Annotated in this window: 35 protein-coding genes and 2 pseudogenes; 8 read left to right on the top strand and 29 right to left on the bottom strand. The window is 34.7% G+C overall.

Going from position 1 to position 40,797, the window contains the following annotated elements; translation table 11 throughout:
- Nucleotides 1-650 precede the first annotated feature (650 nt).
- Both CAP47_RS00550 and CAP47_RS00545 read left to right on the top strand, forming a co-directional pair.
- Nucleotides 651-890, top strand: coding sequence for a type II toxin-antitoxin system ParD family antitoxin (locus CAP47_RS00550; protein ID WP_100774934.1), 240 nt, complete (start codon nt 651-653; stop codon nt 888-890).
- A complete protein-coding gene (locus tag CAP47_RS00545) occupies nt 883-1,170 on the top strand; it encodes a type II toxin-antitoxin system RelE/ParE family toxin (RefSeq protein ID WP_100774933.1) in 288 nt (95 codons plus the stop codon). The genes CAP47_RS00550 and CAP47_RS00545 overlap by 8 nt, the downstream gene beginning before the upstream one ends.
- Before the next feature lie 1,851 nt (nt 1,171-3,021).
- On the opposite strand, the gene nagB is transcribed toward CAP47_RS00545, so the two are convergent.
- The 22 genes and pseudogenes from nagB to CAP47_RS00440 all read right to left on the bottom strand — a co-directional run bounded on the left by nagB (nt 3,022) and on the right by CAP47_RS00440 (nt 22,669).
- Entirely contained in the window at nt 3,022-3,804 is a 783-nt protein-coding gene (gene nagB, locus CAP47_RS00540) for a glucosamine-6-phosphate deaminase (protein ID WP_100774932.1), read from the bottom strand.
- 57 nt (nt 3,805-3,861) lie between these two features.
- Nucleotides 3,862-3,984 (bottom strand): annotated as a pseudogene (locus tag CAP47_RS12435) (acetyltransferase); the annotation flags it as partial.
- Nucleotides 3,985-4,024: 40 nt separating this feature from the next.
- On the bottom strand, nt 4,025-4,351 hold the full coding sequence (locus tag CAP47_RS00530) for an AAA family ATPase (protein WP_202820539.1): 327 nt from the start codon (nt 4,349-4,351) through the stop codon (nt 4,025-4,027).
- Between the two features lie 746 nt (nt 4,352-5,097).
- A complete protein-coding gene (locus CAP47_RS00525; protein WP_192869869.1) occupies nt 5,098-5,727 on the bottom strand; it encodes an acetyltransferase in 630 nt (209 codons plus the stop codon).
- Entirely contained in the window at nt 5,727-6,728 is a 1,002-nt protein-coding gene (locus tag CAP47_RS00520; protein ID WP_100774929.1) for a sugar-transfer associated ATP-grasp domain-containing protein, read from the bottom strand. Before CAP47_RS00520 ends, CAP47_RS00525 begins: the two co-directional genes overlap by 1 nt.
- Nucleotides 6,729-6,736: 8 nt before the next feature.
- Nucleotides 6,737-7,342: a sugar transferase gene (locus CAP47_RS00515; protein ID WP_100774928.1), complete on the bottom strand. Its 606-nt coding sequence runs from the start codon at nt 7,340-7,342 to the stop codon at nt 6,737-6,739.
- On the bottom strand, nt 7,335-8,534 hold the full coding sequence (locus CAP47_RS00510; RefSeq protein WP_100774927.1) for a glycosyltransferase family 4 protein: 1,200 nt from the start codon (nt 8,532-8,534) through the stop codon (nt 7,335-7,337). The genes CAP47_RS00515 and CAP47_RS00510 overlap by 8 nt, the downstream gene beginning before the upstream one ends.
- Before the next feature lie 9 nt (nt 8,535-8,543).
- Nucleotides 8,544-9,683, bottom strand: a complete 1,140-nt coding sequence (gene wecB, locus CAP47_RS00505; RefSeq protein WP_100774926.1) for a non-hydrolyzing UDP-N-acetylglucosamine 2-epimerase — start codon at nt 9,681-9,683, stop codon at nt 8,544-8,546.
- A gap of 6 nt (nt 9,684-9,689) precedes the next feature.
- Nucleotides 9,690-10,106 (bottom strand): sugar epimerase, encoded by a 417-nt coding sequence (locus CAP47_RS00500; RefSeq protein ID WP_100774925.1) that lies wholly within the window; start codon nt 10,104-10,106, stop codon nt 9,690-9,692.
- Nucleotides 10,107-10,115: 9 nt separating this feature from the next.
- Entirely contained in the window at nt 10,116-11,261 is a 1,146-nt protein-coding gene (locus CAP47_RS00495) for a capsular polysaccharide biosynthesis protein CapF (RefSeq protein WP_100774924.1), read from the bottom strand.
- 38 nt (nt 11,262-11,299) lie between these two features.
- Complete coding sequence (locus CAP47_RS00490) at nt 11,300-12,307, bottom strand: polysaccharide biosynthesis protein (RefSeq protein ID WP_100774923.1); 1,008 nt, start codon at nt 12,305-12,307, stop codon at nt 11,300-11,302.
- A complete protein-coding gene (locus CAP47_RS00485) occupies nt 12,304-13,200 on the bottom strand; it encodes a glycosyltransferase family 2 protein (RefSeq protein WP_100774922.1) in 897 nt (298 codons plus the stop codon). Before CAP47_RS00485 ends, CAP47_RS00490 begins: the two co-directional genes overlap by 4 nt.
- 75 nt (nt 13,201-13,275) lie before the next feature.
- Nucleotides 13,276-13,395: pseudogene (locus tag CAP47_RS00480) on the bottom strand (2,3,4,5-tetrahydropyridine-2,6-dicarboxylate N-acetyltransferase); the annotation flags it as partial.
- Between the two features lie 10 nt (nt 13,396-13,405).
- On the bottom strand, nt 13,406-14,503 hold the full coding sequence (locus tag CAP47_RS00475; RefSeq protein WP_100774921.1) for a glycosyltransferase family 4 protein: 1,098 nt from the start codon (nt 14,501-14,503) through the stop codon (nt 13,406-13,408).
- 3 nt (nt 14,504-14,506) lie between these two features.
- Nucleotides 14,507-15,880 carry a hypothetical protein gene (locus tag CAP47_RS00470; RefSeq protein ID WP_100774920.1) on the bottom strand — a complete coding sequence of 458 codons (1,374 nt, stop codon included), beginning with the start codon at nt 15,878-15,880 and terminating at the stop codon, nt 14,507-14,509.
- Nucleotides 15,877-17,325: a lipopolysaccharide biosynthesis protein gene (locus CAP47_RS00465; protein WP_100774919.1), complete on the bottom strand. Its 1,449-nt coding sequence runs from the start codon at nt 17,323-17,325 to the stop codon at nt 15,877-15,879. Before CAP47_RS00465 ends, CAP47_RS00470 begins: the two co-directional genes overlap by 4 nt.
- Complete coding sequence (locus tag CAP47_RS00460; protein WP_100774918.1) at nt 17,325-17,918, bottom strand: acyltransferase; 594 nt, start codon at nt 17,916-17,918, stop codon at nt 17,325-17,327. The genes CAP47_RS00465 and CAP47_RS00460 overlap by 1 nt, the downstream gene beginning before the upstream one ends.
- A complete protein-coding gene (locus CAP47_RS00455) occupies nt 17,915-18,439 on the bottom strand; it encodes an acyltransferase (RefSeq protein ID WP_202820538.1) in 525 nt (174 codons plus the stop codon). The genes CAP47_RS00460 and CAP47_RS00455 overlap by 4 nt, the downstream gene beginning before the upstream one ends.
- The gene (locus tag CAP47_RS00450) at nt 18,436-19,419 is read right to left on the bottom strand and encodes a polysaccharide deacetylase family protein (protein WP_100774917.1); all 984 of its coding nucleotides are present in this window, start codon (nt 19,417-19,419) and stop codon (nt 18,436-18,438) included. The genes CAP47_RS00455 and CAP47_RS00450 overlap by 4 nt, the downstream gene beginning before the upstream one ends.
- 30 nt (nt 19,420-19,449) lie before the next feature.
- Nucleotides 19,450-20,445, bottom strand: a complete 996-nt coding sequence (locus tag CAP47_RS00445) for an SDR family oxidoreductase (protein WP_100774935.1) — start codon at nt 20,443-20,445, stop codon at nt 19,450-19,452.
- A 4-nt stretch (nt 20,446-20,449) separates the two neighbouring features.
- On the bottom strand, nt 20,450-20,728 hold the full coding sequence (locus CAP47_RS12310; RefSeq protein ID WP_202820537.1) for a GIY-YIG nuclease family protein: 279 nt from the start codon (nt 20,726-20,728) through the stop codon (nt 20,450-20,452).
- Nucleotides 20,729-21,382: 654 nt separating this feature from the next.
- Nucleotides 21,383-22,669, bottom strand: a complete 1,287-nt coding sequence (locus tag CAP47_RS00440) for a nucleotide sugar dehydrogenase (protein WP_100774916.1) — start codon at nt 22,667-22,669, stop codon at nt 21,383-21,385.
- Between the two features lie 1,978 nt (nt 22,670-24,647).
- On the opposite strand from CAP47_RS00440, the gene CAP47_RS00435 reads away from it, so the two are divergent.
- Complete coding sequence (locus tag CAP47_RS00435; RefSeq protein WP_100774915.1) at nt 24,648-25,277, top strand: DUF6266 family protein; 630 nt, start codon at nt 24,648-24,650, stop codon at nt 25,275-25,277.
- 1,045 nt (nt 25,278-26,322) lie between these two features.
- Here the strand turns inward: CAP47_RS00435 and CAP47_RS00430 are convergent.
- The 3 genes from CAP47_RS00430 to CAP47_RS00420 form a co-directional block, all read right to left on the bottom strand.
- Nucleotides 26,323-26,868 carry a hypothetical protein gene (locus CAP47_RS00430; protein WP_100774914.1) on the bottom strand — a complete coding sequence of 182 codons (546 nt, stop codon included), beginning with the start codon at nt 26,866-26,868 and terminating at the stop codon, nt 26,323-26,325.
- A 3-nt stretch (nt 26,869-26,871) separates the two neighbouring features.
- The gene (locus tag CAP47_RS00425) at nt 26,872-27,372 is read right to left on the bottom strand and encodes a Panacea domain-containing protein (protein ID WP_100774913.1); all 501 of its coding nucleotides are present in this window, start codon (nt 27,370-27,372) and stop codon (nt 26,872-26,874) included.
- A 755-nt stretch (nt 27,373-28,127) separates the two neighbouring features.
- On the bottom strand, nt 28,128-28,364 hold the full coding sequence (locus CAP47_RS00420) for a helix-turn-helix domain-containing protein (RefSeq protein ID WP_100774912.1): 237 nt from the start codon (nt 28,362-28,364) through the stop codon (nt 28,128-28,130).
- Nucleotides 28,365-28,874: 510 nt separating this feature from the next.
- On the opposite strand from CAP47_RS00420, the gene CAP47_RS00415 reads away from it, so the two are divergent.
- The 3 genes from CAP47_RS00415 to CAP47_RS00405 are packed head-to-tail and all read left to right on the top strand — an operon-like array spanning nt 28,875 to nt 36,117.
- Nucleotides 28,875-31,859 (top strand): SusC/RagA family TonB-linked outer membrane protein, encoded by a 2,985-nt coding sequence (locus tag CAP47_RS00415; protein WP_100774911.1) that lies wholly within the window; start codon nt 28,875-28,877, stop codon nt 31,857-31,859.
- Nucleotides 31,860-31,871: 12 nt separating this feature from the next.
- On the top strand, nt 31,872-33,269 hold the full coding sequence (locus CAP47_RS00410; RefSeq protein WP_100774910.1) for a RagB/SusD family nutrient uptake outer membrane protein: 1,398 nt from the start codon (nt 31,872-31,874) through the stop codon (nt 33,267-33,269).
- The gene (locus CAP47_RS00405; protein ID WP_192869868.1) at nt 33,256-36,117 is read left to right on the top strand and encodes a M16 family metallopeptidase; all 2,862 of its coding nucleotides are present in this window, start codon (nt 33,256-33,258) and stop codon (nt 36,115-36,117) included. The genes CAP47_RS00410 and CAP47_RS00405 overlap by 14 nt, the downstream gene beginning before the upstream one ends.
- Before the next feature lie 45 nt (nt 36,118-36,162).
- On the opposite strand, the gene CAP47_RS00400 is transcribed toward CAP47_RS00405, so the two are convergent.
- From CAP47_RS00400 to CAP47_RS00390, 3 genes are all read right to left on the bottom strand, one after another.
- On the bottom strand, nt 36,163-36,441 hold the full coding sequence (locus CAP47_RS00400) for a DUF6520 family protein (protein WP_100774908.1): 279 nt from the start codon (nt 36,439-36,441) through the stop codon (nt 36,163-36,165).
- 89 nt (nt 36,442-36,530) lie between these two features.
- Nucleotides 36,531-36,965 carry a MauE/DoxX family redox-associated membrane protein gene (locus tag CAP47_RS12605; protein ID WP_100774907.1) on the bottom strand — a complete coding sequence of 145 codons (435 nt, stop codon included), beginning with the start codon at nt 36,963-36,965 and terminating at the stop codon, nt 36,531-36,533.
- A gap of 773 nt (nt 36,966-37,738) precedes the next feature.
- Entirely contained in the window at nt 37,739-38,653 is a 915-nt protein-coding gene (locus CAP47_RS00390) for a TIGR01777 family oxidoreductase (protein WP_100774906.1), read from the bottom strand.
- A gap of 233 nt (nt 38,654-38,886) precedes the next feature.
- On the opposite strand from CAP47_RS00390, the gene CAP47_RS12600 reads away from it, so the two are divergent.
- Nucleotides 38,887-39,090, top strand: a complete 204-nt coding sequence (locus CAP47_RS12600) for a T9SS type A sorting domain-containing protein (RefSeq protein WP_093245354.1) — start codon at nt 38,887-38,889, stop codon at nt 39,088-39,090.
- Between the two features lie 79 nt (nt 39,091-39,169).
- Here the strand turns inward: CAP47_RS12600 and CAP47_RS00380 are convergent, their stop codons facing one another.
- Nucleotides 39,170-39,766, bottom strand: coding sequence for a DUF4920 domain-containing protein (locus CAP47_RS00380; RefSeq protein ID WP_100774905.1), 597 nt, complete (start codon nt 39,764-39,766; stop codon nt 39,170-39,172).
- Between the two features lie 196 nt (nt 39,767-39,962).
- On the opposite strand from CAP47_RS00380, the gene CAP47_RS00375 reads away from it, so the two are divergent.
- A partial coding sequence (locus CAP47_RS00375; RefSeq protein WP_100774904.1) for an IS4 family transposase occupies nt 39,963-40,797 on the top strand: 835 nt, incomplete at its 3' end.

The raw sequence follows: 40,797 nt of genomic DNA, 5'->3' as shown, positions 1-40,797 counted from the left end.
CTTCGACACATTCGCCTTCGGCGGAACACTCAGGAACCTTTTTGGTCGTTGGTCTGTTGTTCTCGACACTTCGACTTCGCTCAGTGCTGGCAAGCTCGAACCTAAACAAATGTTATTTAACTTTGTTTCCATTCATTTAAGCTTATTCTTGTTCATTTTGTCTTGACACAAAACGAACCAAACCCCGAAGGGTCGGGACTACGAAAGTCAAGACTAATTTAAGGAAATTTTTGCGCCGCTGGGCTCTGCAAAACCATTGCTGGTATTTTTGCTCCATGCTTATCACTACGTGATGCACTTCCGCAAATACCACAATTATTTCTGGAAATTAGTCGGTTTACACTATGTAGATCAATTTTTTTCAGCCCTTCGCTGCTTCCTTGTTTTTCAAGATTCTTCTCGATAGGCCGGTTTTGGATTGTTCGTGTATTCGATATTTAGTGTTCGGTAGGCGCCATTTCCCCAGCCCTTATTCCTGCGCGGCAAGCTGGCTCCTTCACTAAAAATGTCCTCAGGACATTTTCTTAACGTTCGGCCCGGGTGTGGCGCAGACAATTATACGTCAAGTTCGGGTGTTCGGTTATTCGGTGTTGGGCAACAATTTTGAAGCGATTCGTTTTTGATGTATATTTGCACCAAACAATAAAATTATGTCTAGACAAAGTATATCTTTTACCGAACTGAACGACGAATGGCTAAAAGCACAGGTGGATAAAAAAGAATATTCAAGTAAAAGCGAATTGGTAAACGATTTGATAAGACAAGCTAGAAAACAACAAATCCAAATTGATTGGGTTCGAGCTAAACTTGATAAAGCTGAAAAAAGCGGATTTACCGAAGATAATAAAAACGAAATTTTAGCTCAATCAAAGACTTTTTTGAATGGCTAAATACAGATTAAGTAACGAAGCTAAAAACGATTTAATACGAATTCATCAATATGGAGTTGAAAAATTCGGAATGACTCAAGCGGATAAGTATTTTGAATCGTTTTTTGAATATTTCGATATTATTGCCCAAAGACCTTTTTCATTTGAATCTGTTGACTATATAAAAAACGACTATAGACGCTGTGTTTGTGGAATTGATAGCATTTATTTTAAAGTAAATGAAGATATTGTAGAAATAATGGCAATTGTAGGAAGACAAGATTTGAATAAAAAACTGTAAGCTGAATTAATAAAATTTAATGTTAATCCGAAATTATTTGCGATTATTCGTTTATTCGAGTATTCAGTTGTTCTCGACACTTCGACTTCGCTCAGTGCTGGCTAGCTCGAACTTAAACAAATTGATTTATGACTCTCTGTTCTGGACATTTCGGCTTCGCTTGAAGTTGAAACAAATGCTATTTAACTTTGTTTCTTTTCTTTTTTGCATTGCCCAAAAAAGAAACAAACCCCGAAGGCTCGGGACTAGGCTTATTTTTCTGTTTTAGAAAAGCAACGAAAGCATCTCTGCCCCCGCAACGCGAACCGTTTCACTCGCGCATTGCTCCCTCTGCCTTTCTTCAACGCTTTCTAGTTTCCTAAAAAACATAAAAAATAGGCCGTTGTCTTCAATTATGAATTTTGAATTAAAAATTTTGAATTACTCTTATCCCTGCTAAGAAGTTTGTCATAGCTCAACTCAACGGAAAGAAACTAAGAAAGACAAATGACTCATTTAAAGAAATACCTGTGGCTTTCGCGGAAGTGCTTGACGAAGTCATAAGCATGAAGCGAAAAAGACAGCAGGGGTTTTGCGTCAAGGCAAAATGAAAAGAACTTCAATTCATGATTGTTCTTTACTTTTTTACATTGCCTAAAAAAGTAACAAACCCCGAAGGCTCGGGACTACGAGAGTCTAGGCTTACGAACTTAATGCTAAATTGTATGTTCATAAGCTAAATTTTAGGAAACTCACCTGATTCCATCAGGCTTAAACAGTCTAAAATTTAACGCTTATTTCACTGCCAATTTTACACATTATTTTCGATAGGCCGAATTATTTTGATCCTACTAAGAAGATGATAATACTTCAACTAGACGGAAAGAAACTAAGAAAGACGTATGAATAATATCAGAAATAGTCTGTCAAACAAGCGAAAGTGCGTTTTGCATTTTCGCAAAAAAGAGCATGAAGCACAGTTTGAGCAGCGGTTTTATGAAGCTCAGCGGAATAAAAATTTCCTCCTCTTTTTTCGGTAGTCCCGACTTATTCGGGATGCTTCGTTTTTTATCAAGAAAAAATGAAGGGAATACATTTAATAGGTTATCGGTTATCGGTTGTCTGTGATTCGTGAATGGTGATTCGTAAATTCGTATAATCGGTTTTATTTAACTCTAAAATCTCAATATAACTCAAGTGACTAATTTAAAGAAATACCTGTGGCTTTCGCGGAAGTGCTTGACGAAGTCATAAGCATGTAGCGAAAAAGACAACAGGGGTTTTGCGTCAAGGCAAAATGAAAGGAACTTCTATTGATGTTCTTTTACTTTTTTACATTGCCAAAAAAAGTAACAAACCCCGAAGGCTCGGGACTAGGCTTATTTTACTTTTCTTGAAAACGACGAAAAAACTTTATCATGCGGATGGCAACCGTTGCACTAGGCCATCCTCCTTCATCCAACGCGGCAGTTTTTTCTTGTTTTTCTACAAAAAATAAAAATAGGCCGTTTTCCTCGAAATCATGATTTAGAACTGAATTATCTTGTTTTAGCTTTCTTTTTTTAAGTGTAAGAAAAGTTGAGCGTTAAAAAATACCGAAGCCTTGGAGGTATTTTAGCTAAACTTTTCTGGTTTGACGAGAGACAAAACACCTATAAAAAAGACACCTTTTCTTTTGTTTCGTTTTCTTTGGGTGAGCAAAGAAAATGAAAAGAACTTCACCTTGTAAAGAGATGCTGAATCGCACTTCGCCTGGGGCTGCACTTGTTCAGCATGACAATTCAAAGGTTATTCTGTCATTCTGCCCCGCCCCGAATAACTCGGGGGTCGGGATCAGAATCTCATGCTTTGTTAGTCCCGAGTTATTCGGGATTAGGATGACAAACCCCTCGCAGCAGAAGCATCAAGCACAAACTCGGCTTGGGAGAGGCTTTGCAGGAATGAGGCGGGAACTTCAGTTGTGATTTCACCATTTATGGCTTGCTGCATAATCTCTGATTTCCTTTCGCCAAGGGCTAGGAGGAGGATCTTCTTGGCTTTTGAGATGGTTTGCACGCCAACACTAATGGCTTTTTCTGGCACTTTGTCTAGACTTCCAAAGGCTGCTTTAGCGTCTTCTCTTGTGAGGCTGTCTAAGTTGACTAAGCGTGTTTTTGATTCAAAATCTGAGCCTGGCTCATTAAAACCGATATGGCCATTTCTGCCGATGCCCAAAAGTTGAAAGTCCATGCCACCAAGACTTTGTATTTTATCTTCATAATCTTGGCAGTATTGCGCAATGCCTTCTTCTGAGAAATCGGTGTGGGGTATATGGGTTTGCTCTGGCTTAATATCGACATGCTTAAATAAATACTGTCGCATAAAATAAGTATAGCTCTGCTGATCATCAGGCAAGATGGGGTAATACTCATCAAGATTAAAGCTGATAACATTTTTAAAGCTGAGGCCTTCATTGCGGTGTAAGCGTATTAACTCTTGGTAAACGCCTTTTGGCGTGTTTCCGGTGGCTAAGCCTAAAACGGCAGGCTTGGCTTGCTTTTCTTTCTCGCGAATAAGCTCAGCAATTTGATGTGCCACAAATAAAGAAGCTGCTTCTGCATCTTGAAAGAGATTGAGTTTTTTATGAGTGGATGTTGTTTGTATGTTTTTTTTCATAATATTAAAAAGGATGTTAGGTTGGTATAGCTTGGTGAAGGCAAAAAACGGATGAAATTAGATTTTTGATGAATTGTTTTTAATAATCTGACCAGGGTTTCCTACTACAGTAGAATTGTCAGGGATGTCTTTAATAATAACAGCTCCTGCGCCTATTATACAATTTTTTCCAATACTTATATGTCTAGTCCTGAAATATGGCTACAGGTTAAAATTTATTTTAGGCTGATAATTTATACACCATATTAGGAGTTTTAAAATCTAAAAATAAGTACTTACCTCCATTTCTAACAAATTCATCGGCTAGACCAACCAAGGTTTTACCTTTAAAGCCAAATGAATCTAAACTTACATAAAGTGCATCTTCTAAACTTTCATGAAAATTTAATTTTATATACTGTAAGAGCAATGTTGTTTTACCTACACCTCTTGCTCCTTTAATTCCAATTAATCKACYGTTCCAGTTGATGTCATGAATCAAACTTCTGACAAAATCGGTTTTAACATGCTGTATTTTTGTGCGATATCTTCTAAATAATTCCTCCATAACGTTTATCATAATGTACAAATATAGGTTATTTTTGTATATTTTAATATGCAATTAGGTGTTTCACTTCGATACATTCGCCTTCGGCGGAACACTCAGGAACCTTTTTGGTCGTTGGTCTGTTGTTCTCGACACTTCGACTTCGCTCAGTGCTGGCAAGCTCGAACCTAAACAAATGTTATTTAACTTTGTTTCCATTCATTTAAGCTTATTCTTGTTCATTTTGTCTTGACACAAAACGAACCAAACCCCGAAGGGTCGGGACTACGAAAGTCAAGACTAATTTAAGGAAATTTTTGCGCCGCTGGGCTCTGCAAAACCATTGCTGGTATTTTTGCTCCATGCTTATCACTACGTGATGCACTTCCGCAAATACCACAATTATTTCTGGAAATTAGTCGGTTTACACTATGTAGATCAATTTTTTTCAGCCATACGCTGCTTCCTTGTCTTTCAAGATTCTTCTCGATAGGCCGGTTTTGCGACTATTCAGTATGCGCCATTTCCCCGGCCTTATTCCTGCGCGGCAAGCTGGCTCCTTCACTAAAAATGTCCTCAGGACATTTTCTTAACGTTCGGCCCGGGTGTGGCGCGAATGCTCCCGAAGCATCGAGACTTACGTCAGTAGAGGGGAGGAATTCATTTGTTCGATTATTCGATTAATGGTGTAATCGTATAATGGAATAATAGTATAGTGGTAGATGTGGGCTGGTGGCTTTCTGTTCTCTGTGAAACACTGTGAACAATTAGTGATACTTTATCACTTTAGCAGGAACGCCCGCTGCAATAACATTATCAGGAATATCATCAATCACCATAGCACCACCACCAACAATTGTGTTTTGACCAATCTTTACAGATTGTAATGTAGATGATCCTATTCCCAGAAAACTTTGTTCACCCAATTGAGTAAATCCACCACAATCAACACCAGGGGAAAGAGTTGAATAATCCATGAGGTTGCAATTATGTCCAATAGTAGAATTCATATTAATAGTAACGAAGTTACCTATAAATGCCTCATAATTTATTGTTACACCTGGATAGATTATTGCTCCATCTCCTACTTTTACATTTTTCCCTATCCATACAGACGGATGAATAAATGCTGGAAACCTTATTAATTTGTTTTGAGATAATTTATTTACGATAAACTTTTTAACTACAGAGTTTGCTATTGCAATAACCACTGCTACTTCTTTTGTTGTATTCAATAGATAACCAACATTTCCAATAACAGGCAAGTGATATATTTCAATTCCCAGTTTAGTTTCATCATCATCTAAAAAACCACATAGTTTATATTCACCCATCTCTTCAGCATGGTAGGCTATATAACCACCCACATTGCCAGCGCCTACAATATATAACTTCATCATAAATAATTCAATAATGTTTTCTTCATTCCTTTATTAATTGGAAGTTGATATAAAAGCTTACACCAATTATGATTCCCTTCTATTAATTCAACAGAATCCTGCTTCACAGCAACATCCCAGCCAATTGATTTGTTTTGAGGTTGAAAAAGAGCTGCTTTTTTAGCAATATCAATAACCATGTCCCAATTTGGAACTTTAAAACCTTTTAATTTAATTCCAGTGACAGGATGATTAGTAACATTTACTTTAGTGATATCACTAAAAACACCATCTGAGATTACAACACCATTTTTTTCATCAATAGCAACAGCAAAATTACCAGCCCCTAAATTATCAACAAAAGAATTAACAGACACACGCAATCTCGCTGCTAAAATCTCAACTTCGCCATTACTGTTAATCTGCGTTACTATTCTTATAGTATTTAAACCTGAATCAGATAATTTCATAAGTTCACTATGCTGTACTACCGCCTCTTCCAAAAGATCGTAATCGTTTTTTAACATAAATTCTTCCAGTGAATCACAATTATAGTCTCTGGAATCTAAGACATTCACTTCAGCACCAACTTGACCTTTAGAGCTCTTCACAACGATCTTGTTAGAGTCATTATTTAAAATTGATGAAATAATGTCTTTTTTCTGCTTAAATGCTTCAACACTACACCATTTTCTTTCTATAAAATCATGATATATATTGAGAAACTGAATCTTATCCTCTAATATATATCTTTCTTTTTTTGGGTTCATCAATTTCTGATACTCATACATAAAACCTGTCCCCCCCCACTTAATTCGCTCTTGATTATTCTTCATATAAAACTGGAAATAAAAATAATCTAAAATCGAAATATTATATTTGAAACTTGTTCTTATAATATCACTCAAGATGTAAGCTCTATTTTTATTGATTTCTTTTGAAACAAAGTTTAAATAATACTTAAATTCAGAAAAAGGAGTTCTTTTCAAAAAATACAAAAAATAAACAATTCTATTCATATAATTTTTTAATTATTCCCATCAAATGGTACTGTTGTTACTTCTCCCTCTTTTGATATCCCTTCACGCACAAATACTTTCTTTATTGTCAAAAAGAAAATCTTCAAGTCAAGCATAAAACTTAAATTTTCTACATACCAAACATCATATTTAAATTTATGTGTCCAACTAATTGCATTCCTTCCATTTACTTGTGCCCACCCTGTAATTCCCGGTTTTACATTATGTCGCTTCTTTTGTACATCATTGTATAAAGGCAAGTAATAGGTTCGTAGTGGTCTTGGACCTATTAAACTCATATCCCCTTTCAACACATTTATCAATTGAGGTATTTCGTCCAAAGATGTTTTGCGTACAAATTTGCCAACAGCCGTCAAACGCTTTACATCAGGCAACAAGTTGCCATGTTCATCTTTTTTATCGTTCATCGATTTAAACTTGATGATGCTAAAGATGCGTTCATTTTTACCGGGGCGTTTTTGGAAAAAGAAGGGTTTGCCGTTGTTGGCGAAATACAACGCGATTGTAACCACAAGAAAAATTGGACTAAGTAGTAGCAAGCCGGTTAAGGCTGCTAGGAAATCGAAAAGTGGTTTAATTAGGATATTATACATTAATCTTCTCTTCAATTAATTGACTGCTACGTTCTACTAAATAGTCTGAATGTAATAAATTCCAACCTCGCTGACCCATAGCATCCAGGTCTTCACGACACAATTGCATTATTCGTTGTTGCATTAATTTAAGATTCCCTGCTTCTACCCAATACCCACATTGTGCATTTTCAATCACCTGACCTATATCCGTATTGACGTCTGTAGCTGCAAGAACCGGTTTTTTCATTTCTAAATAAGACAAAAGTCTAGAGGGAAAATTAGGAATTGTAAAGCGTTTATCCAAAAAAATCATACCCACATCACAAGCAGCCAGCAACTTGTCATATTCTTCTTTTGGCAGCCCTGAAAGCAAGGTGGCTTGTGGTGGTTTGTTGTTTTTAAACCAATTAGCCAGTTTATTGTATTGTGTTCCCGTACCCACCACGAGAATATAAGCTTCTGGTGCAGTTACTTCTGAAATCGTTTTCATTAAAAAGTCTATTCCTTGAGGGATGCCTAAATTTCCTCCATACACAAACACTTTTTTATCTACTGGTATGTTGTATTTATGCCGTATTGCTCTTTTTTCAGCATCGGTATAGTGAATAAACACAGGTTTTATGGAATTGGGGTTGACTTCCACTTTTTCTTTGGGAATCTTAGGGTTGTGCTTTAGAACAAACTCTTTATTAGCTTCAGACATACATCCAATAGTATCTGATACTTCATAAAGCCGCTTCTCTTTCTTTTCAAAATAGCGATGCAAGAGGCTTCCTTTTTTCACAAACCTCATATCTACCGCATTTTGTGGAAAAATATCTTTTAATAATAAATACGAATATGCATTGTCTCTCTGTTTAATAAAAGTTATAACCTTAGTAAAGGTTATTGGGGGCGTGGAGTACAAAACTAAATCAAACTTAATGTTTGAAAAATACTTTTTAATTGCTTTCAAGTATTGTGTTTCCATTAAGACTTGCCCAATGCCTTTTTCAATTTTAGCAGACTTAGTAAGATTTAAAGTTTTTACTTTTAATATATTGATTTTATTATGGTTTGAAAGATAGGTGCTTTTTTTTTCCCTTCTTTGAGTAGGCGCAACAACATATATAGTATTCCCTCTTTTAACTAATTCATTTATTAAATCATTATAAATACCTCTACTGTTAAGGTTAATACTAGATGACATTGTTAGAAATAAAACGTTCATAGTTTATGTTTAATTTTTATGTTGCCATACCACTCGATTGATATAGTCTGTATAACTCAAAATAATCCGCACCACTTTTTCTGAAACATTGGGCATACTATAGTCAGCTACTTCTCTAAAGTTTCGCTCTCCATCAACTTCTTGTCTTTCTAATTGAACAAGACCTTGCATAATTCTTTCAGTATTCATTCCCACCATAATAACGGATGCTTCTTCCATTGCTTCAGGTCTTTCGTGGGCATCACGAATATTTAAGGCTCTAAAGTTAAGAATAGAAGATTCTTCAGAAATGGTACCGCTATCTGATAAAACCGCGAAGGCATTTACTTGCAGGGCATTATAATCATGAAAACCTAAAGGTTTTAGAAACTGTACCAATGAATGTACCTTCACCTTTTTTTGTTCAATCATATTTCGTGTTCGAGGATGCGTTGATACAATAATTGGGTACTGATATTTCTCTGCAATCGCATTTAGACTCTCGATTAATCCGTTAAAGTTTTTATCGGAATTGATGTTTTCTTCACGATGCGCTGATACCACAAAGTACTTTCCTTTTTCGAGCTTTAATTTTTGTACTACCTGTGATTTTTTGATTTGAGGTAAATAATGATTCAAAACCTCAAACATTGGCGAACCCGTTTTAATTACACGATCTGCCGATAAACCTTCTCGTAATAAGTATTCTCTAGCAATATCGGAATATGTTAAGTTGATATCTGCAGTGTGATCTACTATTTTTCTATTGGTTTCCTCTGGTACGCGCTGGTCAAAACATCTGTTCCCTGCTTCCATGTGGAAAATTGGAATTTTACGTTTTTTAGCGGCGATGGCACACAAACAAGAATTTGTATCACCTAATACTAAAAAGGCATCAGGCTTCTCATTTTCTAAAATTGGGTCTATATTGATCAAAATTTGACCTGCTGTTGTAGTCGCATTTGTACCTGCAGCATTTAAAAAGTGGTCTGGTTTTCGAATTCCTAAATCTTCAAAAAAGACTTCATTGAGCTCGTAGTCATAGTTTTGACCAGTGTGGACTAATATGTGCTCAATCGCTTTGGAATCGTCTAAGGCATTGAGTACTCTCGATAAGCGTATAATTTCCGGTCGTGTCCCAACAACCGTAATAACTTTTATTTTTTTCATAAGTTTTTAACTTGTAAAATAGTTTTTATCAAACCTGTATTCATCTTTAACTTCACCTAACATATAATCTGACATTGCTAAAAGTTTTGCTTTTTTTGTCAATGCCTGAATACTAGTGACATAAGCTGCTGGCACATAAAGTACATGGAGTCCATCATCACTGATTTCAAAAGTTTGAATTTTTGATTTCGGATCAGGTTCTTCCCAATTATTAATTTTAATGAGCTTGATCAAAAATTTTCCTTCTAAGACAGAAAACCATCTTTTTTCGATCGAATGTCCTTGCCAAGCCCTTACAAAAGATGTATCAACATTTTCAATCGTGTAGAAACGTTTAACATCAGCTGCATTAAAGTCATTGTTATAAACGATTCTCCCTCTCTCATCTATGTGTTCGCCCCCTTTTATTACTTTTGGTTCCATTTATAATATTTAAACGACATCAAAGTAAGTATCCGGGTTCTCAGGATCAAATACCTCATTCACCCACATCACCGTCACCATATCAGATTCTCCTAAATTTTCAATATTATGGGTGTACCCCACAGGGATATCCAACACCTCTAATTTATCTCCTGATACTAAATACTCAATGACCTCAGATGGCTCATCGACTTTTCTAAATCTTATCGCTCCCTTACCAGAGACAACAAGAAACTTTTCGTTTTTTGTGTGATGCCAATGGTTTCCTTTGGTGATGCCTGGTTTTGAAATATTCACTGACACTTGACCTCTGTCAGGGGACTTTATGAATTCCGTAAATGAACCTCTGTCATCCACATTCATTTTTAGTGGATAAGAAAATTGATCTTCTGGTAAATAACTTAAATATGTGGAATATAACTTTTTTGTAAAAGTATCTGCCAAGTCTGGTACCTGAAGACTTGTGCGACTTTCTTTAAATGATTTAATTAAGTTGACAATTTCTCCTAATTTAATCTTGTGCTCAATTTTTACTTTGTAATAAGTTCCATCTTTATTGGCTTGCCCGGTTAAACAATTGATGAGTTCATTGACTACATCGTCAATATAAACCAAAGTCATATCAACATTTGGGTCATTGACTTGAATAGGAACACCACTCGCGATGTTATTACAAAAGGTTGCAACTGCACTATTGTAATTTGGACGGCACCATTTCCCGAAAACATTTGGATAGCGGTAGATGTAAACTTCTGCTCCAGTTTCTTTAGCGTATTTCCTCAATAAGTCTTCTCCAGCTTTTTTAGAAACTCCATAAGGATTATCTAAGGCTGCTTGTGTAGAAGAAGAAATCATCACTGGACAGGTATTCTTGTGCTTTTTAAGTAGGTTTAATAATTCGCTGGTAAAACCAAAGTTACCTTCCATGAATTCACTTTGCTCTTTAGGTCTGTTAACACCCGCTAGATGAAATACAAAATCTGCTTCTTTACAATATTTATCTAGCAAAGTGGGATCAGTTTCTTTGTCAAAACTCAAAATACTTATTTCAGAACTTAATTTTGAATGTTTTGATTTTCCTTCTTTTATGTTGTTGAGTTCTGCGACTAAGTTTTTACCAACAAAGCCTGAAGAACCAGTAATGAGTATTTTCATGTAATTTTTCTTTTTTAAGCTTTAAGATAGAATCTCTTCTATTTTATCATTTCTTGGACAATTGGTAATCCAAGTAATAACTTCTTCATTCCTTCTACATCTTGTTGTTCAGTATTGGAAGAATTATAATCTTCAATTTGATCAATAACTTCTTTTCCTTTAGAAAAGTACTTATCATAATTTAAATCTCTATTGTCGGCTGGAATACGATAGAAATCTCCCATATCTTCAGATTTAATCATTTCTTCACGTGTACAAAGGGTTTCGTAAACCTTTTCACCATGTCTTGTTCCAATAATTTTAATTGAAGCATCAGAATTACACAATTCTTTAATGGCTTGAGCTAAATCTCCTATTGTTCCTGCTGGTGCTTTATTTACGAATAAATCTCCTGGGTTACCGTTCTCAAAGGCGAACAAAACTAATTCAACCGCTTCATCTAATGACATTAAGAAGCGTGTCATGTTTGGATCAGTAATGGTCAGTTCTTTCCCTTCTTTTATTTGATTCAAAAATAAAGGAATAACAGACCCTCTAGAAGCCATTACGTTTCCATATCTTGTTAAGCAGACAGTTGTGTTTTTTAGGTTTCTTGAAGCTGCTACAGCTACTTTTTCCATCAATGCTTTTGAAATTCCCATGGCATTAATGGGATAGGCTGCTTTGTCGGTACTTAAGCAAATTACTTTTTGTACATTATTGAATGCTGCTGCATCAATCACATTTTGTGTTCCTAAAACATTTGTTCTTGTAGCCTCCAATGGGAAAAATTCACAGGAAGGAACTTGTTTAAGTGCTGCGGCATGAAAAACATAATCTACGCCTCGCATCGCGCGCTCCACGCTATTATAATTCCGCACATCACCAATGTAAAATCTGAGTTTATCATGGTTGAAGGCTTTACGCATATCGTCTTGTTTTTTTTCGTCACGTGAAAAAATACGTATTTCAGAAAAGTGTTCAGTATTTAGAAAACGTTTAAGGACTGCATTCCCGAAAGAACCGGTACCACCAGTGATGAGCAGGGTTTTATTTTTTATTTTCATTTTAAAGTTGTATTATAAATTTTTAAGCTAAAATAAATTGGTGCGTACAATATTTTAGACAAAAACTCCGATATTTTTGGACTTAATGAAACTTTTTTTTCTAAAAAAACAACAAGGCTATTAAAGTAATATGAAAGACTAAATAAAACAAGAGGAATTCTAGGGAAGTTCAAATATCTATAATTATTTTCTTTTCTGTTTTCTGATATTTTCCTCCAAGTATTTGCTCTCGATTGTAGCTGTACTCTAGCTCTTCTTCCTGCATTGTTTCCTCTTATTCTTACTTTTACTAAGACTTCATCTAATGCACCCAATGGATATTTATCACTAATCATTGCCCATAAATATGAATCCTGTCCAAACCTCAAATGTTCTGCAAAACGAAATGACTTATTCTCCAAGAATACATTCCTTTTTATTATTACACAAGGAGTAGCAATCGGTGATGAAATATGTCTTTTAATAAAAATATCTCCTTCAAAGCCTCCTACTCTAACTTCTTTGATTGTTTTTAAATTTTTATCATTAAACAACGAGTAAGAGGAGTGTGTCCATTCCCATTCATTGGTTTCCATAAAACTTATTTGACTCTCAAGTTTTGTAGGTAACCATATATCATCAGAATCTAAAAATGCAATATATTTTCCACTTGACATTTTTATTCCTAAATTTCTTGCAGCCCCAGGACCTTTATTTTCTGTTTTCAAATATGTAATCAGTTTACCATATTCTAAAACAAACTCTCTATCATTTTCCTTGGAACCATCATTGACTACAATAACCTCATAGTCTTGATAGCTTTGTTGCAATACGCTATTAACAGCTTCTCTCAACCATTCAATATTACTATAAAATGGAATAACAACACTTACTGCTTTATTTACACTACTCATATGATTAATTTCTTACTTATCATTGTTTAGCGTAGTTATATGAAAACCTTTGATCTTTTGGTATACCCGTTATTTTCATATGGTTTGTCTTTCAATATTTTTAATAAACTTCGCAGGGTTTCCGCCTACAATTGTGTTTGGTTCCACATTTTTTGTAACTATTGAACCAGATGCTACAATCGCGCCATTTCCGATAGATTCAACATTATCCATTTTTAATAATTTTATTTAAGTGCTGCGCATGCGTCATTCTATTACTATCCACAATTTTTGAAACTAGTGTTGTACCATTTTTTGCAAATTGAATCATTTTTTCCTGATTGTTCATCGCAAATTCTATACCCTCTACAAGACTATCAACAGATTTAGGTTGAATTTCTTTACAGTTTACCCTATTTTTCATAAGCGCAGGAATTCCACCTACAAAAGTGGTGATGATAGGCGTTCCAAAAATCATCGCTTCATATAATGTACGTGGAAATCCTTCGTGATAAGTAGGCAGCACATACACATCTGCATTGATGTAATAGGATTTTACTTGTTCAGGCTCAAATGCAGCACCTCTTACCCAGACAGTATCTTCAATTTGATACTCTTTGATTAATGTTTTCGTCTTTTGTAAAAACTCTCCACTTCCTACCAAATTTAGTTCAAACTTATAACTTTTATGCTTTAAAACCTGAACAGCTTTTAGCAACTCAGCAATCCCTTTGTCGTGTGCTATTCTTCCTAAATACAAGATACTTATTTTATCTTTTGTCTTGTAGGTTCTAGTAGCCAACACATCTTTTTCAGAAAATGGAATCATAGGCTTTATAGTGTGGGCTTTTTTACTTTGTGTTTTTTCATTAATCATAGTTGTGAAAAAATCTGAAACTGTAAAGATTGTATAGGCCTTTTTATAATTCCAACTAGAAACCTTATCATTAATGCCATTCATACCTCGTACATATAAACCAAAATTTTTTCTTAGAATCCAGCATAATAATGGCACATATTTAAATGCTGTAGGATAGAAAATATAAACAAAATCAGCTTTATAGATATGGGGAATAATTCTCAAGTAAAGCAAAAAATAGTTCGCCAATTTATTTCGTTTTCTTTTTATACCAGAAGTTTTTATGTTATTTTCAGTTAAATTAAATGTATGAACGGTGTCCTTAGCTGAAACTTTTTGACCAAACACATTAATTTCATTACCTTCAGATTGTAGTTCCACAGTAAAAGCTCCTGTCTTGGGTTCAACACAAACACCATTACTAGTTGGTGTAAGAGAAGAGTTGTCTAATAAAAGTATTTTCATAGATTAATTTAAATATAAAATAGCAGCTCCTTGAACTAAAATAAAACTAACAACTACAACAAAATTGATTTGTTTTCTTTTTTCAATTTGCAAGTTACTGTAAATAATAAAGAATAAAATATAAAACATTACATAGTAAGGCATTAACCTACGTTGTGAGATGACATCGGCTTGTAGTAGTAAAAATAGTAGTCCAATCCATAATTGATAGGTCAGCGGTTTAGAGATAAAAGGTTTTACTCTTTTTCGAATTTTCTTGTTTAACAACCAAAAAACAATATAAATAATTACTATCCAGTTAAAGAAAGAAGCAAAAGATCTTGGGAAGTTCATTGCATTATAAACCGCTTTATCATCTTTATTAGTACTATTTGTAGATAATCTGCTCCAAAATGGAATAGGCTGAGCTGCATTATATATAATAGCAGCAACATCTCCTGCAACCGGAATCTCCTGTAGGTTTCCAATAACGCCATCACCCTTATCTCCTCCATACGCTTCTTGATTGGCTTCAGCTACTTCTGTAATTTGAGGTAAATAAACATTAGTCAATACAAGTCCTCCAACAGCAACAATACTAGCGAAAATTAACACAACAATTTTCATTTTTGAATATTGTAAAGACAAAAGTAAATAGGTCGGTATCAAAATTATCATAAACAATCCTGACTCTAATCGCAGTGTTGTGCATACAAAGATTACTACTAATAGCTTCAATAAATTGAAGAAAGAAAATTCTTTTTTAAACGTAAAGTAAATCCCTAAAAGATACATCAATAAAATATGGGTGTCTCTTAAGATTTGTGACGAGTAAAAAAAGAGAATGGAAAATAAACAAATAATCAAAGTATATTTAATTGCTTTATTTTTAGTAAAATTATTGGTTCTAAATAATTTAAAAATAACTACCCCAACAAATGAAAACAGAAGAAGTACAGATATTTGTTGACCTAAATAAAAATTAGCACCAAGCCCTTCGCTTAAAAACCCAAATAAAGTAGCATACGCAAAATACCCTGATTGAAAACGGTTGAAAAAGTCATAATTATTCCAGATAGACTCTAAAGCACTCCAATAGCTGCCGGAAATCAGGTAATCTTTAGTAGTCGGTATAAAGTAATAATAGGGGTCATAGGCTAATAAGAAATCAAAATTATTAACTGTCATAAAGACAAATGATATCAACATATAAATACTGCCTAAAGTAAAGATTCTATTAAAAATTTTCGAAGTTTCTTTAGCTTCCTGACCTATATTAAAAACATTGTTAACTACCATCCCTATTAAATATACAAACAACATAAATAGCATTGATTGTACATCAACAACTACGGCTGTAGATATTAAAGAGAGAATGAATAGAATATTCCAAATCATTTTCTCTTCTGAATTAAATTTTTAATAATACTCTCAAATTCCATTAAATATTCGTTCTTCAATAATTTTAATATTGAAAAATAAACAGTTAGCATTACTAATGCTTGAATACAGAATGCTATAAAAACACTACTTAAATCTACATATAGCTCTCCAAAATAAATAATGGCAGCACCGATTGATGCCGCTATAGTTATTTCTGACAAATCTTTACCTACTTCTAAAAGTGAATAATTAATATATCTCCCACCAAAATAAACATAAGAAATGCTAGAAAGTAAAGTAACAATAACAATTCCCCACATCAATGCCATTATACTAATGTTTATTAATAATACAATGGCCAACAGACGAACTCCTTGACGGATTAATGAAATGTATAATAACTGTCTGCTTTTGCCGAGTACTAAAAATATATTTGTAAAAAAGGAATACAAAGCTACAAATAAACCAACTAAAGCCCACATACGAAGATAGGGGGCTGCTTCAAGCCATTGTCCACCAAAGGCAACTACAATCATATTTTCTGCTGAAGCGAAAACTCCTAGCATTACAGGAACAAGTATAAACATTGTCAAACCAACAATTTTCCTGTAATTTTCTTTTAATTTTTCTTTATCATCTTGAAATTTCGATAAGACAGGATATGTCACTCTTTGAATTACACTAGTAGAAGTTAATGTGATGTAAGAATTTAATTTTCTCCCCTGAGAAAATAAACCTAAGTCGGCTTTAGAATATACCCTACCAATTAAAAGAGGTTCAAGATTGGTTACAATTTTATCTGCCAGCCCTTTAAACAATAAATTGCTACTAAAACCAATATACTTTTTTAAAGAATCAATTTTCACCCATCCTTTCGGTCTCCAGCTACTCTGGAACCACAACAATAAGGTTTTTAAAAAGGAATACAGCACCAAGTTGGTGGCTAATGCCCAAACACCAAAACCATTATACGCCATAACTACCGCAGTGACTCCTGCAATTAGCATAGCCGTTAAGGCAGAAATAGCTGGTGTTTTAAAGTTTATACTTCTACTATAGTTGGCATTTTGAATGATGGCAAAAGCATTAAAAAGTATAGTCAGAAACACAAACCTCGATAAATCAACCAGACTGGCTTCATCGTAAAATTGTGCGATATAGGGTGATAGTATAAAAAGCAGCAAATACAATATGACTGCAATACCCACATTTAAATAAAAAACAGATGTCAAGTCTTTATTGGTAGCATTATTGTCCCGTATAACGGCTTGACTAAAACCACTGTCTACAAATGCCTCTGATAAAACGGAAAAAACTATCAACAATTCAAGGATTCCAAAATCATAAGGTGTGAGTAAACGGGCTAATATCATCGTAATGATGATATTCACCAAGCCTGCTCCTATGGTTCCTATTGAATTCCAAGCAACACCTTTAATTGTAGCATTTTTCAGACTCATTAATGTCTTTCTTTAATAACTTTACAAGGATTGCCGACTGCTATACTGTAAGCGGGAATTGATTTGGTGACGACGCTACCAGCACCAATGACACTCCCTTTACCAATTTTTACGCCATCTAATACTACTACATTTGCACCAAACCAAACATCATCTTCTATAATAATCCCTTTTCTACTTAATCCTTGTGATTTAATATTCTCTTTGCTATTATCAAACTTGTGATTAGAACCAACTATAACGCATCCAGGTGCAATTGCGCAATTACTTCCTATAGTCACTAATCCCATTATCATAGAATTTCGATTAACACTCGTATTTTCACCTATTACAACTTTTGAAGTTCCATTGCTTCGCAATTCTACATTATCACCAATTACAACATTATCTTCGATGACTGTATAATTGTAAATTTTAACATTAGATTCCAATCGCACATTATTTCCTATGCTTAACTCTCCTCTTAAAACAACATTTTTTCCAATTCTTAAGTTGGTTCCAGAATTATTAGAAAGGAACAAAAATTTAAAAACCAATCCTTTAATAATAGACAGTAAAGCTTTGAACTTGTTATAATATTTCAACTTTTTCACTTGTTTCTTTTTTCAATTTGTTTCACAACTTTACAAGGATTTCCAACAGCGATAGTCCACGCAGGTATATCTTTCACCACCACCGACCCGGCTCCTATTATGGCTCCTTCACCTATTGTTACACCTGGCATAACAATAGTATCCATTCCAATAACACAACCTTTTTTCAAAATAATCGGTTCTTTTTTATAAGGGAGCATATTATAGTCATCTCCTACATAATATTCATCTAATATTCTTTTGTGACAAAGCAATAAACACCTGCTTGCAATCCAAACACCTTCTTCGATGTGAATTAATCTTGCATTCCCTACATCGTAATAAACATCATAACCAATTGACACATTACCTTGTATATTTACTCCAGTCAATTTCCATAACCAAGGTCTTACTCTTGGATGAATACGATTTAGAATTACCCAATTTTTGGCTATTTTGAATAACATCCATTTAATATAAAGCCTAAACTGAATATAAAGGTATTTAGGAAGTTTTATGAGAATAGTTAGTAATCGATTCATTTTTTTGGATAAAGGTTAATATAGATTTTAAATGTGTTGATATTTAAAGGAACACCTATTCGAGGTATGATTGATGTGTCCTTCACATTTTCTATTTTTAAGTTCTTTTCAGTAGAAAAACCCATTTTATAACCTGCAGTTTTTATAAAATCATTAGAAGCTGTAGTATAATTGCCATTTGGATAAGCAAAATACTTACATTCTGCTTCAAGTTTTTCTTCAATTATATTTTTACTTTCTATAATTTGTGCTTTTACTTCTTTTTCATCCTGATTATCATGACAACATATATGGTATTTACAATGTGAGCCAATCGTTGCACCTAAATTATGAAGTTTTTTAACCTCAACCCAATTCATTGGCTTAACAGATTTAAATTTCTCAACAAGTCTAGTGTAATCTTGATCAGATAGATTTGCTTTTAGCTCACTAATGATTTTCCTGACTTTTTCTAAAGGCTGACTTTTTAAAGAATTAATTACTTTGTTATAAATAATGGTTCTATTTTCAGTATCTGAAATATCTTCATTATGAATTTTTAAATATGGAACATTAATTATATCTAAATCCGCTCCATAAATAATTAATCTAGCAATAGATGTTGGGAATAGTTCACCTGTTTCAATATGTTCAGTCGATACAAATACCGTAAAAGGTAAATTAAGATTATTTAGAATTGGACAAACCACATTTAAATTGTTTAAATAACCATCGTCAAAAGTTAGAACTACCTCCTTGTTAGTAAATTTATTGTGCTTATAGCGATAGTAAAACTCTTCAATAGAAATTATTTCGTAATATTTATCTAAATATTTTATTTGCTTTTTGAAGGATTGTACATCAAAGGATTCAGCTTCTACTTTTTGATCTGTAATATAGTCTACACCATGCCAAAATAATATTCTAGGTGTTCTGTTTATACTCCTCAGAATTGCATCGCCCTTTAAAGAAAGGAATATATTTTTCACTAGATTTTTCAATTGTAGATTACAGTTTTATTATTAAATCACTCACCCTAAATTCTCCCAATACCAATCCACAGCTTCTTTCAGGCCTTCAGCAAAAACGTGGCTAGGTTTGTAGTTGAGTTTGTTTTGTGCTTTTTCAATAGAAGCTAATGAGTGCGGCACATCGCCTTGACGGTTAGGGCCGTGCTTGATTTCTATATTTTTAACCTCAGCATCATAAGCAGAAAGATAGCCTCTCAACTGCTCTGCCATGTCTTTAATCGTGGTGCGATCGCCAACAGCGGTGTTATACACCTCATTGAGGGCTTCTTCATTATCAGTCGTTATCGCTAATAAATTCATCTGAATCACATTGTCGATATAAGTAAAATCACGTGAGTAAGTGCCATCGCCATTAATCACAGGGCTTTCATGTTTCATAAACTGCATCACAAACTTAGGTATCACGGCTGCATAAGCCCCATTTGGGTCTTGATGACGGCCAAAAACATTAAAATAACGCAAACCAATTGTATTGAGGCCGTAGGTTTTAAAAAAGTTATCCGCATACAACTCATTCACATACTTTGTAATGGCATAAGGCGATAAAGGTTTCCCGATATTTTCTTCTACTTTAGGCAAAGCCTCAGAGTCACCATAAGTCGAGGAACTTGCTGCATAAACAAAACGCTTCACTCCAGCATCACGCGCGGCCACAAGCATATTTAAGAAGCCACCGATATTCACGGCATTTGATCTGATTGGATCTTCAATAGAGCGAGGCACAGAACCTAAAGCTGCCTGATGAAGAACAAAATCTTGATTCTGACAAGCTTTGTGACAAGTTTCCAGATCACGAATATCGCCTTCAATAAAACTGAAGTTTTCTTTATTAAGGAAAGCCTCAATATTATGTTGATGTCCAGTTGCGAAGTTATCAAGTGCTGTCACTTGAGCTCCAACTTTTAAAAGTGTTTCGCAGAGGTTACTGCCGATGAACCCCGCACCTCCTGTTATTAGGATGTTTTTGTTTTTTAATTTAGTGAATTGTTTAATCATTAGCTTATCTTTCTTGACCTGTGAAATAAGATTTGAGGCGATTCCCCAAAAACATTTTCCCATAGTGTGTTTTTAAATATTTTTCTCTTTTTAAAGCATCTTCTTGTGATAAACAAGCTTCAAAGTAAATTAACTTTAGTGGCCTTCGGTGTTTTGTGGATGGTACTTTACCTTTTTGATGTGCCTCAAATCTTAATGGCAAATTTGAGGTGTAGCCAGTATATTTCTTACCGTCTTTTTCACTTAATAAAATATATGTGTAATAGAATTCTTCCATTGCCATTATTTCACGGGTTGAAGCCGGCGGCACCTGTTACGAGGATATTTTTGTTTTTTAATATTTTAAATTCTTCTAATTGCATAGGATATGCTTATTTATTTATGAATCTGTTTTTTTGTTGATTTGAAAAATTGTTTTTAAAATAACAAAGCTCAAATAAGCTTAATTCTTTACTCGAAAACTATTTTTAACTTTAGTTTCGAGTTCAATTTAATATTTTGATTTCACGATTAATAACTCAACAACTTATAAGATTTCTTTCATTTTGTCTTAACACAAAACGAAACAAAAAGTCAAGAATCATTAAAGGAAATTTTTATTTCGCTCGCGCTTCACAAAACCGCTGATCAATCTACGTTTCATGCTTCTTTTTGCTATGGCAAAACGCACTTCCACTTGATTGACAGTCTATTTCTGTTAATTATTCGTTTTCCGCATTCATGATTCCATTTACCATCATCCCTTAATTTAAAACTTTAAGACTACTTTTCAGTCTCAACTTCGGTTTCAAATTTAATTTCATTTGATGTTTGATTCACTTTAGTCAAAAAAATCTAAACTGATTTAAGGAAATTAGTCCTTTTCAAAATAGAACTGATACATCTTTTATAAAACACTGTAAAATGTTTGAGTTAGAGAAACAGCAAATTCACGTTTCTACAACCTCCCATCAACACTTTCTTTTGGCAAAAATGATTTGACATCAAAGAGGATAGCGTTTTCATTTTTTAGGGCTGGGAAGTCGAGTTCTAAGAATTCTTGATGAGAGACGCAGAGCACAATTGAATCATACTTTGATTGTATTTGTGAGCAATCAGTCAATAAATCAATCTCAAAAATAGACTTCACCTCTTCTGGGTTTGCCCATGGGTCACAAACATCGACTTGCATATTATATGCTTTCAACTCATTAATGACATCAATGGCTTTTGTATTACGGACATCTGGGCAGTTCTCTTTAAAAGTAATTCCCAACACCAATGTTTTTCCGTTTTTCACTTTTGCTTCATTCTGCACCATCATCTTTATCACTTCCTGAGCAACATACTCCCCCATGCCATCATTCATACGGCGACCAGCAAGAATTATTTCTGGGTTATATCCAACCTCCAATGCTCGTTGCGCCAAATAATACGGATCAACACCTATACAGTGTCCACCAACAAGGCCTGGAGTAAACTTGATAAAATTCCACTTTGTTGCAGCAGCCTCCAAAACAGCATCTGTATCAATATCAAGCTTTCTGAAAATCTTTGAAAGCTCATTAACAAAGGCAATATTGATATCACGCTGTGAGTTCTCAATGACTTTTGCTGCCTCAGCAACCTTAATGCTCGGCGCCATGTGTGTGCCTGCAGTAATAACCTCTGCATACAAATCATCTACATATTTAGCGATTTCAGGCGTTGAACCTGATGTCACCTTTAAAATTTGCGTAACTGTATGGACTTTATCACCCGGATTGATACGCTCAGGTGAATAACCCGCGTAAAAATCTTTATTAAAACTTAAACCAGAAAATTCTTCAAGCACTGGTACACAAACATCTTCTGTCACACCTGGGTAAACAGTTGACTCATAAATAACGATATCTCCTTTCTTCATCACCCGTCCTATCGTCTCTGAAGCTTTAACTAAAGGCGTCAAAACCGGCTGTCTATTCTTATCTGTCGGCGTTGGTACTGTCACGATATACACATCCGCTTCTTTAAGATCGCTTGCTTGATCAGACATCACCAAACCTGTTGCATCTTGATGCCCTAAAACAGATTGCAAAAGCTCATCAGACACTTCAAGCGTATGATCATGCCCTGAATTCAACTCTTCAACACGTTTAGCATTGATATCGAAACCGATCACTTTATATTTTTTAGCAAAAGCTACAGCTAGAGGTAAACCTACATAACCTAGGCCTATCACAGCGATTTTTGGTGTTTTTGTCATGTGTTGTGTTTTTATCATTTCAATGAGGTATAACTGATTTTTTGCGCCATTTTTCTTAGGTATTTGATGTTTATCATAGAAAATAAAACCATAAACTTAGGCACGGCTTCGCCGTGGTGAGTCACACAAAAGCAAATCACCAAGGCTAAAAATAACCAACAAAAGAAAGAGAAAAAAGCCGACATAGCAGTCCTTACAAACATAAGGCTTGCATTAAGAAAAGGCTTCAAAATTTATTCAGGGAAGAACAGGATATATTCTTTCATTTCTCATCTGATGTTAGTTGCGCCAAAAATAGTATATTCCTTCGTGAAATTAAAATTTATCGGCATTAATATTTTTTGGAAATATTTAAGAGTTTATGTCATTAGGTTTTAGGAAGTAGGTTTTAGGAAGTAGGGATTAGGCTTTAGGTGGTAGGCCGTTCTCTTCAATTATGAATTTAAAATTTTAAATTTTGAATTTATCTTCCCCCTTCTATAAAGTTGATAATACTTCAACTCAACGAAAATGAATTATAAAAGTAACTGACTAATTTCAAGAAATACCTGTGGCTTTCGCGGAAGTGCTTGACGTAGTCATAAGCATGTAGCGAAAAAGACATCAGGGGTTTTGCGAAGAGTAACGAAGTAAAAATTTCCTAAAATTAATCTTGTCCCGATGGTTCGGAATTGCGTCAAGGCAAAATGAAAAGAACTTCAATTCATGATTGTTCTTTACTTTTTTACATTGCCTAAAAAAGTAACAAACCCCGAAGGCTCGGGACTAGGCTTATTTTTCTGTTTTAGAAAAGCAACGAAAGCATCTCTGCCCCCGCAACGCGAACCGTTTCACTCGCGCATTGCTCCCTCTGCCTTTCTTCAACGCTTTCTAGTTTCCTAAAAAACATAAAAAATAGGCCGTTCTCTTCAATTATGAATTTTGAATTAAAAATTTTGAATTTATCTTCCCCCTTCTATAAAGTTGATAATACTTCAATTCAACGGAAAGAAACTAAGAAAGACGTATGAATAATATCAGAAATAGCCTGTCAAACAAGCGAAAGTGCGTTTTGCATTTTCGCAAAAAAGAGCATGAAGCACAGTTTGAACAGCGGTTTTATGAAGCTTTAGCGGAATAAAAATTTCCTAGTGTTATTCTTGTCCCGATCCCTCCCGACGTTTCGGGATCAGGAGGATTGTTTCTCCCGATCCTTCGGGATTTTATCAAGAAATCGCAGATTCACGAACTCAATAAAGGAAAATAGAAATAATGTGAGTAAAAAATGAAGGGAATACATTTAATAGGTTATCGGTTATCGGTTGTCTGTTGTCTGTGATTCGTGAATGGTGATTCGTGATTCGTGATTCGTGACTAGTGAATAGTGAAACGGTTTTATTTAACTCTAAAGCCTCAATGTAACTCAAGTGACTAATTTAAAGAAATACCTGTGGCTTTCGCGGAAGTGCTTGACGTAGTCATAAGCATGTAGCGAAAAAGACATCAGAGGTTTTGCGAAGAGTAACGAAGCAAAAATTTCCTGAAATTAGTCTTGTCCCGATGGTTCGGGATTGTTTCTCCCGATCCTTCGGGATTGCGTCAAGGAAAATGAAAGGAACTTCAATTGATGAGATTCTGAATGACACTCCCGTACTCATGCCTTCAGAATGACAGATATGGAGATGAGATGCTGAATCTAGCCTTCCTACCGTCAGGCCGTTCAGCATGACAGTAAATCAGCTGTCTAAATACAGTGCTTAACTCCATAGATACTGGCATGATACTCCATATTACCCCCAGGTATAAGCAAGTTTAGTTCGGTACAGACTCGATGCTCCTTCGAGTTTTCTTCGATAAAGGTCTGTCATATCAAGGGAACTACCTACTTATATCGAAGGAACGACGAACTAACTATGCTTAATCTTTATGGTTTGTATATAAAAACCCTCGCTTAATCATTAAACGCCCCACGTATCTTTAGGATCAAAATCAAACACGTATGGCACATATTATTCATAACTCTATCGGCTCGCTATCTGGAAAGGCTGGGAATCTCGTTTTCAAAAAAGGTAAGTATGGTAATTATGTGAGTAGCGCCCCGAGACCGACTCAAATACCAGCCACAAAAGGTCAACTTCGTCAACGTGACAAAATGAAATGCGTGATGCATTTTTTAAATGCTGCGAGATTCATCTTAAATCAAACCTATTTCCCGATTAATCAGAAAAAAGCAACGTATCACCTTATTAAATCTTATTACCTTAAGCATGCCATCTCTGAAAATAACGAACAATTTTATATCAATTTTTCTAAAGCCCTCATGAGTTACGGAATGATACGCCCTCCTGCTCATCTTAATATAATTGAAGTCGATAGCTTCACACGAAGTGTCACATGGACATCAGAAACAGATCAAGCACTTGCACAGACTAATGATGAATTATTTGTTGTGCTTTATCAACCTCAGCTTCATCAGTTTTATTTTGAGCCCAACTTAGCATTTAGAAAAGATGAACAAGCGCACTTTAAGATTCCGGAAGTTTGGCAAGGCACGTCTCCTCCTCTAACTTGGTTTGGTTATTTGGGTACAGAAGAAGAAACGGCTTCTATGAGTGTTTTTGTGGAGTAGCTGTCTGTTGTCGGTTTTCAGTGATTCGTGAATGGTGAATCGTTAGTAGGCTAAAAGCGGGATGCTTTAGGCTTTAGGCGGTATGTTTTAAACCTCATATCATTATTGTTTAGTGAGAGGAATAATATAAGAAATAGTCTGTCAAACAAGCGGAAGTGCGTTTTGCTTTTTTGCAAAAAAGAGCATGTAGCGCAGTTTGAACAGCGGTTTTATGAAGCTCAGCGGAATAAAAATTTCCTAAAATTAATCTTGTCCCGATCCCGAATGGTCGGGAGGATTGCTTCTCCCGATCCTTCGGGATTTATCAAGAAAAAATGAAGGGAACTTCTATTGATATTCCCTCTTCTTTTCCTTTGCCGAAAAGAAGCACCCCGAAGGGTCGGGACTACGAAAGTTTAGGCTTACGAACTTAATGCTAAATTGTATGTTCATAAGCTAAATTTTAGGAAACTCACCTGATTTCATCAGGCTCAAACAGCCTAAAATTTAACGCTTATTTCACTGCCAATTTTACACATTATTTTCGATAGGCCGTTGTCTTCAATTATGAATTTTGAATTCAAAATTTTGAATGACTCTTATCCCTGCTAAGAAGTTTGTGATAGCTCAACTCAACGGAAATGAATTATGAAAGCAAATGAATAATTTAAAGAAATACCTATGGCTTTCGCGGAAGTGCTTGACGTAGTCATAAGCATGAAGCGAAAAAGACAACAAGGGTTTTGCGAAGAGCAGCGAAGCAAAAATTTCCTGAAATTAGTCTTGTTCCGACTTATTCGGGATTGTTTCTCCCGACCCTTCGGGACTGCGTCAAGGCAAAATGAAAGGAACTTCTATTGATGGGATTCTGAATGACAGCTCCCGCACTCGTGCCTTCAGAATGGCAGATATGGAAATGAGATACTGAATCGCACTTCGCCTGTGGCGGCGTTTGTTCAGCATGACAGCAGTTCATGTTTTGTCATTCTGGAAAATATCGACGATAAGGAGAGATTTGTTCAAAAAAGTTGTATACTTTTAAGCTTATGTATAAGCTGGAAATAATTTAAGCCTTATCAGATTGGACATCGACATCATTGATGTTTAATTCTACTTTTTTCTCAAACTCAGTATAAAAAATATCTGCTTCAATCTTATATTGAAAAGTTCTGTGATATAACATAAGAGTGTTTAAAGCAATTGAACCCTGTCTATCATAATTTTCATAATTTTTAAAGTATCTTGACAAAAAGAGTAAGTAAGCTGAATATCTTGAATTGTCTTCTTCTACTTTCCCTATATCATTAGTTGCTGAAAAAACTAAAGCAAAGTCTTCTTTTAAATTATAATAAGCTTCTAAGCAAGCTCTGAATATAGCTCTTGTGTGGCCTCCACCAATATTAGAGCGTAATTTATATTTAGTCTTTTCAGTCCCTTTATTGCACTCATAAAAAGAAATTACACATATATTGTTTTCGTATATCTCTACTTCAATTATCGTTTTTATTGGCTTTCCAAATTCAGGTATAAATCTATAAATCTGCCGATATAAATAATCCTCACTCTGTTTTGGATATTCATTTTGTATGAATACCAAACCTTTCTTTGCCATACTCTAAAAATTAGAATAATGCCCTAAAGTGTTTTGTGTATCTACAACTGGGATCCTATTAAAAGAATCTAGTGAAAAATCAACTGTAGTACTTTTGTTAATAACTACTTCATTGTCACTTGGTTGATTACCTAAAAGACCCTTTCTACTATTTTTCCAAGGTAAATCATTATGCGTTAAATCAACTAAATCAGATCCTGATAAATGACCATAAGACTTCCAAACATCATTTAAATGGTTTACAATTGCATCATCTAAATCTATATTTATTGCTCTGCTATTTGGAATAATAGAACTTCTTTTCATAAACTTAAAATTAGCCCAAACATCATAAATAACAGGCCCATATATCCAAGCTTGGATTTTATCATCAAATAATGCTTTATCATTTTTAACGAAAAACCAAAGCTGTGAATAGTATAGTAATTTCTGTAACTTCAATGGACTAACACCTTTCTTAATATAGAAAGAAGAAATATCTAGTGCTTTATAGTTTGTTTTCATTTTAATTTAAATTAGCAATTCCTTGCTTATGCAAATGTACAACATTTATTAAACATAAGACAACACAACTGAATATCAATAAATTACTACTGAAATGCATATAAAAAAGACGTAAATAAAAAAATGAAAAGAACTGCACCCTGTAAAGAGATGCTGAATCGCACTTCGCCTATGGCGGCATTTGTTCAGCATGACAGTTTAAAGATTGGTTGATCAATTATTAATGAATTCGTTTTCAATTAATGCTCTCCCTTCTTTTCCATAGCCCTCTCAATTCAAAGTCTATCTTTCGGTTTCTATTTCGTGCTTAATATAATGATTCGACTTCTTTTAATATCCTTTTCCTTTTTTGCATCGCCCAAAAAAGAAAGAAACCCCGAAGGCTCGGGACTAGGCTTATTTTTCTGTTTTAGAAAAGCAATGAAAGCATCTCTGCCCCCGCAACGCGAACCGTTTCACTCGCGCATTGCTCCCTCTGCCTCTCTTCAACGCTTTCTAGTTTTCTAAAAAACATAAAAAATAGGCCGTTCTCTTGAATTATAAATTTTGAATTTGTTTTAAGATTTATACCTCTTATCATTATTATTTAGTGAGCGGAATAATATAAGAAATAGCCTGGCAAACAAATCATGAATTTGTTGATTCGTGAAATCGTTTTTTTGCTTATGAAGGTAGGCTGTAGGTTTTAGGCTTTTTAAATTTAGAATTTAAAATTCAAAATTTTGAATTACTAAGTTCTCACTACTAATTACCAATCACTCCCCCTCAAAATCAAACAAATCTCGGGGATGAACTTCCAAGCCTTTTGCTAGTTCAAAAAGAGTCGTCATCTGCATATTACGTTCTCCTTTTTCAATTTTATTTATATCGCTAAAATCTACATCACATCTCTGGGCTAGTTTCCTTAGACTTAAACCTTGCTCTTTTCTTAAGTATTTTATTCGTTTACCCATAAGTAAAAGCAAGCTCTTATTATTCTCTTTGATTGCCATTATAATAAGCTTTTTAGCAATTTGAGGATAACATCAAAAAATATTGTAGGTAAAAAAACCTACATATTAATATTTTTGTTATATTTGTCCAATTAATATATTTGCAGTACTTCTTAAAATAAAAAATAGAAGCTATTGCTTAGAGTCTCGCATTGAAAACTGGTAATTTTTAGACAACGAGATAATAAGTAATATAGCTCACGACCCGGGCGTGGGCTCACTTATTGTTGTCAGGTATACCAGTACCCCAATGCGGTAAGTTGAGCTTTCACGCCCTTTTTTATGGCGTTTATTATTAAAAAATAACTTCTTTAAAACAATCGCCCATCAATGACACTTAACAAAGTTATGTTGTGCACACAATCACAGGCTTAAGTCTTATTCAATAGCTCTTTAAGCACAATGTGCATTACATCTAAAAGCAAAAAACCTCCCCTAAAGTTTGCCGACCGCAGGAAGGTTCATGCGCTTTAATTAAAACCTAGTTTAACTAAAAACACACACAAAGTTATGAAATTTTTTTACACCCACCAGTGTGGGTTTGGCCTGATATTGCTTTTCATTTTCTTCAGTACAGCAACAGCAAAGGCACAAAACACCTACAAATTAAGCGGTCAGGTGACCGACACAACGGGGCAAGCCATCCCTGGCGTACATATACAACGCATCAATACAACGAATGGCGCCACCACTGATTTTGACGGACATTACAACATTCAAGTCACTGGCACTGATCGTTTGTCTTTTACCTATTTAGGCTATCAAGCACAAACAATAGCGGTCAATAATCGCAAGCTTATTAATGTACAACTCTCCCCTAGCACCGAAGCCTTAGATGAAGTGGTGATCAATGCGGGTTATTACCGTGTAAAAGACAGAGAGCGCACAGGCAGCATTGAAAAAGTAACATCTGAAGACATAGAATTGCAGCCTGTCACAAACCCCATAGAAGCTTTGCAGGGGCGTATGGCAGGAGTTGAAGTAGTGCAAAGCACAGGCGTCCCAGGTGCAGCCCCAACTATTAGAATAAGAGGCCAAAGTAGTTTAAGAACAAACTTTGATGACAATGGCAATTTACCTTTATATATTATTGATGGAATGCCGATTAACTCTAGTCCTATCGATAGCCAAATCCAACTTTTTGAAGGTGCAGGTGTTGACCCTTTAAACACCTTAGACCTTTCTAATATTGAAAGCATTGAAGTTTTAAAAGATGCGGATGCCACGGCCATATATGGATCAAGAGGTGCTAATGGCGTGGTCCTTATTACAACAAAATCGGGTCAAAAAAATCAAGGCATCAAAGTCAGTACTAAGCTATATACTGGGATGAGTAGAGTTGATAACTTTTTAAATCTTCTGAACACTCAACAATATTTAAAGATTAGAAAGCAAGCTTTTGAAAACGATGGTGTAGAGCCAAATGAGTATAATGCGTTTGATCTTGTGCTGTGGGATGAGAATCGCTATACAGATTGGCAAAAAGAATTATTTGGAAAGACGGCTGAATTAAGAAGTGCTAGTTTTAATATTTCAAACGCAAATGAAACGACTTCTTATATCATCGGCGCTTCATATCAGAAGCAAGGAATGGTATTTCCTGGTGACTTTTCTTATGAAAAAAAGACATTTAACCTTAATCTAAATCATCAATCAAAAGATAAAAAATTTAAACTCAACCTCAGCGCAAACTATGGATTAGATGATAATGATCTTTTTAACAGCAGTACATTTGTCAGCACAGCTTTAACTTTAGCGCCTAATGCGCCACGATTATATAATGATGATGGAAGTCTAAATTGGGAAGACTCAACATGGTCTAACCCTTTAGCAACATTAGAAAATGAGGGCAAGCTAAAGACTAATAACTTAATCAGTAATTTAGGCCTCACCTACAGGTTAAGCCCTTCACTAAGTTTTAAATCAAGTTTTGGTTATACACATTTAACAAGTGAAGAAAATATACAAACACCCATTGAATCTTATGATCCTGCCATGTGGGATAGGGTGACTAATCGATCACAATATAGCGATATCAGAAGAAATTCATGGATTGTTGAACCTCAAATACATTATCGTAAAACTTGGGGACAGCATCACTTTAACACGATTGTAGGGGCAACATTTCAGGAAAACAAGAATACAAGTTTAACGATTTCTGGAAGAGGTTATATAGACAGAAATCTCATAGGGAATTTGGAAGCTGCTGATCAAGTCTCAATAATAAAAGACAGGGATTTTACTTATAAATACAGTGCAATTTTTGCACGTCTAGCTTATGATTGGAAAGAAAAATATTATTTAAACCTGACAGGCAGGCGTGATGGTTCCTCTCGTTTTGGACCTGACAAACGTTTTGCCAATTTTGGTGCCATTGGTGCGGCTTGGATTTTTACAGAAGAAAACTTTTTTGATAAGTACCTCAACTGGTTGTCTTTTGGAAAAATAAGAGGAAGTTATGGGACAACTGGAAATGACCAGATCGGAGATTATAGATACTTAGACGCTTATGAAGCAACGCCTGGCCCTGAGGGTCTTTACCCGACACAACTCACCAACAATGATTTTTCTTGGGAAACCAATAAAAAACTTGAAGCTGCTTTAGAGCTAAGCTTTTTAAACAATCGCATACACACTGAAATAGCATGGTACAGAAACAGGTCTTCAAATCAGTTGGTTGGTTATCCTTTACCTGCAATTACCGGTTTCTCCAAGGTAGAAGCTAACTTGCCTGCCACAGTTGAAAACAAGGGTTGGGAACTTGGACTCTCAGCAAAAGTATTTCAGAAACAATCATTTCAATGGAATACATCATTAAACATGACAATACCAAGTAGTAAGCTTGTTGCTTTTCCTGATATTGAAGAAACTGCATATGCAAACACATACCGTGTGGGACAAGCTTTAAGCTTAGATATTCTATATCAATTTGAGGGTGTGGATCCAGACACAGGCTACTACACAGTTAAGGATGTTAACGAAGATGGAAGTTATGATTACGATGATAGGCTGATTACTAAAGATTTAGGAAGAAAGTTTTTTGGTGGCGTCTATAATAAACTCAATTACAAGAATTTTTCACTGAGCTTCTTATTTGAATTTGTGAAGCAGAATGGAAGAAAGACCTCTTCATTACCTCCTGGTCGTCTCGGGAATAACTTAAAGAGTGTCACAGAATATGGAAGCTCTTCGCCTGAAGATTTGCAAGCTCCATCTCAATCAATTAATGCTTTTTTAGCCTTTAATCGTTATGCTTATAACAGTGAGTTCTCTATTACAGATGCGTCCTTTATACGTCTTAAAACCTTAAGCCTTGGTTATGAGATATCTAATGATTTCACCAAAAACATAGGATTGAGTCAATTTAAGTTATTCGTTCATGCGCAAAACCTTTTAACGATCACCGATTATGAAGGTTTAGATCCGCAATCACCTGGTAGTAAAGCCCTCCCTTCTTTACAAAGCTTAACAGGAGGATTACAATTAACATTTTAAAAAATAGAAAACATGGATACTTTTAAATATACATTTTTATTATTCATCCTTGCTATATGTAGCTCTTGCGAAGATTTTGTTGAAGTCGACCTTCCTGATCATAAAGTAACGAGAGAAACAGTATTTAACAACGATAAAATAGCGAGAAGTGCCATGACTGGCATATATAACCAGTTGTTTAATACAAGTTATGCCAATGGTGGCAACCACTCTGTAACTTTTTTAGCGGGGATTTCTTCAGATAACTTTAAGCTCACGACGAACAATGAAGACATGAGAGAGTTTAACCAAAACAATATCACAGCTCTTAACAATTATAATTTAGAATTATGGGCAGGAGCCTATAATATTATTTATATGACAAACTCACTTTTAGAAGGTCTGGAGAATTCAGAATCAATATCTGATGAAAACAGAAAAAGCCTGGAAGGTGAAGCAAAATTTGTGAGAGCTTTTACTTATTTCTATCTGACTAATCTTTATAATGAAGTTCCTTTAATCTTAGGCACAGATTACCGAATAAACGCCACTGCAAGTCAAAATCAACAAGCAGATATCATTGAAAAAATCATTGATGATTTATTAGACGCTCTTGACTTATTAGATGAAAATTATCTAGAAAACAACAGAGCAAGACCTAATAAAGCTGCTGCAAATGCGCTTTTAGCAAAAGTATATCTATATGTAGAGGACTGGGAGAAAGCAGAAAACTATAGCGACAAATTAATTAGCCAGGCTTCCCTTTATGAATTGTTAGGTCATGAGGAGGTTTTTTTAGCCAACAGCAGGGAAGCCATTTGGCAAATATCGCCTATAGGATGGGGCAGCACTTTAACACATACACGTGAAGGTAGCATATTCATTTACGACCCTACAATGAACACCCCCGTTATATTCTCAAACGACTTTATGGAGATATGGGGAACCTCTCCTGATCTAAGATATGACAAATGGATTGGAGAGTATACACAAGAAGGTGTTAGCTCTTATTATTCTTATAAATATAAAATCGCTTTTGATTTTTCAGGCGCTGAGATTGAAGAGTACTCTATGGTGATGCGCTTAGCAGAGCAATACCTCATCCGTGCTGAAGCAAGAGCCCAGCAAAACAAGCTGCAAGGCGCCATAGCTGATGTAGACATGATTAAGCAAAGAGCTGGCTTACCACTTTTAAGTGTAACACAGCCAAACATCAGCCAGCAAGCTTTACTTGAAGAGATATTGCTTGAGCGCAGAAAGGAACTCTTTGCTGAATGGGGACATCGTTGGTTTGATTTGCAACGCTTTGATCAAACCTCTATACTGAATGATAAACCAAATACTGTATGGCAACCAGAGCACAGATGGTTTCCTATACCTGAAAACGAAATACTTAAAAATCCAAAACTCAATCAAAATGATGCTTACTAAAATCTTTAGAGTTCAGACCAAGTATTTAGCATCTATGATGATATGCTTTTGGATGATAACTCATCTATCATATAGCCAGAACCAATCAACAACTTATTTAGATGAGAATACGCGATATGGCCAACTTACAAATGGATTTCAATATTATATCAAAAATATACCTGATTCTGATGCTAAAATATCTACGAGTTTAATAGTCAAGGCAGGTGATAATAATCAAACTAAAGAGCAATATGGGATGGCTCATTTTTTAGAGCATATGCCTTTTCAAAGAACTAAAAACTTTGAATCGATTATCAGCAATACGGAGCTTTTAAACTTGCTGGAAATGAGGCTGAATGGGGTAACTGGAGCCAAGCATACAGAATATTCATTTAACTTTCCGTCGCATAACAAATTAGCATTAGATACAAGTTTGCTATTCTTTAAAGATATTGCGTCTGGTGGGATTAGATTTAATAAAAAAGATATTGATGGAGAAAGAGGTGCTTTTTACGAAGAGCACCTTTTTAGAGGAGCTGGAAAGACTTACAACTTATTAAAAATAGCCAATACCTTTTCCAATACCTATAAAGGATTAAAGAAACCTAGTGAGTATCGTGATTACATTTATAATTTTAAAATTAAAAATTTAAAGGATTTTTATAAAGAATGGTACAGGCCAGACTTAATGGCGCTGACAGTTGTAGGACATATTAAAAACTTGGATCAGTTAGAAAATCAGATTCAAACGCGCTTTAATAGTCTTATAAAAAATAAAAGTAAAATACACCTGACAGATACAAAACAAGATTATTTTGATAGAGCTCCTCAATTTATGATCTTAAATGACTCTATTAATCAGACACATCAGCTAGAAACTTATACAAGCTTTTATTTTTATATTAGAGATACGCAAGAAAAGTATGAGAATTCAATTATTAAAAATGAGCTTCTCGAAAATATGATGTATGATCTAATCAATAAAAGTCTTCATAAAAGCTTATTGGCTTATCATATTTCTTACAATTTCAATATCCAACCTTCTATTGACATCCCCTACACTCACCTGATTAAGGTTAAAACTGAAGAAAAGGATTCAAAACAAAGTATCCAAAAAGCATTTTCAATTTTAAACCGGAGATTTGAATCAGGATTTACTAAGGATGAATTTGAAAATTCTAAAGAGAAGTATATTAATCGTTTAAAAAAGAAGGACAGTACCAACACATTTTACTGGCTGCACAAGTTTAAACGACATTTCATTGAAGACATTGAGTTTAGTGACTTATCTCTAAACGTCCAAATATCATTTTTGAAAGAACTTACTTTAGAGGAATTCAATACTTTTGTGAGGAGAAACTTACAAAAACAACCTGAGGATATTGCTGTCATTAACCCCTCAAAAGATAAATTCCCATTTTCAGAGGCGCAGATCAGAAGATGGGTACAAGAGTCACCAACTGATAGCATCAATATATCAAGTAAGAATCAAGATTTAAGGATAACCGACCAAATAAAACAAGAAGACCTATTACCTCAGCCCGAATATCAATATGAAGATTTAAATGACTTTGGGACTGAAAAAATTATTCTTAAGAATGGTATAAAGCTCATTATTAAAGCCTATCAACCAGAAAAAGGAAGATATCAAGATGATATTATGCTGCACGGTTTTAGCCCTAATGGCGTTTCTTCGTTTAGTGAAGAAAACTTCCATTCAGTTATATTTGCGAGTGATATCGTTAGGCACTCAGGCATTGGTAAACTTGATAAATTTGATCTAAAAAAACAACTCAAAGATACAAGTATACCTTATGGCTTCATACCCTATATAAGCGCTCACGAATCTGGCATAAAAGGAAACTTTAAACTCAAAGACTTAGAGCTAGCTTTGCAGCTCGTGTATCTTTATATGTCTGCCCCACGTTATGATAAGTCTGCATATTTAGATTGGAAAAAAGAGGAAAAGAAGAAATTTCTTAAAAAAACTGATACAAACCCAAAGTCAGATTTTTATTATCATATTAATAAACTTACTGAAAATCGATTGTTTAAACCTCAAGGGACATATCGATATCTAGGTGTAGATGAAACTGATTTAGATATTGCATATAAAGCCTATAGTAAACTCATGCAAAATACGCAGGACTTTACATTTATTATCACAGGGAATTTTAAAAAAGATAATATTTTACCATTAGTCAATAAATATTTGAGTGCCATACCAAACAATAAAAAAGCGATACATAAAGCCAATGTTGGTGCAAACACTTATCTTAAAGAAAAGCCATTAGAAATTGTTTATACACCTAAACAAGCAATTCAAAATGTTCATCTCTTCTATAAATACACGAGAGAAACTGGAAGTGCATTAAGCTTAAAAGATGAGGTGATTTTAGAAATTATTGAAAAGTTGGTTCATAATAGACTCAGGGAGCTGCGCTTTAAAGGTAAGAGGGCGATATACCTATCTGCTGCAAGGAAACAGATTAACAGAGCAAACAAAACGAACTCAATAAACTTAATCTTAAGCTGTAGTCAAGAAGATTTGTCAAAAATTAAGAATGATTTAAAAAAGATCACTCATCATTTAAAAACACAAAAAATAAATGAATCTCTTTTCAAAAGTATTATAAACTCTCATGTCATTCCAAAATACAGTCAAAAGAAAAGAAATCAAAATAAGAGCACACAAGCGGCACTCTATGAGCATTATCGATATCATATTCCGATTGTGGAGCAAAAACAGGTTGATAAGATCATTAAATCAATTAACACTGATGATATTTTAGATATGTGTCAGCTCTATTTTAAAGATGAAAATCTAGTTAAGTTTTTTGCTAAAAACGATTATTCAGAGATCTAATAAAACAGCCCTTTGAGTTATTTTTCAAAGGGCTTTCATTTTTAATTAATCATTAATAATATAAGCTTCTGTACTTCCATTACGCATAGGAATGCTTAAGTTCTCGTCCATATAAACCTGGTGTTCTTGTGAATTAGGATCGCTTGCGAAAATCACTTTACACAAATCATTCGTTGGGCTAACACAAGGCTTACTTTGTAGTTGCTGTGCTGTCCCATTGAGTTCAACCCAACCTGCTGATTGTGCATGTTCTTTGTTTGCAAATGCAAAACCAACCGTTAATACTAGTGCCATTAATGGCACTTCCTTTAATAAACGTTTCATAATATAAAATTTAAATATTAAGCTTACTCTTTTTTACAGGTTTTCAGCTTTCCCTGATTTGTTGCGCAACAAAATTTCTTTAATTAATATCATTTATTTCTAGTTTTTATATTCAGCCATAAGCAACTTATAGCGAGTACTAAACTCGAAATATTGAGAACAAAGTGTCCTTTCCAGCTTAACGCACTTATCACGCCTCCACAAGAGCAGGGTTGATAGGGTGCGATCCATAAAATCGCTGCGATATAAATCGAGTAAACTGACAATAACGAGATGATACTGATCAGCACCTGCTTTAATAAGCTTTGAAAACATAAGGCGATTGCTATCATAATTTCGATAAGTGGTATTGCCCAAGTAAGAATGAAAAGCAGTGACTCAGATTTCGGCAACAAAGGTGAATTGTATAAATTGTCATAAAACAAATCGATCTCTAATAGTTTTGAAAGACCTGCATACATCAATAAGACGATAAAGAAACTTCTGCAGAGCAAAATGTAAATGGATTTAAATTCGAGTTTCATGAGCTGATCCTTTTAGAATGAACATCTAAATTACAATCTCATCACAGAAACAAACGAGGTAAAATCCTTCTTAAATAGAGGTTTTCTGTCATTCTGCCCCGCCCCGAATAACTCGGGGGTCGGGATCAGAATCTCATGCTTTGTTAGTCCCGATCCCGAATGGTCGGGAGGATTGTTTCTCCCGATCCTTCGGGATTGCGTCAAGGAAAATGAAAGGAACTTCTATTGATGTTCTTTTACTTTTTTTCATTGCCAAAAAAACTAAGAAAAAAGTCTAGTCTTATTTTTCTGTTTTAGAAAAGCAACGAAAGCATCTCTGCCCCCGCAACGCGAACCGTTTCACTCGCGCATTGCTCCCTCTGCCTTTCTTCTACGCTTTCTAGTTTCCTAAAAAACATAAAAAATAGGCCGTTCTCTTCAATTATGAATTTTGAATTTGCTTTAAGATTTACACCTCTTATCATTATTATTTAGTGAGTGGAACAATATAAGAAATAGTCTGTCAAACAAGCGAAAGTGCGTTTTGCATTTTCGCAAAAAAGAGCATGTAGCACAGTTTGAACAGCGGTTTCACAAAACGATAGTGAAGTGAAAATTTCCTTTTGTTATTCTTGTCCCGATCCCGAATGGTCGGGAGGATTGATTCGATTTTTACGCTATAAGCGGTATGCTTTAGGCTTTAGGCTTTTTTAATTTAAAATTTAAAATTCAAAATTCTGAATTTCTAAAGTCTCACCTCTCACCTCTAGCTCCTAGTTCCTAATACCTAACCCCTATTTTTGATGAGAAAGCACATCTTCTAATGCTGCTTTTATTTGAACGAATTTGAAATGATATCCTGCTGTTTGAATTTTTTTAGCACTTACCATATGGCTGGAAAGCACAAGTGTTGAACGTTCTCCCAGCAAGAGTTTGATAGCAAATTCAGGAACGGGTGGTAAAATGATGGGCTTGTCGATTATTTTAGAAATTTCGAAAGTCAGTTCTTTATTTGTAGACGGATTAGGAGAAACCGCATTAAAAACACCCTCTAATTTGGATTTTAATAAATGTACATAAATTCCTGCAATATCCTCAATATGCACCCAAGACTGCCATTGCTTTCCACTGCCTAAAACGGCACCGACATAATTCTGAATAGGCTTAAGCATTTGTTCAAGCGCTCCTCCTTTTTCTGACAAAACAAGACCTGTACGAACCAAGCTGATCTCCATGCCTAATTCTGACATTTCCTCAGTTTTAGTTTCCCATTTTTTAACAAGCTCACCTAAGAAATTATCAGATAAAACTGTTGAGTCTTCATCATGTAAAATGCGGTAATCGCTTTCATAAATTCCTATTGCGCTTGCAGAAATAAAATGATCGATATGATGATCTTTATTTTGGAGCGAACTTTTTAATAAGTCGATAGTATTCAGACGACTATCAATAAGCGCCTGTTTATGCACATCTGTCCATGGCTTTCCTACGCTAGCACCTGCTAAATTGATAATAGCACTCACACCATCAAAACAATTCTGATCAATTTCATTTTTTCTCGGATTCCAATAAAAACCTTGATAATTGGCTTCAGATTTTATCTTGTCTCTGGAGGTTGTTAAATAATTCACATCAATATTTTCAGCATGTAATTGTTTTACAAGCTCTTGCCCTACCAAACCCGTTGCACCTGTAACTAATACTCGCATCAATTTTTTATTGACAATTTATACCAAAGTATTAGCAATACGAAATAATTAATTAAGCTTTAACGCTTGCTATACCTATTCAGAATCATTATAAAACTAAAATCTAGCCACTAAGGCTAATTGTATAGATATTTACATGAATAAAAATTAAAGTCTATCATTTTAAAATAAGAGGTCTTGACAATAAATAATTGGTGTTTTGAACTGATCTATTAACGGCTGGACTTTTAAATATTGATTTACCAAAGCATCTACAAGCTGAATTTGATATTAAAATTCATAAGGTCTTAGGAAGTCAGCTGCTTGATCTTCGTCAAGAAGCACAAAACGGAAGCATCATTTTAGAGAATTTAAACTTAGCTTCTGGCGTGTATTTTATCAATATTACATCTGATCAGCTTAAGCAAAAGCTTGTTCAGAAATTGATTGTCAAGTAAATGACATTTTGAGAAGATGACGCATAAAAAAACCCTCGACAAGTTCGAGGGTTTTTTAGTTTTTGTGAATGAGCTGTGATTAAGATTTAGGCTCTAGTTTAACGCCATCAGCCATAAAAGCATAAGTCATTTCTGGTTCAGTAATTTTTTCAACTTCTTCTTTAGATTTTCCTGCATCTTCAGCAAAATGCTTCAAATCATCAACAGAAACTTCTTTCACATAAGCTTGACCTTTCACGATTGCTTTTCTTCCTTCAGCATCTTTCGGTAAGAAAAAAGCATAATCTTTAAACTTGATAAACGACTCATCATTCTCATCAAGCTTTAAGCGCACCCAGCAGCCTTTTTTCTGACAAACAGAATTAATTTCAGCCTCGTACTGAATGGCTAAAGTATCGCCGACTTTCATATCTTGATAAAGTGCTAACATTTCAGCATTAGATTTAACATCTTTAGCTTCAAATTGGGCACCGAAATCAGTCTGATTTGGGTCAATATCATCCTGCGACATATTTTTTTCAGCTTCTTTCTCCGCATCAGGCTTTGCCTCATCATGTGAAGTATCTTGTCTATTCTCAACTTTATGATCTGCATTTTCTGCATCTGCATCTTTTGGTTTATTATCAGCACAAGCGAATAATCCTAACGAAATAAGTAATAAAAATAATTTTTTCATGTTAAATGTTTGTTTAGAGGCTGCAATTTAATATAAAGGCATCAATTAAAACAAATCGCCATATTTAAAATTTGTTTTAGTACACGACAAAAATTGTTTAACTATTTGATTTTTAACAAAGTAAAGTGAATTTTAATCTTCTTTATATTGCATAAAATACTGGAATTCAGTATATTAAAGCATTATTCTTCAAGTAATGACTTTAAAAAAGAACTCCAGTACAGGTATTAAAGATACTCAATTATTAGCACTATTCAAAGCTCATTTCAAAGGACATCTCAACTTGGCCAGGATCCGTCTTATCTGTTTGTTTATTGACGCTCTATGCAAAGTTAAGTCTGTCAATTTTGTAAAGTTATCTGCTGGATTTGATACATCTGTAGATGCTTCAAGCAGTTACAGACGCATTCAACGCTTTATGGCACTTGCCGATCTATCTATGATCTGGGTAGCCAAGTTTATTTTTTGCCTTCTTCCAGAGAAAGATAAACTGGTGCTCTCTATGGATAGGACCAACTGGAAGTTCGGGGATAAAAACATAAATATCCTTATGTTGGGGATCAGTTATAAAAATGTAGCTTTTCCAATAATGTTCAAAATGCTGGACAAAAGGGGGAATTCCAATACTCCTGAGCGTATTGCATTGGTACAAGGCTTCATTGACTGCTTTGGCAAGGACTGTATCGATTGTTTGTTGGCAGATAGGGAGTTTGTGGGTGAGCAATGGCTTAATTTCCTTAATTCAAAGAATATACGTTACTTCATTCGAATACGTAATAACTTTAAAATTTACTGCCCAAGACGGCAAAAGGAAATTACAGCACAGCATTTATTTCATAGCTTGAAAGCTGGGCAGATAAGGCACTATCCTAAAATAGTCAGGATGCACGGGGAATATTGTTACTTATCAGGCACAAAATCCATTAAAGATGGAAAAGTTGACTTTTGCATTATAGTATCATTCAACAAACCAGATGAGGCACTAGAGTATTATACTAAAAGATGGCAGATAGAGAGCTTGTTCAGGGCTC

It is taken from the genome of Psychroflexus sp. S27, from assembly GCF_002810405.1.
GTDB classification, from domain to species: domain Bacteria; phylum Bacteroidota; class Bacteroidia; order Flavobacteriales; family Flavobacteriaceae; genus Psychroflexus; species Psychroflexus halocasei_A.
This window is presented reverse-complemented; position numbering and strand designations above follow the sequence as displayed.

Excerpts from the sequence above, each read along its gene's own strand:
- CAP47_RS00445 (WP_100774935.1), bottom strand. The coding sequence starts at position 20,445 with ATGATTAAACAATTCACTAAATTAAAAAACAAAAACATCCTAATAACA.
- CAP47_RS00420 (WP_100774912.1), bottom strand. The coding sequence starts at position 28,364 with ATGGCAATCAAAGAGAATAATAAGAGCTTGCTTTTACTTATGGGTAAA.
- CAP47_RS00520 (WP_100774929.1), bottom strand. The coding sequence starts at position 6,728 with ATGAATAGAATTGTTTATTTTTTGTATTTTTTGAAAAGAACTCCTTTT.
- wecB (WP_100774926.1), bottom strand. The coding sequence starts at position 9,683 with ATGAAAAAAATAAAAGTTATTACGGTTGTTGGGACACGACCGGAAATT.
- CAP47_RS00495 (WP_100774924.1), bottom strand. The coding sequence starts at position 11,261 with ATGAAAATACTCATTACTGGTTCTTCAGGCTTTGTTGGTAAAAACTTA.
- CAP47_RS00550 (WP_100774934.1), top strand. The coding sequence starts at position 651 with ATGTCTAGACAAAGTATATCTTTTACCGAACTGAACGACGAATGGCTA.
- CAP47_RS00470 (WP_100774920.1), bottom strand. The coding sequence starts at position 15,880 with ATGATTTGGAATATTCTATTCATTCTCTCTTTAATATCTACAGCCGTA.
- CAP47_RS00435 (WP_100774915.1), top strand. The coding sequence starts at position 24,648 with ATGGCACATATTATTCATAACTCTATCGGCTCGCTATCTGGAAAGGCT.
- CAP47_RS00545 (WP_100774933.1), top strand. The coding sequence starts at position 883 with ATGGCTAAATACAGATTAAGTAACGAAGCTAAAAACGATTTAATACGA.
- CAP47_RS00515 (WP_100774928.1), bottom strand. The coding sequence starts at position 7,342 with ATGTATAATATCCTAATTAAACCACTTTTCGATTTCCTAGCAGCCTTA.
- CAP47_RS00380 (WP_100774905.1), bottom strand. The coding sequence starts at position 39,766 with ATGAAAAAATTATTTTTATTACTTATTTCGTTAGGATTATTCGCTTGT.
- CAP47_RS00525 (WP_192869869.1), bottom strand. The coding sequence starts at position 5,727 with ATGAAGTTATATATTGTAGGCGCTGGCAATGTGGGTGGTTATATAGCC.
- CAP47_RS00390 (WP_100774906.1), bottom strand. The coding sequence starts at position 38,653 with ATGCGAGTATTAGTTACAGGTGCAACGGGTTTGGTAGGGCAAGAGCTT.
- CAP47_RS00415 (WP_100774911.1), top strand. The coding sequence starts at position 28,875 with ATGAAATTTTTTTACACCCACCAGTGTGGGTTTGGCCTGATATTGCTT.
- CAP47_RS00430 (WP_100774914.1), bottom strand. The coding sequence starts at position 26,868 with ATGGCAAAGAAAGGTTTGGTATTCATACAAAATGAATATCCAAAACAG.
- CAP47_RS12605 (WP_100774907.1), bottom strand. The coding sequence starts at position 36,965 with ATGAAACTCGAATTTAAATCCATTTACATTTTGCTCTGCAGAAGTTTC.
- CAP47_RS00465 (WP_100774919.1), bottom strand. The coding sequence starts at position 17,325 with ATGAGTCTGAAAAATGCTACAATTAAAGGTGTTGCTTGGAATTCAATA.
- CAP47_RS00410 (WP_100774910.1), top strand. The coding sequence starts at position 31,872 with ATGGATACTTTTAAATATACATTTTTATTATTCATCCTTGCTATATGT.
- CAP47_RS00500 (WP_100774925.1), bottom strand. The coding sequence starts at position 10,106 with ATGGAACCAAAAGTAATAAAAGGGGGCGAACACATAGATGAGAGAGGG.
- CAP47_RS00485 (WP_100774922.1), bottom strand. The coding sequence starts at position 13,200 with ATGAGTAGTGTAAATAAAGCAGTAAGTGTTGTTATTCCATTTTATAGT.
- CAP47_RS00490 (WP_100774923.1), bottom strand. The coding sequence starts at position 12,307 with ATGAAAATAAAAAATAAAACCCTGCTCATCACTGGTGGTACCGGTTCT.
- CAP47_RS00425 (WP_100774913.1), bottom strand. The coding sequence starts at position 27,372 with ATGAAAACAAACTATAAAGCACTAGATATTTCTTCTTTCTATATTAAG.
- CAP47_RS00510 (WP_100774927.1), bottom strand. The coding sequence starts at position 8,534 with ATGAACGTTTTATTTCTAACAATGTCATCTAGTATTAACCTTAACAGT.
- CAP47_RS12310 (WP_202820537.1), bottom strand. The coding sequence starts at position 20,728 with ATGGCAATGGAAGAATTCTATTACACATATATTTTATTAAGTGAAAAA.
- CAP47_RS00455 (WP_202820538.1), bottom strand. The coding sequence starts at position 18,439 with ATGAATCGATTACTAACTATTCTCATAAAACTTCCTAAATACCTTTAT.
- CAP47_RS00405 (WP_192869868.1), top strand. The coding sequence starts at position 33,256 with ATGATGCTTACTAAAATCTTTAGAGTTCAGACCAAGTATTTAGCATCT.
- nagB (WP_100774932.1), bottom strand. The coding sequence starts at position 3,804 with ATGAAAAAAAACATACAAACAACATCCACTCATAAAAAACTCAATCTC.
- CAP47_RS00440 (WP_100774916.1), bottom strand. The coding sequence starts at position 22,669 with ATGACAAAAACACCAAAAATCGCTGTGATAGGCCTAGGTTATGTAGGT.
- CAP47_RS00400 (WP_100774908.1), bottom strand. The coding sequence starts at position 36,441 with ATGAAACGTTTATTAAAGGAAGTGCCATTAATGGCACTAGTATTAACG.
- CAP47_RS00475 (WP_100774921.1), bottom strand. The coding sequence starts at position 14,503 with ATGAAAATACTTTTATTAGACAACTCTTCTCTTACACCAACTAGTAAT.